This window comes from uncultured Ramlibacter sp. (assembly GCF_936925435.1).
GTDB lineage: Bacteria > Pseudomonadota > Gammaproteobacteria > Burkholderiales > Burkholderiaceae_C > Ramlibacter.
Genome location: NZ_CAKZHQ010000034.1, coordinates 1 through 48,507, shown reverse-complemented (window position 1 = coordinate 48,507; position 48,507 = coordinate 1). Strand labels below are relative to the sequence as shown.

The 48,507-nt window shown below is 67.1% G+C and carries 43 protein-coding genes, 2 tRNA genes and 2 pseudogenes; 33 read left to right on the top strand and 14 right to left on the bottom strand.

Features of this window, described 5'->3' with window-relative positions:
* Positions 1-1,092: pseudogene (locus tag Q0632_RS15160) on the bottom strand (transcription-repair coupling factor); the annotation flags it as partial.
* Positions 1,093-1,169: 77 nt separating this feature from the next.
* Between Q0632_RS15160 and ispD the strand changes: the two are divergent.
* Complete coding sequence (ispD, locus tag Q0632_RS15155; RefSeq protein ID WP_298931622.1) at positions 1,170-1,859, top strand: 2-C-methyl-D-erythritol 4-phosphate cytidylyltransferase; 690 nt, start codon at positions 1,170-1,172, stop codon at positions 1,857-1,859.
* Positions 1,856-2,350: a 2-C-methyl-D-erythritol 2,4-cyclodiphosphate synthase gene (gene ispF / locus Q0632_RS15150; protein WP_298931620.1), complete on the top strand. Its 495-nt coding sequence runs from the start codon at positions 1,856-1,858 to the stop codon at positions 2,348-2,350. The genes ispD and ispF overlap by 4 nt, the downstream gene beginning before the upstream one ends.
* Before the next feature lie 10 nt (positions 2,351-2,360).
* On the opposite strand, the gene Q0632_RS15145 is transcribed toward ispF, so the two are convergent.
* Both Q0632_RS15145 and ompR read right to left on the bottom strand, forming a co-directional pair.
* On the bottom strand, positions 2,361-3,749 hold the full coding sequence (locus tag Q0632_RS15145) for a sensor histidine kinase (protein WP_298931625.1): 1,389 nt from the start codon (positions 3,747-3,749) through the stop codon (positions 2,361-2,363).
* Positions 3,750-3,880: 131 nt separating this feature from the next.
* A complete protein-coding gene (gene ompR, locus Q0632_RS15140; protein WP_298931618.1) occupies positions 3,881-4,612 on the bottom strand; it encodes a two-component system response regulator OmpR in 732 nt (243 codons plus the stop codon).
* 187 nt (positions 4,613-4,799) lie between these two features.
* On the opposite strand from ompR, the gene Q0632_RS15135 reads away from it, so the two are divergent.
* The 3 genes from Q0632_RS15135 to Q0632_RS15125 are packed head-to-tail and all read left to right on the top strand — an operon-like array spanning position 4,800 to position 7,334.
* Positions 4,800-5,495 carry an SIMPL domain-containing protein gene (locus Q0632_RS15135; RefSeq protein ID WP_298931616.1) on the top strand — a complete coding sequence of 232 codons (696 nt, stop codon included), beginning with the start codon at positions 4,800-4,802 and terminating at the stop codon, positions 5,493-5,495.
* A 46-nt stretch (positions 5,496-5,541) separates the two neighbouring features.
* The gene (locus tag Q0632_RS15130; protein WP_298931614.1) at positions 5,542-6,522 is read left to right on the top strand and encodes a diacylglycerol kinase family protein; all 981 of its coding nucleotides are present in this window, start codon (positions 5,542-5,544) and stop codon (positions 6,520-6,522) included.
* Positions 6,519-7,334 carry a metallophosphoesterase gene (locus Q0632_RS15125; RefSeq protein WP_298931612.1) on the top strand — a complete coding sequence of 272 codons (816 nt, stop codon included), beginning with the start codon at positions 6,519-6,521 and terminating at the stop codon, positions 7,332-7,334. The genes Q0632_RS15130 and Q0632_RS15125 overlap by 4 nt, the downstream gene beginning before the upstream one ends.
* A 22-nt stretch (positions 7,335-7,356) precedes the next feature.
* Here Q0632_RS15125 and Q0632_RS15120 read toward each other — a convergent pair whose 3' ends face one another.
* A complete protein-coding gene (locus Q0632_RS15120) occupies positions 7,357-8,127 on the bottom strand; it encodes a 3-hydroxybutyrate dehydrogenase (protein WP_298931610.1) in 771 nt (256 codons plus the stop codon).
* Between the two features lie 75 nt (positions 8,128-8,202).
* On the opposite strand from Q0632_RS15120, the gene Q0632_RS15115 reads away from it, so the two are divergent.
* From Q0632_RS15115 to Q0632_RS15100, 4 genes are all read left to right on the top strand, one after another.
* Positions 8,203-9,138, top strand: coding sequence for an alpha/beta hydrolase (locus Q0632_RS15115; RefSeq protein WP_298931608.1), 936 nt, complete (start codon positions 8,203-8,205; stop codon positions 9,136-9,138).
* Positions 9,113-11,314 (top strand): bifunctional (p)ppGpp synthetase/guanosine-3',5'-bis(diphosphate) 3'-pyrophosphohydrolase, encoded by a 2,202-nt coding sequence (locus tag Q0632_RS15110; RefSeq protein ID WP_298931607.1) that lies wholly within the window; start codon positions 9,113-9,115, stop codon positions 11,312-11,314. Before Q0632_RS15115 ends, Q0632_RS15110 begins: the two co-directional genes overlap by 26 nt.
* 88 nt (positions 11,315-11,402) lie before the next feature.
* A tRNA-Val gene (locus Q0632_RS15105) sits at positions 11,403-11,477 on the top strand.
* An 86-nt stretch (positions 11,478-11,563) separates the two neighbouring features.
* On the top strand, positions 11,564-12,298 hold the full coding sequence (locus Q0632_RS15100) for a hypothetical protein (RefSeq protein ID WP_298931606.1): 735 nt from the start codon (positions 11,564-11,566) through the stop codon (positions 12,296-12,298).
* Here the strand turns inward: Q0632_RS15100 and Q0632_RS15095 are convergent.
* From Q0632_RS15095 to Q0632_RS15070, 6 genes are all read right to left on the bottom strand, one after another.
* Entirely contained in the window at positions 12,295-13,383 is a 1,089-nt protein-coding gene (locus Q0632_RS15095) for a BamA/TamA family outer membrane protein (RefSeq protein ID WP_298931604.1), read from the bottom strand. The genes Q0632_RS15100 and Q0632_RS15095 overlap by 4 nt on opposite strands.
* A gap of 56 nt (positions 13,384-13,439) precedes the next feature.
* Positions 13,440-15,695 carry a patatin-like phospholipase family protein gene (locus tag Q0632_RS15090; protein WP_298931602.1) on the bottom strand — a complete coding sequence of 752 codons (2,256 nt, stop codon included), beginning with the start codon at positions 15,693-15,695 and terminating at the stop codon, positions 13,440-13,442.
* A gap of 12 nt (positions 15,696-15,707) precedes the next feature.
* Positions 15,708-16,292, bottom strand: a complete 585-nt coding sequence (locus tag Q0632_RS15085; RefSeq protein ID WP_298931600.1) for a YSC84-related protein — start codon at positions 16,290-16,292, stop codon at positions 15,708-15,710.
* A gap of 121 nt (positions 16,293-16,413) precedes the next feature.
* Positions 16,414-17,037 (bottom strand): response regulator, encoded by a 624-nt coding sequence (locus Q0632_RS15080; protein ID WP_298931598.1) that lies wholly within the window; start codon positions 17,035-17,037, stop codon positions 16,414-16,416.
* The gene (locus Q0632_RS15075; RefSeq protein WP_298931596.1) at positions 17,034-18,062 is read right to left on the bottom strand and encodes an ATP-binding protein; all 1,029 of its coding nucleotides are present in this window, start codon (positions 18,060-18,062) and stop codon (positions 17,034-17,036) included. The genes Q0632_RS15080 and Q0632_RS15075 overlap by 4 nt, the downstream gene beginning before the upstream one ends.
* 123 nt (positions 18,063-18,185) lie before the next feature.
* Positions 18,186-20,261, bottom strand: coding sequence for an MASE1 domain-containing protein (locus tag Q0632_RS15070; protein WP_298931594.1), 2,076 nt, complete (start codon positions 20,259-20,261; stop codon positions 18,186-18,188).
* Positions 20,262-20,484: 223 nt separating this feature from the next.
* Here Q0632_RS15070 and Q0632_RS15065 point away from each other — a divergent pair, with 223 nt between their 5' ends.
* The 4 genes from Q0632_RS15065 (at position 20,485) to rimO (ending at position 23,701) form a co-directional block, all read left to right on the top strand.
* Positions 20,485-21,162, top strand: a complete 678-nt coding sequence (locus tag Q0632_RS15065) for a response regulator (RefSeq protein ID WP_298931592.1) — start codon at positions 20,485-20,487, stop codon at positions 21,160-21,162.
* A 94-nt stretch (positions 21,163-21,256) separates the two neighbouring features.
* Positions 21,257-21,646: a response regulator gene (locus tag Q0632_RS15060; RefSeq protein WP_298931590.1), complete on the top strand. Its 390-nt coding sequence runs from the start codon at positions 21,257-21,259 to the stop codon at positions 21,644-21,646.
* Between the two features lie 127 nt (positions 21,647-21,773).
* Positions 21,774-22,289, top strand: a complete 516-nt coding sequence (gene phaR, locus Q0632_RS15055) for a polyhydroxyalkanoate synthesis repressor PhaR (protein WP_298931588.1) — start codon at positions 21,774-21,776, stop codon at positions 22,287-22,289.
* Between the two features lie 29 nt (positions 22,290-22,318).
* The gene (gene rimO, locus Q0632_RS15050; protein ID WP_298931582.1) at positions 22,319-23,701 is read left to right on the top strand and encodes a 30S ribosomal protein S12 methylthiotransferase RimO; all 1,383 of its coding nucleotides are present in this window, start codon (positions 22,319-22,321) and stop codon (positions 23,699-23,701) included.
* A gap of 116 nt (positions 23,702-23,817) precedes the next feature.
* Here rimO and Q0632_RS15045 read toward each other — a convergent pair.
* Positions 23,818-23,902, bottom strand: a tRNA-Leu gene (locus tag Q0632_RS15045).
* A gap of 18 nt (positions 23,903-23,920) precedes the next feature.
* Between Q0632_RS15045 and rnr the strand changes: the two genes are divergently transcribed.
* Positions 23,921-26,185 (top strand): ribonuclease R, encoded by a 2,265-nt coding sequence (gene rnr / locus Q0632_RS15040; RefSeq protein WP_298931580.1) that lies wholly within the window; start codon positions 23,921-23,923, stop codon positions 26,183-26,185.
* A gap of 47 nt (positions 26,186-26,232) precedes the next feature.
* Positions 26,233-26,991: an SDR family oxidoreductase gene (locus Q0632_RS15035; protein WP_298931578.1), complete on the top strand. Its 759-nt coding sequence runs from the start codon at positions 26,233-26,235 to the stop codon at positions 26,989-26,991.
* 61 nt (positions 26,992-27,052) lie between these two features.
* Here Q0632_RS15035 and Q0632_RS15030 read toward each other — a convergent pair whose 3' ends face one another.
* From Q0632_RS15030 to Q0632_RS15020, 3 genes are read right to left on the bottom strand one after another with little or no spacing between them, the layout of a single operon-like run.
* Positions 27,053-28,483 carry an NAD(P)H-hydrate dehydratase gene (locus Q0632_RS15030; RefSeq protein WP_298931576.1) on the bottom strand — a complete coding sequence of 477 codons (1,431 nt, stop codon included), beginning with the start codon at positions 28,481-28,483 and terminating at the stop codon, positions 27,053-27,055.
* Positions 28,484-28,529: 46 nt separating this feature from the next.
* Positions 28,530-29,801: a D-amino acid dehydrogenase gene (locus tag Q0632_RS15025; RefSeq protein ID WP_298931574.1), complete on the bottom strand. Its 1,272-nt coding sequence runs from the start codon at positions 29,799-29,801 to the stop codon at positions 28,530-28,532.
* On the bottom strand, positions 29,798-31,126 hold the full coding sequence (locus tag Q0632_RS15020) for an amidase (protein WP_298931572.1): 1,329 nt from the start codon (positions 31,124-31,126) through the stop codon (positions 29,798-29,800). The genes Q0632_RS15025 and Q0632_RS15020 overlap by 4 nt, the downstream gene beginning before the upstream one ends.
* A 167-nt stretch (positions 31,127-31,293) precedes the next feature.
* Between Q0632_RS15020 and rpsB the strand changes: the two genes are divergently transcribed.
* The 18 genes and pseudogenes from rpsB to carB all read left to right on the top strand — a co-directional run.
* Entirely contained in the window at positions 31,294-32,046 is a 753-nt protein-coding gene (gene rpsB / locus Q0632_RS15015) for a 30S ribosomal protein S2 (protein ID WP_298931570.1), read from the top strand.
* 82 nt (positions 32,047-32,128) lie between these two features.
* Positions 32,129-33,052, top strand: coding sequence for a translation elongation factor Ts (tsf, locus tag Q0632_RS15010; protein WP_298931568.1), 924 nt, complete (start codon positions 32,129-32,131; stop codon positions 33,050-33,052).
* Positions 33,053-33,162: 110 nt separating this feature from the next.
* Positions 33,163-33,885 (top strand): UMP kinase, encoded by a 723-nt coding sequence (gene pyrH, locus Q0632_RS15005; protein WP_298931566.1) that lies wholly within the window; start codon positions 33,163-33,165, stop codon positions 33,883-33,885.
* Positions 33,886-33,902: 17 nt separating this feature from the next.
* A complete protein-coding gene (gene frr, locus Q0632_RS15000; protein ID WP_298931565.1) occupies positions 33,903-34,466 on the top strand; it encodes a ribosome recycling factor in 564 nt (187 codons plus the stop codon).
* A gap of 22 nt (positions 34,467-34,488) precedes the next feature.
* On the top strand, positions 34,489-35,208 hold the full coding sequence (uppS, locus tag Q0632_RS14995) for a polyprenyl diphosphate synthase (RefSeq protein WP_298931563.1): 720 nt from the start codon (positions 34,489-34,491) through the stop codon (positions 35,206-35,208).
* Between the two features lie 13 nt (positions 35,209-35,221).
* Positions 35,222-36,073, top strand: coding sequence for a phosphatidate cytidylyltransferase (locus Q0632_RS14990; RefSeq protein WP_298931561.1), 852 nt, complete (start codon positions 35,222-35,224; stop codon positions 36,071-36,073).
* A gap of 12 nt (positions 36,074-36,085) precedes the next feature.
* Positions 36,086-37,273, top strand: coding sequence for a 1-deoxy-D-xylulose-5-phosphate reductoisomerase (gene ispC / locus Q0632_RS14985; RefSeq protein WP_298931559.1), 1,188 nt, complete (start codon positions 36,086-36,088; stop codon positions 37,271-37,273).
* 12 nt (positions 37,274-37,285) lie between these two features.
* Entirely contained in the window at positions 37,286-38,659 is a 1,374-nt protein-coding gene (rseP, locus tag Q0632_RS14980) for an RIP metalloprotease RseP (RefSeq protein WP_298931557.1), read from the top strand.
* A 57-nt stretch (positions 38,660-38,716) separates the two neighbouring features.
* Positions 38,717-41,011, top strand: a complete 2,295-nt coding sequence (gene bamA, locus Q0632_RS14975; protein ID WP_298931554.1) for an outer membrane protein assembly factor BamA — start codon at positions 38,717-38,719, stop codon at positions 41,009-41,011.
* Complete coding sequence (locus Q0632_RS14970; RefSeq protein ID WP_298931552.1) at positions 41,011-41,520, top strand: OmpH family outer membrane protein; 510 nt, start codon at positions 41,011-41,013, stop codon at positions 41,518-41,520. The genes bamA and Q0632_RS14970 overlap by 1 nt, the downstream gene beginning before the upstream one ends.
* A gap of 21 nt (positions 41,521-41,541) precedes the next feature.
* A complete protein-coding gene (gene lpxD, locus Q0632_RS14965) occupies positions 41,542-42,516 on the top strand; it encodes a UDP-3-O-(3-hydroxymyristoyl)glucosamine N-acyltransferase (protein WP_298931550.1) in 975 nt (324 codons plus the stop codon).
* Positions 42,513-42,953 (top strand): 3-hydroxyacyl-ACP dehydratase FabZ, encoded by a 441-nt coding sequence (fabZ, locus tag Q0632_RS14960; RefSeq protein WP_298931548.1) that lies wholly within the window; start codon positions 42,513-42,515, stop codon positions 42,951-42,953. Before lpxD ends, fabZ begins: the two co-directional genes overlap by 4 nt.
* Before the next feature lie 19 nt (positions 42,954-42,972).
* Positions 42,973-43,761, top strand: coding sequence for an acyl-ACP--UDP-N-acetylglucosamine O-acyltransferase (gene lpxA / locus Q0632_RS14955; protein ID WP_298931623.1), 789 nt, complete (start codon positions 42,973-42,975; stop codon positions 43,759-43,761).
* Between the two features lie 2 nt (positions 43,762-43,763).
* Positions 43,764-44,906 carry a lipid-A-disaccharide synthase gene (gene lpxB / locus Q0632_RS14950; RefSeq protein WP_298931546.1) on the top strand — a complete coding sequence of 381 codons (1,143 nt, stop codon included), beginning with the start codon at positions 43,764-43,766 and terminating at the stop codon, positions 44,904-44,906.
* Positions 44,878-45,531: a ribonuclease HII gene (rnhB, locus tag Q0632_RS14945; RefSeq protein ID WP_298931544.1), complete on the top strand. Its 654-nt coding sequence runs from the start codon at positions 44,878-44,880 to the stop codon at positions 45,529-45,531. Before lpxB ends, rnhB begins: the two co-directional genes overlap by 29 nt.
* Positions 45,528-46,298 (top strand): RNA methyltransferase, encoded by a 771-nt coding sequence (locus Q0632_RS14940; protein WP_298931542.1) that lies wholly within the window; start codon positions 45,528-45,530, stop codon positions 46,296-46,298. The genes rnhB and Q0632_RS14940 overlap by 4 nt, the downstream gene beginning before the upstream one ends.
* A 155-nt stretch (positions 46,299-46,453) precedes the next feature.
* Complete coding sequence (carA, locus tag Q0632_RS14935) at positions 46,454-47,629, top strand: glutamine-hydrolyzing carbamoyl-phosphate synthase small subunit (RefSeq protein WP_298931540.1); 1,176 nt, start codon at positions 46,454-46,456, stop codon at positions 47,627-47,629.
* Positions 47,630-48,507: pseudogene (gene carB, locus Q0632_RS14930) on the top strand (carbamoyl phosphate synthase large subunit); the annotation flags it as partial. It lies immediately after the preceding gene.

The window sequence follows — 48,507 nt, the reverse complement described above, 5'->3', positions numbered from 1 at the left end:
CCGCGCCCCGGCCAGCCCCCCCCCCCGCTCGAAGGCGCTGCCCCCGGCCGTGTCGCGGCCCCCCGGCGACTCGCTGGGGCGCAGTGCCAACTGGGCGCGTTGGCTGGCCTGGGCGTAAAACTGCTCGGCGCTCAGGAACAGGGTGTCGGGTGCCAGCGCCGGGCGTTCGGGATCACCCTGGGCCAGGCGGAAACGGTCCTTGGTGTCTTGCCAAAACCGTTGGAATGCCGGTTCCAGATCACCATGCAGCACCACAGTGGCCGCGCTGCCCAGGTAGTCGAATACCGTGGCGGTCTGCTCGAAGAACAGTGGCAGGTAGTACTCGATGCCAGCGGTCGCCACGCCGTTGCCGATGTCCTTGTAAATGCGGCTTTTGGTCGGGTCTCCCTCCAGCAGCTCACGCCCGCGCTGGCGAAACAGCTTGCGTGCGCCATCGTCCATCGGGAATTCGCGCCCAGGCAGCAGCCGCACCTCCGGCACCGGGTACAGGCTGCGCTGGCTGTCGGGGTCGAAGGTGCGGATCGAATCGATCTCGTCGCCGAACAGGTCCACGCGGTAGGGCACCAGGCTGCCCATCGGGAACAGGTCAATCAGCCCGCCGCGCACGGCATATTCGCCGGGGCTGACGACCTGGCTGACGTGCTGGTAGCCGGCCAGCGTGAGCTGGCCCTTGAGCTGCGCCTCGTCCAGCCGCGCCTTCTGCTTGAAGTTGAACGTGGTGCCGGCCATGAACGACGGCGGGGCCAGCCGCACCAGCGCGGTGGTGGCCGGCATCAGCACCACGTCGACCTCCTTCTGCTGGATGCGCCAGAGCGTGGCCAGCCGCTCGGAGATCAGGTCCTGGTGCGGCGAGAAGGTGTCGTAGGGCAGGGTCTCCCAGTCCGGGAACAGGCAGCAGCGCAGCTCCGGCGCGAAGAAGGCCATCTCCTCGAGCAGGCGCTGGGCGTCGTTGGCGTCGCTGGTGACGATGGCCGTCAGCCGGCCCTGCGCCTTGTCGCGCTGGGCCAGGCGCGCCAGCAGCAGGGCGTCGGCCGAACCGGCGGGACGGGGCAGGGTGAAGCGCTTGCCGGCAGTGAGTTTGGGGAGGTCCATTAAAAAACCAAATACAAAACACCCCGCGCCGGGTGGCGAGGGGTGTGGTGACAGATTCTAGAATGGGACCACCGCCAATGAACGCAAGCCCGCCCCAATCCCGTTTTTTTGCCCTGATCCCCAGTGCCGGCCATGGCAGCCGCGCCGGCGGCGACGGCCCCAAGCAATACCGGGCGGTGGCCGGCAAGCCCATGGTCGAGCACACGCTGGCGGCCTTTGCCGGCGTGGCGCGGCTGGCCGCCACCCTGGTGGTGGTGGCGCCCGGCGACACCACCATGCCCCCTGGTGCTAGCTATTCGATAGCGGAATGCGGAGGATCGACGCGGGCTGCGACCGTTTTGAATGGTTTGCAGGCGCTGCGCGCCCAGGGCGCCGGCGAGGCCGACTGGGTGCTGGTCCACGACGCCGCCCGCTGCCTGATCACCGCTGCCCTGGTCGACAAGCTCATTGATGCCTGCGCCGGCGATGCGGTGGGCGGCCTGCTGGCCCATCCCCTGGCCGACACGCTCAAGATGGAGGAGGGCGGTCGCGTGACCGCCACCTTGCCGCGCGAGGCCAAATGGCTGGCGCAGACGCCGCAGATGTTCCGCCTGGGCCTGCTGGTGCAGGCGCTGCAAGCCGCCGGCGACCAGGTGACCGACGAGGCCGGGGCCGTCGAGGCCCTGGGCCACAAGCCCCTGCTGGTACCGGGCGGGGCGCAGAACTTCAAGGTGACGTACCCGGACGATTTCGCCCTGGCCGACGCCGTCCTCAGGAGCCGCCAATGACCACTGCCTTCCCATTTCGCATCGGCGAGGGCTGGGACGTCCATGCCCTGGTGCCGGGCCGCAAGCTCATTCTGGGCGGCGTCCACATCCCCTTCGACCGCGGCCTGCTGGGCCACTCGGATGCTGACGCACTGCTGCACGCCATCACCGATGCGCTGCTGGGCGCGGCCGGCCTGGGCGACATCGGCAGCCACTTCCCGGACACCGACGCGCGCTTTGCCGGCGCCGATTCCGCCCTCCTGCTGGCCGAGGCGGCTCGCGCCGTGCGGGCCCAGGGCTGGGAGATCGCCAATGTGGACAGCACGGTGGTGGCCCAGGCACCCAAGCTGGCGCCCCATATCGCCGCCATGCGCGAGCGCACGGCCCAGGCGCTGGGCGTGGCGCCCGATCAGGTCAATGTGAAGGCCAAGACGGCCGAGAAGCTGGGGCCGGTGGGCCAGGGCCAGAGCATCGAGGCGCGCGCCGTCGCCCTGCTGGTGCGCGCGGCCTGAGGCCGGCCGCTCAGTGGGCCGAGTTGAGGGCCTCGGCGCGCAGTTCCGCGGCGCTCTCGCCGGGCATCGTGGTCTTGGGCTTTTGCAGCTTGATGTGGGCTGCCAGCCCGCCCGAGGTGGTGTTGGCCAGGGCGAAGATGCCACCCATGCGCTGCACGGTCTTGTCGACGATGGCCAGGCCCAGGCCGGCACCGGTGGCGGCAGTGCGGGCGGCATCGCCGCGGAAGAAGGGCTTGATCAGGTTGGGCAGGGCCTCGGGTGAGACGCCCATGCCGTGGTCGCGCACCTTGAGCAGCACCCACTCGTTGCGCGACTTGGCGGCGATGTCGACCACCGCGATGCCGGTCTCCGGCGTCTTGCCGTAGCGCCTGGCGTTCTCGATCAGGTTGGACACCACCCGGGCCAGCTCGACCTCGTCGGCCAGCACGTAGAGGTTCTTGCCGATGTCCAGGTTGATGCGCATGTCGCCCCGGTCCTGCACGGCGTAGATGCAGGCCTCGATCACGTCGTTGAGCAGCACCGGCTTGAGCTCGGCGTGGTCGGGGCGGGCGTAGTCCAGGAACTTGTCGATGATGGCGTCGAGCTGGTCGATGTCGGCCGCCATGTGGTCGCGGGCGTCCTGGTCGGCCACGCTCATCTCGGTTTCGAGGCGAAGGCGTGCCAGCGGCGTGCGCAGGTCATGCGAGATGCCGGCGAGCATGACGGCGCGGTCCTGCTCGATCTTGGCCAGTTGCTGGGCCATGCGGTTGAAGCCGATGTTGACCTCGCGGATCTCGCTGGTCACGGCCTTCTCGTCGAGCCGACTGGCGTCGAAGTCGCCGTCGCGCACCCGGCTGGCGGCGAACGACAACTGCTTGAGCGGCCGGTTGATCAGGCGGGCGATCAGGGCCGCGCCGGTCAGCGACAGGGCGGCGGCGGTGACCAGCCAGATCAGCCAGGTCTTGCCGCCGACCTTGATGAAGCGGGCCCGGTCCAGCAGCAGCCAGTAGGAGTCGGCTTCGATCTTGAAGCCTATCCACAGGCCCTGCTCGCCGTTGACGCTGGCGGCCAACACCGTGCCGGAGCCGAGCCGGCTGACCAGCTCATCGACGATCTCATCGTCCAGTGCGCCGGGGGCAAAAGTGAGGAACTTGTCCTTGGGCTCGCGCGGCAGGATGCGCACGCCTTCCTGCTCGGCCAGGGTCTTGATCAGCGAGACCCGGGCGATGGCATCGGAATAGACCAGGGCGGCCCGGCTGAGATTGACCAGGGAGGCGATCTGCTGGGCCGTCTGCACCGCCCGCGGCTCGAACTCCAGGGCGCGGAAGGTCTGCAGCCAGGCGACGATGGAGCCGATCAGCAGCAGCGACAACAGGAAGAAGGTGCGCCAGAAGAGGGACAGGCCGACACGCGGCCGCATCTCCAGTGGCGCCGGCGCGGTCTCCAGCGGGGTCGGCCCGGTGACATCAATGCTGGCTGTCGTAACGCCTCGAATCACCTTGCCCCCTGCTCAAGCCTGCCGTTGATTTGTGTGCCGGTGTCCTGGAGGGATCAGCCCGCACCGTCCGGCACGAAGACGTAGCCCACGCCCCAGACGGTCTGAATATAGCGCGGTGCGGCGGCATCGAGCTCGACCAGTTTGCGCAGGCGCGAGACCTGCACGTCCAGGCTGCGGTCGAAGGGCTCGAACTCGCGGCCGCGGGCCAGCTGGGCCAGCTTCTCGCGCGACAGCGGCTGGCGCGGATGGCGCACCAGGGCCTTGAGCATGGCGAACTCGCCGGTCGTCAGGGGCAGCTCGTCGCCGTTCTTGCGCAGGGTGCGGGCGCCCAGGTCGAAGGCGAAGGGACCGAAGGTGACCACCTCGTTGTCGCTGGAGGGGGCGCCGGGCGCCTCCTGCAGAGGGCGGCGGCGCAGCACGGCGTGGACGCGGGCCAGCAGCTCGCGCGGATTGAAGGGTTTGCCCAGGTAGTCGTCGGCGCCGACTTCCAGCCCGACGATGCGGTCCACGTCCTCGCCCTTGGCGGTGAGCATGATGATGGGCGTGCGGTCGTTGGCGGCGCGCAGGCGCCGGCAGATCGACAGGCCGTCCTCGCCGGGCATCATCAGGTCGAGCACGATCAGGTCGGCGGTCTCGCGCAGCATCAGCCGGTTCAGGGCCTTGCCGTCTTCGGCCAGGATGACTTCAAAGCCTTCCTGGGTCAGGTAGCGGCGCAGCAGGTCGCGGATGCGGGCGTCATCGTCGACGACAAGAATCTTGTCTGTACGGGCAGCGGTTTGGGTCATGGTGCTCCAACAACGTATTTGTAACAGAGCCAATTCTGAAGGGCTTGATGCGACCCGTGCCGGATTTTACGTAACGCTTGACACAGTGTTACAAATCTTGCCGCAGGCGTCTGGTCTTCACACGCCGGATGTGCGCCAGAGTGCGGGACGCCCCGTTGTGGGTGGAGTCCATTGAACGAGAAACTTCATGAATGTTACGAAATTGATAGCAGCCTGCGTCCTTTTGACGGGGGCTGCGGCCGTATTTGCCCAGAACCCGCCGCCAAGCAACGTGCTGCAGCTGAGCGCCAGCGGCACGGTCGAAGTGCCGCAGGACCTGCTGCGCATGAGCCTGAGCACCACACGCGAAGGCCCTGATCCCACGGCCGTGCAGAGCCAGCTCAAGCTGGCCCTGGATGCGGCCCTGGCCGAGGCGCGCAAGGCCGCCCAGCCGGGCCAGATGGACATCCACACCGGCAACTTCAGCCTCTACCCGCGCTATGGCCGGGACGGCAAGATGAGCGGCTGGAACGGCACGGCCGAACTGGTGCTGGAGGGGCGCGACTTCGCCCGTATCACCCAGACCGCGGGCAAGATCCAGTCGCTGACCCTGGCCAATGTCAGCTTCGGCCTGAGCCGCGAGCAACGCGCCAAGGTCGAGGGCGATGCCCAGACCCAGGCGATCGAACGCTTCAAGGCCAAGGCCGGTGAACTGGCCAAGGGCTTCGGCTTCGCCGGCTACAGCCTGCGCGAGGTGGCGGTCAATGCGAATGACCAGGGTGTCCCGCGGCCGCGCATGATGGCCATGGAAGCCAAGGGCGCGCCCGCCGACATGGCCGTGCCCGTCGAAGCCGGCAAGAGCACGGTGGTGGTCACCGTCTCCGGTTCCGTACAGCTGCGCTAGACCCCGTCCCACACGCCGCCGGGGACGGCGCCCCTAAGCTGCGCTCATGTGGTCCGAGCTGCCCCCCCAGCGGTCCGACGGCCCGCCCGGGGCCTGCGCCGCCCCCCTGTTCATCCTGGTCAATCCCGGCTCGGGCGAGCACGACAGCGCCGACACGCGCGAACTGCTGGCGCGCATCTTCAATGCCGCTGGCCGCGCCCACAGCTTCGTACAGCTTGGCCACCGGCCGCTGCAAGCCGTGGCAGAACAGGCCGCAGCGCAGGCCGCGGCTGCCGGCGGTGTGCTGGTGGCCGTCGGCGGCGACGGCACCCTCAACACCGCCGCGGCGGCCGCGCTGGGCGCCGGTTGTCCGCTGGGCGTGTTGCCGCAGGGAACCTTCAACTATTTCGGCCGGGGCCATGGCATCCCGCTGGATCTGGAGGCGGCGGCTCTGGCCTTGCTGCACGGGCGGGTCGAGCCAGTGCAGGTCGGCGAGGTCAACGGCAAGCCCTTTCTGGTCAACGCCAGCCTCGGCCTGTACCCGCAGCTGCTGCAGGACCGCGAGGCCTTCAAGCAGCGTTTCGGCAGGCACCGCTGGGTGGCGGTGCTGTCGGGCCTGATGACCCTGTTCGAGTGGCGACGCCAGTTGGTGCTGGAGATCGAAGAGGGCGGCAAACGCAGGGTCATCGTCACGCCCACCCTGTTCGTGGGCAACAACAGGCTGCAGCTCGACCGTATCGGCATCGACGCTGAAGTGGCCGCCCAGGTCGGCGCCGGTTGCCTGGCGGCGGTGGTGGCGCGGCCCATAGGCAGCTGGGCGATGCTGGGCTTGCTGCTGCGCGGCGCCTTCGGCCGGTTGGGTGAGGCCGACCAGGTCCACAGCGTCGCCCTGCGCGCTCTGACCGTGCGCATGCCAGGACGCAAGCGTGCCAAGCTGGCAGCCGACGGTGAGGTGGGCGTGGCATTGATGCCGCTGCGTTTTGCGGTGTCGGCCACGCCGCTGTTGCTGCTGCTGCCACGCCCCGAGGACAGGGTGGCCGTGCAGTGAGCCTGCTGCTGCATCTGTCGGACACCCACTTTGGCACCGAGCAGGCGCCGGTGGTGGCGGCCCTGCAGGCGCTGGCGCGAGAACGCCGGCCGGACGTCCTGGTGTTCAGCGGCGACGTCACGCAGCGCGCTCGCGCCGACCAGTTCGCCGCAGCCGGGCGCTTTTGCGAATCGCTGGGCATTGCCCGCCGCCTGGTGCTGCCCGGCAACCACGACATTCCCGTGTTCAACCTGGCGGCCCGCCTTTGGCAGCCCTATGCGGGCTACCGCAAGGTCTTTGGGGCTTCGCTTGAGCCGGTGATCGACACCGCCGGCCTGCTGGTGATTGGCGTCAATACGACGCGGCCGGCGCGCCACAAGAACGGCGAGGTCTCGCTCCGGCAGGTCAGCCAGGTGGCGCACCGGTTGCAGGGGGCCCGGCCGGACCAGTTGCGCGTGGTGGTGACGCACCAGCCGGCCGCCGTGGCGCGCGTGCAGGACGAGCACGACCGCTTGCGTGGAGCCGAGGCGGCGTTACAGGCCTGGTCGCGCGCCGGCGCCGACCTGGTGCTGGGCGGCCACATCCACCTGCCTTATGTGCTGGATCTGCGGACCTTGCCCGCACCCGTGCCGCGTGCCATGTGGTGCGTGCAGGCCGGCACCGCCGTGTCGGCGCGGGTGCGCCATGGCTCGGCCAACTCGGTCAACCTGGTGCATTGGAGCGCCACACGGCCTGGCGAGCCGCGCAACTGCTGCATCGAGCGCTGCGACTACGACGCGGGGCGGGAAAGTTTCGCCACTGCCACGCGCCAGGTGCTGGAACTGGCGAGCTAAAGCCTGAGCGCCGCTGGGCTTTTTACTGGGCGACCCAGCCGCCGTCCATGTTCCAGGCCACGCCGCGCACGTTGTTGCCGGCCGGCGAGCACAGGAAGACGGCCAGAGCGCCCAGTTCTTCCGGGGTCGTGAACTGCAGCGAGGGCTCTTTCTCGGCCAGCAGTTCGCGCTTGGCCGTGTCCACGGGGATGCCCTCGCGGGCGGCGCGGTCGTCGATCTGCTTTTGCACCAGGGGCGTGAGCACCCAGCCCGGGCAGATGGCGTTGCAGGTCACGCCCGTGGTGGCCGTTTCCAGCGCCACCGACTTGGTGAAGCCGACGATGCCGTGCTTGGAGGCCACGTAGGCGCTCTTTTGCGCCGAGGCCACCAGGCCGTGGGTGGACGCGACGTTGAGGATGCGGCCCCAGCCCGCGGCCTTCATGCCGGGCAGCGCCAGCCGGGTGGTGTGGAAGGCGCTGGTCAGGTTGATGGCGATGATGGCGTCCCACTTCTCCGGCGGGAAATCTTCCACCGGCGCCACGTGCTGGATGCCGGCGTTATTGACAAGGATGTCGACCCGGCCGAACTCGCCGGTGGCGAACTGCAGCATGTCGGCGATCTGTTCGGGCTTGCCCATGTCGGCGCCGTGGTAGGCCACCTTCACGCCCAGCGCCTCGATCTGGGCCTTGGGGCCGTCGGCGTCGCCGAAGCCGTTGAGGATGATGTTGGCGCCCTGGCGCGCCAGGGCGATCGCGATGCCCAGACCGATGCCGCTGGTGGACCCCGTGACGAGGGCTGCTTTGCCTTTGAGCATGTGAGGAAACTCCGATGAATTAGGATGGGACCGAACGAGCCTGCAACCTGCGCAGTATCGGTTTTTTTCTTTTTCATGACCGAACCTACGCTGAACTACGTATCCTGCCCCGGCGCCTCGGGCGGTCACCGCATGGCGTACTGGCAGTGGGGTGCGGCCGACGCCCTCCAGACCATCGTCTGCGTCCATGGCCTGTCGCGCCAGGGGCGCGACTTCGACGTGCTGGCCCGGGCCCTGGTGGCGCGCTCGGCGCGGCCTTTGCGGGTGGTCTGTCCCGATGTCGTCGGCCGCGGCCGCAGCGACTGGCTGCCCGACCCGATGGGCTACCAGATTCCCGCCTATGTGAGTGACATGCTGGCCTTGCTGGCCCAGTTGGATGGCCAGGCGCCGCTGGCCACGCTGGACTGGGTGGGCACCAGCATGGGGGGCCTGATCGGCATGGCCGTGGCCGGCACGCCCGGTCTGCCGCTGCCAGTGCCCGTGCGCAGGTTGCTGCTCAATGACGTGGGGCCGGCCATCGGTTGGCAGGCGCTGCAGCGCATCGGCACTTATCTGGGGCAGACCGGCAGCTTCGACTCGGTGCAGCAGGCCGCCGATGCGATGTGGGCGATTTCCACCAGTTTCGGGCCACACACGCCCCAGCAGTGGCTGACCCTGTCGCAGGCCATGGTCAGGCCCTTGCCCGAGGGCGGCCTGACCCTGCACTACGACCCGGCCATCGCCGTGCCCTTCCGGACCTTGACCGAAGAGTCCGCCGTGCAGGGCAGCGCCGCGCTCTGGCAGCTGTACGAAGGCATCCGTGCGCAGGTGCTGCTCACGCGCGGCGCGCAGTCGGACCTGCTCTCGCACGAGACGGCGCAGGCCATGACGCAGCGCGGCCCGAAGGCCCGCCTCATTGAATTCGAAGGGGTGGGCCATGCGCCCACCTTCGTCCTGAACGACCAGGTGGAGGCCGCGGCCTCCTTCCTGCTGGAAGAAGAACACCATGAAGAGTCTCGCGGCAGACCATGATGGCGCCCAAGTCCCGGAGCTGATCGCCGCCGCGGAGCAGGACCTGCCGCAGCAGGCGAACGCACTGGCACGCGCCCGCGCTTTTGCCGAGCCCTTGATTGCCGGCGAGATCCTCAACACCGGCGAGAACTCGCTGGAGCACGCCGACGCGGTGGCCGCCATCCTCAAGTCCATGGGCGGCTCGCAGGCCATGCAGGCGGCCAGCTACCTGGTCTACGCCTGCGCCCACCTGAACAAGCCGCAGGAAGTCATTGCCAAGGCTTTCGGCGACAGCTACGCGGCGCTGGCCGTCGAGACCAACAAGCTGGTGCGCGTGCAGGCCCAGGCCCGTGGCGCGCTGGACGCGGACCGGCCGATGGACGACCCCAAGGCCCAGACCGAGAGTGTGCGCAAGATGCTGCTGGCGTTCTCGCGTGACCTGCGGGTGGTGATGCTGCGGCTGGCCTCGCGCCTGCAGACCCTGCGCTGGTACGCGGCCTGCAAACAGCCTGCGCCGCCGAGCATTGCGCGCGAATCGCTCCAGGTCTTCGCCCCGCTGGCCAACCGCCTGGGCATCTGGCAGCTCAAATGGGAGATGGAGGACCTGGCCTTCCGCTTCCTGGAGCCGCAGACCTACAAGGAGGTGGCGCGCCTGCTCGACGAGAAGCGCGCCGAACGCGAGGGCTACGTCGGGCGGATGCGCGCGCAACTGCAGGCGGAACTGCGCGCCCAGGGCGTCGATGCCGAGGTCCATGGCCGGCCCAAGCACATCTACAGCATCGTCAAGAAGATGCGCGGCAAGTCGCTGGACTTCGAGCAGGTGTTCGACGTGCGTGCGCTGCGGGTGATCGTCCCGGCGGTGCCGGACTGCTATGCCGCCCTGAGCTGGGTGCATGAGAAGTTCGAGGCCATAGGCGGCGAGTTCGACGACTACATCGCCCGACCCAAGGCCAACGGCTACCAGTCGCTGCACACCGTGGTGCGTGACGCGACCGGCCAGCCCATCGAGATCCAGATCCGCACCCAGGCCATGCATGACCACGCCGAGCATGGCGTGGCGGCGCACTGGGCCTACAAGGAGGCCGGCGCCAAGGGCTATGCCGGCGTGTCGGCCAGCGGCGAGTACGACGCCAAGATCGCCGTGCTGCGCCAGCTGCTGGCCTGGGAGCGCGATCTGGCCGGCGCCAGCGAAGGCCTGTTCGACGACCGCATCTACGTGCTGACGCCCGATGCCGCGATCGTCGAACTGCCCCAGGGCGCCACGCCGGTGGACTTCGCCTACAGCGTGCACACCAGCCTGGGCCACCGCTGCCGCGGCGCCAAGGTCGATGGCGCCATGGTGCCGCTGAACACGCAGCTGGCCAACGGCCAGACGGTGGAAGTCAGTGCCGTCAAGGAAGGCGGCCCCTCGCGCGATTGGCTCAATGCCGAGCTGGGCTTCCTGGCCAGCCACCGTGCCAAGGCCAAGGTGCGCGCCTGGTTCAACGAGCAGGTGCGGCACGAGACCGTCGCCCGTGGCCGCGAGGCGGTGGAAAAGCTGCTGCAGCGAGAAGGCAAGACGGCCATGAAGCTGGACGACCTGGCCGGCCAGCTGGGCTTCAAGTCGGCCGAAGACCTGTTCGCCGTGGTCGGCAAGGACGAGCTTTCCCTGCGCAGCATCGAGACCCTGCTGCGGCCGCAGGAGGTGCCGCTGCCGCAGGACGAGTTCCTGCTGCTGAAGAAGGCGCGCAACACCGAGAAGACGCCCCAGGGCGGCGTGCTGGTGGTGGGCGTCGATTCGCTGATGACGCAGCTGGCCAAGTGCTGCAAGCCGGCGCCGCCCGATGGCATCGCCGGCTTCGTCACCCGCGGCAAGGGCGTGAGCATCCACCGCAGCGACTGCAGCAACTTCCGCGAGCTGGCGGCGCGCAGCGGCGAGCGCGTGATCGATGTGGCCTGGGGCAAGCCCAAGAGCGAGGGCGCGGCGGTCTATCCGGTGGACGTGGCGGTGGAGGCGGCCGACCGGCAGGGCCTGCTGCGCGACATCTCGGAAGTCTTCGCCAAGGAGAAGATGAACGTGGTCGGCGTGCAGTCGCAGTCGGTCAAGGAAACGGCCTGGATGACGTTCACCGTCGAAATCAGCGACTCCGGCCGCCTGAACAAGGTGTTGGGCCAGGTGGCCGAAGTGCGGGGCGTGCGCTCCGCGCGCCGGCGCTGAAGCCGGGGGGGTTTTTTCACTGCTATAATTCGAGGCTGTGAAATTCGCAAGACAGCCGCAGACAGCGGAGGTTGACCGGATCAGATCAGGGCCGTTAGCTCAGTGGTAGAGCGCCTCTTTGACGTGGAGGATGTCGGAGATTCGATCTCTCCACGGCCCACCAGAACGACGAAACGCAACGAAGCCCGTTCCCGAGAGGGAGCGGGCTTTTTGCTTTTGGCGCCGCTCACAATCGCGCAGGGAGAGCCCATGAGCAAGAAAACTCCAGTTGACGAAGAGCTCGCTCGCCTGATGCAGGGCGGCACGGTCGACCAATTGCAGGCGCGCCTGGATGCGGGCCTCGACCCCAACACCCTCATCGACACGCACGCGCTTGGAGAGGTGACGCTGCTCACCGCAGCGGCCAAGGAAATGCGCCATTGCATGGTGCGCATCCTCCTGGCCAAGGGAGCCGACCCCAACGGCAAGCCCGGCCGCGTGGCTCCCTTGCACGTCGCGAAGTCTTGGGAGGATCTGTTGATGCTGCTCGATGCCAGGGCGAGTTTGAAGCTGAAGAATCAGCACGGCAAGATGGCCGAGCATCTGCACCCGGCTGCCTCCTACGAGGCCAAGATGTTGAAATTCGCCCGGCAGCGGCCCCTGGGCTTGCGGGCGATGCACGCCGACAAGGCCTTCATGCTGTTCACGCTTGCTCGCAGCGAGAGGGTGGTCAATCGCGATGGGCTGGCGGGCTTGCGCAGCGAAGTGCAAGGGCTGGACCCCGTTTGGGACAAGGCGCAAGCCCTGGCATGGCTGGACAAGCATTGGGCCCTGCTCGATCACGTGCAGCATCCAGAAAAGCAGGAGACGGACGGCAAGCATCTCTGGCACATCTGGACGCACCGGGAAGGGGACAGGCTGCTTGCCGCCGCTGCCTGCCTCGTCGTCACGACGGCGGAGAGTCCGAAGGACCTGCTCGCGGCGTTCCGCGCATCCAGCTCCTAGCGCCAGGCGTTGCCCACCTGGATGTAGAAGGCATGGTCCTGCGTGCTCTTGGCCACATCCAGGCCGACCCACAGGCCCAGCAGCCGCGCCAGCTGGTAGCGAAAGCCCACGCCGCGGCTGAAGGTTTCGGTGCCGTCACCGAAACCGCTCGATGAATTCCAGGCGCGACCACCGCCGGCGAAGCCCAGCACCGCCCAGCGCGGCGTGACGTTCCAGCGCAGTTCGGCTTCCAGCACGCCGGTGCGCGTGTCCTGCAGCCGCATGGCCGGGACGCCGCGCATGTCGACGGAGGGCAGCATGAAGAAGGGGGCTTTGCCGTTGGCCAGCCGCAGGTCGGCGCGGCCGCCGAGCACCAGGTCTTTCCTGAGCTGCCAGTAGCTGAAGACGTGGCTGCGGTAGGACTGAAAACGGGTGTCGCTGCCCCAGTCCGGATCATAGAAGGTCAGGTCGATCGCGCCTGTCCAGCCACGGTTGGGCGTGAAGATGTTGTCACGCGAGTCGTACTCGAGCGACAAGCCCAGGCCCGAGGCCTTGCTGGCGCGCTCCAGGCTGCCCAAGCGGCCCGTTCCTGCTTCGTTGTCGAAGCGGTTGTTCAGATCCAGGTAGTTCCAGCGGCCGATCAGCCAGGCGTCGCTTTCGCCCAGCCGCGCCATCGCATGCTGGGTGGAAGCCCAGCCGTCCAGGGTGTAGCCCACCGGCCCAAGCTTGCCGCCCTGGCCATAGAAGTCCAGGTTGACATTGGTGCGCACGACGCCACCGCGCCAACGGTAGTGGTCAGCGTCGAAGCTGACCATGCCGCCACCGGCGCCGCCCCAGGTCCCGTTCTCCGTGGCAAAGGCGGCACCGCCCAGGATGTCGGGCGGCGCCAGCCGGCCGCTGTCCTTGGCCTTCTGGGCCGCCTCACCCAGCGATTCGCGGAAGAACAGCATGCCCATGCCAGCGCCATAACCGACGGCCGGTTCGGTGATGACAATGGGCACGGGCAGGAAGCCCTTGCGCTTGAGGAGCCAGTCCGACAGGTCGAAGGCGCCGTCATGCGGGTCGGTGAAGCGCTCGCCCAGCAGGGACTGGGCCTGGACAGGCATTGCGGCCATCCAAAGAGCCAGGCAGGCGAGGGCCAGGGTGGTGGGAAGGCGCATGTTCAGGGTCGTCCCAGATAGAGGTAGAGGCTGTTGTAGCCGCGGTCGGCGCGGCCGTAGCCCAGGTACAGGGGACCGAGCGGCGTGTCCACGCCCAGCAGCAGTGCGGCCGAGCGCAGCGTGCCCTGTTCGTTGTTGGGGATCAGCGGCCGGCCGACCCGGCCCACCTCGAGCGAAACACCGCCATACACGCCGTCGAGGAAGCTGAAGCGCGCCAGCCGGTTGTAGTAAAAAATCCGCGCGAACTGCAGCTCTTCGCCCATCAGCGCGCCAGTGCGGTAGCCCGATTGCTGGAGCAGGCCGCCCCACTGGAAGTAAAACGGTGCCGGCAGGGTCGAAGAGCCGAACCGGCGGCCGGCCTTGGCGGCGAGATTGAAGGTGTGCTCACCGAACGACATGACGTAGTTGCCCGTGAAGTCGGCACGGCTGAAATCGGCATCACTGCCCAATGAGGCCCGGGCTGAGGTGGCGTTCAAGGACATGGCATAGCCCGAGCGCGGGAATGAGCCGCTGTCAAGCTGGTCGACGACGGAGCGCAGTGTGAAGCCGGCATAGTTGCTTCGGCTTTCAGTCTGCTCCAGGATGGGCGATCCGGTGTCCAGCGTCGTCTGCATTTCGGCCGCTGTGAGGCCGAGCCTGATCTGGCCGAATTTCTTGGACTGGAAACCCAGTTCGAGGCTTCCCCTGAGCGCGTGAATCTCGTACTGTGCAACCCGCTCGTTGGCCAGAAAGACATCCAGGGGACGCCGTTCGTACTCGATGCTCGGGGCGATGAAAAAGCTCTGGCTCGCTTCCAGCGGCTGGTAGAACTCGGTCGCCACCCGGTTGGTTCGCCCGAATTGCAGGTCGGTCCGCCATTCAGCGCCCAAGGAGTTCAGCCAGGTCTTTCGGAAGCTGCCCAGCACATTGAAAAAGGCGTCACCGTTGAAGTCGGATGACAGACCCAGCCCCGCGCGCAGGAAGTTGGGCCCCCAGGACTTTTCCACGGCATCGATTGCCAGGATGCGGCGGCCGGGCTCCTCCAGCAGGCGGTAGTTCACATGTTCGAAGTCACCGGTGCCGAACAGCCGGCGCATGTCCTTGTCCAGCGTTTCCTGTTCCAGTGGAACGCCTGGCTGGGTTTCCATGACAGAACGGGCGATGGCCGGGTTGACGCGCTGGAGGTTGTCGAAGCGGATTTCGTCCACCGCGACCTGCAGCGCGGGGCTGGCGCCGCTCTGGCGGCGAATATTCCAGCTGTCGTAGTCCGCCTGCGGCACCGAGAGTCTGGACAGCAGATCGGCCACGGCACGGACCGCCGAATAGCCCAGTGGAACGGTCTGCGGCATATGGTCGAAGTCAACCGCAGAATAGTCGCCAAGCTGGGGCAGGACCAGGATGTCCGAGGGCTTGAGGCCGGCCAGCGATGCCTGCACATTCTGATCGGTCAGGATGTTGACCATCTGGCCCGTCACGCCCAGGACAGATGTCAGCCCCGAGGCTTTGAGCAAAGGCGTGCCCAGATTGACGGCGATCACGATGTCGGCGCCCATGGCGCGTGCGACATCCACCGGCAGGTTGTTCGTGAGGCCGCCGTCGACCAGCAGGTGGCCATCGAGCGGCACGGGATCGATGGCGGCAGGAACAGACATGCTGGCCCGCATGGCGCTGGCCAGCTCGCCCTGGCGCAAGACCACCGGCTTGCCGGTGACCAGGTCGGTGGCGACGGCGCGAAACGGGATCGGCAGCTCGTCGAAGCGGCGAAAGCCATGCACCTTGCTCAGCCTGCGCAGCACGGTCTCGAGCTGGATGCCCGACACGACGCCCATGGGCAACAGAAACTGGCCGTCGCGCAGGCCGATTTCTGGCGCGGCCAGATTGGTCTGGTCGTCACGCTTGAGCCGGATGGCGCGTTCTTCGCGCGGCGGCTGGTCCTTGAACAGCAGGCGCGTGGACATGGTTGCGATGGTGGCCTCCATGTCTGCGATCGATGTCCCGGAGGCATAGCTTCCCCCGACAATGGATCCCATGCTGGTGCCCGCGATGCAGTCGATGGGGATGCGCATTTCCTCCAGAGCCTTGAGGACGCCGACATGGGCCGCGCCACGGGCCCCCCCGCCGGACAGGACCAGGCAGACCTGGGGGCGTTTGGCCGATGCGGCCAGCGCAGGCTGTGGCTGGTTGGCTTGCTGGGCTGCCAGAGCGCCGGGCCCGGCGAGCGCCAGCCACGCGATCACGCGAATGACGCAACGCCCGCTCAACTCAATCTCCCGTGGCATGTGGGCACGGCGCTACAGGGCCATGCGGCTGATCTTGGTTCCATCGAGGCTGAGTCCGGCCATGAGGCCGATGTTGCTGTGAATGAACACTATGATGCCCTGCTGCGCGAACTGTGTCGCTGTCCGCGCACCGGAACTCAGGTCGGCAACCACAACCGAGGCGTTCACTCCTGCGGTCCATCCGGCACTGCTTTCGAACTGTTCCAGCGCCTGCGGCGTCATGAAGAACAGATAGACCGCTTTCGATTGCGCGCCGGCGAGCAGGCCGACCGAAGCTTCGGCGACGCTGTAGTACGCGACCGAGGTGCCTGCCTTGCGCAGTGCGCCATGGCCATGAGAGCCGGCGACCACCAGGCCGGCCGAGACCACCGAAGGAAAGACCAGGATGCCGTGCGCCCGGTTGCTCAGGTCCCGAGCGCCATTTGCCTGGCTGTACAGGGCCGAGAGGGCGTGGTCGACAGCGGCGTCGATGGTCCGACGTCTGGCACCCGGTGTCGACTCGGTCTCCGGCGACGCGCACCCGGCCAGTGCCGCCGCGCACGCAGCCAGCAGCAAGTCCCTGCGGAGCAACCCCGGCGGCGTGGCATGCGTGCTCACTCGGTGGCCTTCTGGACATCGGATCTTTGGAGAGCGCGGGTCAACGCGGCGCAGCGACGACAAGGTATGCCACCGAACTCCCTTGCATCTGCGGCATGTACCAGGTGGTGCCGCACTGGGCTCATTCCGGCGGGCTGTCGCCGGAATGGGTCTCCAGCAAAAGTTTCAGGAGGTCGGGCAGCGTTCTGACGCCCAGTCTTTCCATGATGCGGCCACGGTCGGCCTTGACCGTCCTTTCGCTGATGCCCAGGTCGGCCGCGATCTTCTTGTGCAGCGTGCCTGCCGCAATTCCCTTGAGGACCTTGTGCTCCCGATCGCTCAGGGATTCAAGGCGTTTGCGGACGAATTGCGATCGCGCGCGGCTCTCGCGTTGCCGGGCGTCGCAAGCAACCGCATCCTCCACAGCAGCGAGCAGAACGCTGCGTTCGACCGGCTTGGTCAGGAAATCCCGCGCCCCAGCGTGCATTGCGCGGACGCTCGCGGCGATGTCCGTCGTTCCGGACATGAAGATGATGGGGCGCTGGTAGGCCGGGTGCCTGCGCAGTGCGGCTTGCAGGTCCAGGCCGCTGGCGCCCGGAAGATTCAGGTCCAGCAGCAGGCAGCCTGGCTCATCGCCCGCGGCCGGCAACAGGTAGTCTCCGGCTGCGGCATAGGTATGCACCTCGTAGCCGGCGGCCCCCAGCAGCCGGCCGATCGCCGTGCGCATGCCCTGGTCATCGTCGATGAGATGGACTGTGGCCATCATGCAGGCACTGCAAGGCGCGACCGGTCATTCGAACTGCGCCTGCTGATGGCGGCAGTCGGGGCGGGGCAGGCCTGCGGACGGCGCGGCAGCCGGACGGTGAAGACGGCTCCACCGCCCTTGCGTGGCGCCGCTCTGATGGTGCCTTCGTGCGCCTGGACGATGGTGCGGGCCACCGACAGCCCAAGGCCCATGCCGCCCTGCTTGGTGGTGAAGAAGGAATGGAAAAGTGCCTCGGCATCGCGCGAAGCGATGCCGTGGCCGCGATCGCTGACCTGCACTTCGACACAATCCTTGACGTCGCGGGTCGCGACATGCAGGCCCCGCTGGACGCGCGGCGTCTCCTGCATGGCATCCATGGCGTTGATCAGCAGGTTCAGCACAACCTGCTGCAATTGCACGGCATCGCCCGAAACCATCGATTTCATGGCCTCCGGCTGGAACACGATGTCCACCTGGCGGCGCATGGCCTCTGCCGAAATTGTCTTGATTGCCTTGTCCAGCGTGACATGCAGGTCCAGGTCCCGATGCTCGACCTCATGGCGCTCCAGCAAGCCGCGCAGCCGGCGGATCACCTCATAGGCGCGCAGGTCGTCAGCCCGGATGTCGGCGAGGATCTGGCGCAGGTCGTTCAGCTGCAGGCCCGGCCGGGCCAGCAGCATTTCTGCCGCCTCGGCGTTGGACAGGATGGCGCCCAGGGGTTGGCTGATTTCGTGCGCGATGGAGGCGCTGATCTCGCCGACGGAAGCCAGACGATTGAGATGGGCCAGTTCGACTTGTTGGGCCTGGAGGGCAGCACGGGCACTGCGCAGATGGAGTCGCTGGACAAGGATGTACGCGATGAGCCCGGCAAGTGCGGCAACAGCCACCACGGCCACGGCTGGTGCATCCAGTACGCCCGCCTCATGCGCAACTGCCGCAAAAACAGGGTCCGGGAGGGCCCACAACAGGTTCGCGCCGAACAGAAACCGCCATCCGCCGCCTCGTGAACCTTGGCGGTTGGTGGCAACGTGCAGCAGCGCGATCATGGGGACAGTATTGGTATTCCTCCTGGTCTCAGCCTATTGGACAAAGGTCCAATAGGCCTGTTCTGACGCGTTTCGGACGCGTTCCTCAACCCGGTCTGCCTGGGTGCAATGGTGCCGCAAGACTCACTGCCGGCCCAGCGAGGGAGCCGCCGGCAGCACCAGCCGCATGTTGGTCCCTCCGCCCTGGCGTTTCTCAGCCGCGAGAGTGCCACCATGGGCTCGCGCAATCTTGCGGCAGATCGCCAGGCCCAGCCCCAGCCCGTTCTCCTTGGTGGTGAAGAAGGGCTCAAAAATCTTCTCGAACTGGCCTGGGTGGACTCCCGATCCGGAATCACCAACGACCACCTGCACGCTTTCGCCCGGGCCATGGAGGGTGACCACGCTCAGCGTCCTGCGTGAGCGCTCCTGGCTTTGCATGGCTTCGAGCGCATTGGAGACCAGGTTCAGCACGAGTTGCTGCAGCTGGACGCGGTCTCCGTTGACAGGCGGGAGGTCCGGCGAGAAGCTGGGCGAGAGGTCCACGCTGCGCACGGCGAACTCGCCATGAACCAGAGTCAGAACATCCTTGACGATGTGGTTCAGGTCGATCTGCGCAAACTCCTCCTCGCCCTTTTTCATCAGCAGCCGCAGATGGTGGATCAGCAGGCCCGCGCGCTTGTCGGCTTCCGCGATTTCCCCGAGGATGGTCCGGATCTCGGTCATGTCCGGCGGGTCTCGGGCGAGAAAACGCAACGCGGCCTGGGCGTTGCTGAGAATGGCGGTCAGTGGCTGGTTGAGTTCGTGCGCCAGGGTGCTGGTGAAGTCCGTCAGGGAGGCGACACGCGTCAGGTGCATGAGTTGCTGGCTTTGCTCGCGCGCCTCCAGCTCCGCGCTGCGCTGATCGGTCACGTCTCTGGCGATGCTGACCAGGCAGGGCTGGCCCTGGATTTCCACCGCGGTGACGGAGACCAGGGCCTGGCGGGCGTTGTCTGACCGGTCCCAGAGCGTCACTTCGTGCGCATGGAGATCCGGTTTGCCACGCATCCGTGCAAGAAGTGTCGCGCGGCCGGCATCGTCCAGATGCCGTTCCAGAGGCGTGCTATGGGCGCAGGCGTTGCCGTCATGCGCGTGCCCCAGCAAGTCGAGCCAGCGTTCATTCGCTTCAAGAATGTGGCCGTCATCTTGTCGGCTGATCGCGATGGCATCGGGGCTGGAATGGAAGGCACTGGCGAAAAGTTCTTCGGAAGACCGCAGTTTCTGCTCGGCCCGCCTGCGTTCTTCGATCACGGCTGCCAGCAACAGGAGCGGTATCGCAATCGTGATCAGGAACAGCTGGATGGGCAAGGCCTGGTCGTGCGTTGCCGCTCCATGGAATGGGCCGCGCCCATGGGCGGCGCCCCAGATGACCAACAGTGCGACCAACGTGAACGCCGTGCTTGTCAATGCCGGACCGAACCGCAAGGCCGCCCAGACGAAAAACGGCATCGGCAGGTACAGCAGGCTGGGAGAGGTATCGCCGTTGCCGACATTGATGTCGAATGCGATCGTGCTGACGGCCAGAAGACCTGCCAGCAAGGTGATGGCTTCGAGCATGCGGGGGCGGCCGGACACGCGCAGTTGCAAAGGGTCGGCTGCGGCCCAAGTGATGGCCACGGGCACGAACGTCAACGTGGCCAGCATGTTGGCGAAGAAGCGGGCCTTCCACAGCGTCCAGTAGTCGGCAGTGCCCCAGCCGAGCAGCCGCACGAGGCCGGCGTCCAGAAACGAGGACAAGAACGGCGCCAGTGCGGCGGCCGCGCAAAAAGCGGCAACTGCGCGGACGGTGCTCAGGCCCGAGAGCTTGCCCGCGAATCTCTGGACGAGGGCGGCACCGATCAGGGCCTCTGCAACATTGCTGCAGAACCAACCCAGCACCATGGTCAACGGCACCGCACTTTGCAGTTCTGCCAGCAGATGGGCGGGAAAGGCGCCAAGAATGAGAATCCACCACCATTGCCTGGGCGCGAGCAAGAGCGCGGCGAGCAGCAGGGCGTTCGGGGGCCAGAGGACGGAAATGGGCAGGGGCGCGATGGTCAGCGCCATGCCGAACTTGGCTCCGGCGTAGTAAACCATCCCGACCGCGATTGCAGCGCGCAGCGCGCGCCAGTCGTATTGCCGTGTCTGCGTGGCGTCCGCAGTGGCCAGTGAAATTGGGCGTCGTCGCTGATTGATGTTCTGCATTGCGCCTCGCGTCGGGCACGCATTCACCCCGATGGAGGCATCCTACGGCTGATGTCTGCCATTTCAAACGTCCCGAAGAGCGTAAACGTTACTTGTATTTGCTTGTGTGTAACATATGAGACATAAGCCATCAATTTCGCAGCGTTGTCATTGACGCAGCAAGCGTGCTCCTTACACTGATTTCACAACCCAACTCCTGCCAGGGAGGCAGACCGTGGAAGCTATGAATGCTCTTGCATATGAGGCGCGCAAGCCCGAAGGCGCCGAGGCCGGCGGCATGCGCCCGGTGGTCTACGTGGTGGACGATGACGCCTTGGTGCGCACCGCCATGGCGCGTCTGCTGAGCACCGCAGACTACAGCGTCTGCCAGTTTGAGTCCGCTGAATCCTTTCTGCGGCAACACGACAACAAGGCGCATGGCTGCGTCATCCTGGACATCGCCATGCCCGGTCTGGACGGCCTGGCGCTGCAGGACGCACTTGCCGACGGCGGCAGCTGCATGCCGGTGATCTTTCTGACCGGACGCGCGGATGTGCCGATGTGCGCACGCGCCATGAAGTCGGGCGCCTTCGACTTCCTTACCAAGCCGGTCGATGAGACCGTTCTTTTTTCCGCAGTTGCCCGGGCTCTGGAGAGGGATGCGGCGCTCAGGACGGGCCGTGCCCAGCGCGAGGCCACTGAATTGCGGTTCTCGACCTTGACCCCGCGCGAGCGGGAGGTGCTGACCCACGTGATTGCCGGGCGGCTCAACAAGCAGATTGCCGCCGATCTGGGGACGGCAGAGAAGACGGTCAAGGTGCATCGCGCCCGCGGCATGGAAAAGATGCACGTGCGCTCTGTTGCGGAACTGGTGCGGATTGTCGAGAGAGCTCATCCACAGGGAAGCGGCACCAGCCTTTGACCGACGGGGGTGGGAAACGGGCAGACCCACAGCCCACGCGGCGTAGGACCATAGGCCCATTGGTGGGGGCGTTACTAAGCGTTAGCGTACCTACATGCCCACGGATGCGCCGCTCATTGCTGTCGTCGACGACGAGGAGTCTGTACGCCGGGCGCTGGGCCGGCTGATCTGCGCGGCGGGCTTCACCGCCGAAACGTTTTCATCGGGAATGGAATTCATGCGCTCGGTCCAGCAGCGTCGGCCGCATTGCGTCGTGCTGGATCTGCGCATGCCCCATATGAACGGGTTTGACGTGCAGGATGCCTTGAGCCGGGCCGGGGCGCAGCTGCCTGTCGTGATCGTGACGGGTGACGACTCGCCAGAGGCCAGGGCTCTCGCGTTCAGGCAGGGGGCGGCGGCGTATCTTCGCAAGCCGGTCGACGATGCGATGCTGGTCGATGCAATCCAGGCCGCAATTTACGCGGGCTCGCCGGCCCCCGGCTAGCGGCGGCGCCCGCCGCGGGGCAGGCCTTGCATTCAGGGTAAACCTTGGGTTTCTGCGGGGAACGCCTCCCTAGAATCTGCTGCAATGCAATAGCGCGGCCTTGGGGCCGGGCCTCAGGAGTTTCCCAGTGACCAGCAAGAAAGCCAGCGGCGGGGCCAAGCCGGCCCAGCGCATCATCAAAAAGTACCCGAACCGCCGGCTCTACGACACCGACACCTCCACCTACATCACCCTGGCGGACGTCAAGCAGCTGGTCATGGACAGCGAAGCTTTCTGCGTGCGCGATGCCAAGACCAACGAGGACCTGACGCGCAGCATCCTGCTGCAGATCATCCTGGAGGAAGAGGCTGGCGGTGCCCCGATGTTCAGCGAGGCCGCGCTGGCCAACCTGATCCGTTTCTACGGCCACGCCGCCCAGGGCTTCATGGGCAGCTACCTGGAAAAGAACGTCCAGGCCTTCACCGACATCCAGGCCAAGATGGCCGAGCAGTCCAAGACGGTCACGCCTGAGATGTGGGCCCAGTTCATGAACATGCAAAACCCGATGATGCAGGGCATGATGGGCAATTACGTCGAGCAGTCCAAGACCATGTTCGACAAGATGCAGGAGCAGATGCTCGGAGCATTTGGGGTGAAACGGTAACCCTGGCCCAGAACTGGGACAATTGGGGGATGAGTGAAGTCCTGTCCCCCGAAACCAAAATCCCGAAAGTCGGCTTTGTCAGCCTGGGCTGCCCCAAGGCGCTGACCGACTCCGAGCTGATCCTCACGCAACTGAGCGCCGAGGGCTACCAGACTTCCAAGACCTTCGAAGGTGCCGATCTCGTCATCGTCAACACCTGCGGCTTCATTGACGACGCCGTCAAGGAAAGTCTGGACACCATCGGTGAGGCCCTGGCGGAGAACGGCCGGGTCATCGTCACCGGTTGCCTGGGCGCCCGCTCGGGCGAGGGTGGCGAGAACCTGGTGCGGCAGATGCATCCCTCGGTGCTGGCCGTCACCGGCCCGCATGCGACGCAGGAGGTGATGGACGCGGTCCATGCCAACCTGCCCAAGCCGCACGACCCCTTCATTGACCTGGTCCCGGCCGCCGGCATCAAGCTGACGCCGCGCCACTATGCCTACCTGAAGATCAGCGAAGGCTGCAACCACCGCTGCACCTTCTGCATCATCCCCTCGATGCGCGGCGACCTGGTCTCGCGGCCCATCGGTGACGTGCTCAGGGAAGCCAAGGCGCTGTTCGAAGGCGGCGTGAAGGAACTGCTGGTGATCAGCCAGGATACGTCCGCCTACGGCGTGGACGTAAAGTACCGCACCGGCTTCTGGGACGGCAAGCCGGTCAAGACCCGCATGCTGGAACTGGTGCAGACCCTGGGCGAGATGGCCGAACCTTACGGCGCCTGGGTGCGGCTCCACTATGTCTATCCCTATCCCTCGGTCGACGAGGTCATCCCGCTGATGGCCACCGGCAAGGTCCTGCCTTACCTGGACGTGCCTTTCCAGCACAGCCATCCCGACGTGCTGCGCCGCATGAAGCGGCCGGCCAGCGGCGAGAAAAACCTCGAGCGCATCCTGCGCTGGCGCGAAGCCTGCCCCGAGATCGTCATTCGCAGCACCTTCATCGCCGGCTTTCCCGGCGAGACGGAGCAGGAGTTCGAACACCTGCTGGAGTTCCTGCGCGAAGCGCAGATCGACCGTGCCGGCTGCTTTGCCTACAGCCCGGTGGAGGGCGCGGTTGCCAACGACATCCCCGGCATGCTGCCGCAAGAAGTGCGCGAAGAGCGCCGTGCCCGCTTCATGGCGGTGGCCGAAGAAGTCTCCATTGCCAAGCTGCAAAAGCGCGTTGGCGCCACCATGCAGGTGCTGGTGGACTCGGCGCCGGCGCTGGGCCGCAAGGGCGGTGTGGGCCGCTCTTACGCGGATGCACCGGAGATCGACGGCACGGTGAAACTGCTGCCGCCGGAAAAGATCAGCAAACAGCTCAAGGTCGGCGAGTTCACCCGGGCGCGCATCGTCGGCACCGACGGCCACGACTTGGTCGGGGTGCCGGTCTGACCGGACCCATCACCTCTCTCGCACCAATGAAAAAGCCGCCTGCAAAGACGGCTTTCATCATTGAACCCACAAAGAACAAAGCCGGTCACCTCGTTAGAGATTACCGGCCTTATGATTGGTGCCCAGGAGAGGACTCGAACCTCCACGATGTTACTCGCTAGTACCTGAAACTAGTGCGTCTACCAATTCCGCCACCTGGGCATTTCAGGAAAGATAGGATTGTATATCAAAAATTTAGGACCCTCCGGCACTGCACTGCTCGATGAGATCGAAGGCGTGATTCAAGGCCACCGCGATGGCCACGGATACGTTTCGCGCGACGACGGCGAAGGCGATATTTACCTGCCACCCAACGAGATGCGCGCCGTGCTGCACAAGGACCGCGTGAAGGCGCGCATCGTGCGCCACGATCGCAAGGGCCGGCCCGAAGGCCGCGTCGTCGAGATCGTCGAGCGTCCCCCGCAACCCATCATTGGCCGCCTGCTGCACGAGAGCGGTGTCTGGCTTGTGGCGCCGGAAGACAAGCGCTACGGACAGGACATCTTGATCCCCAAGGGTGCGACCGCCCTGGCCAAGGCGGGCCAGGTGGTGGTGGTCGAACTGACCGAGCCGCCCAGCCTGTACGGCCAGCCCGTGGGACGCGTCAAGGAAGTGCTGGGTGAGATCGACGATCCCGGCATGGAGATCGAGATCGCGGTGCGCAAGTACGGCGTGCCCCACGAGTTCTCCGACGCCTGCATCGCGCTGGCGCGCACGCTGCCTGACAAGGTGCGGCCGCAGGACAAGAAGCACCGGGTCGACCTGACTGACGTGCCCCTGGTCACCATCGACGGCGAGGACGCGCGCGACTTCGACGACGCCGTCTACTGCGAGCCGGCCAAGGTTGGCCGCGGCAAGGGCTGGCGCCTGCTGGTGGCCATCGCCGACGTCAGCCACTACGTGGAAACGGGCAGCGCCATCGACGTCGACGCCTACGACCGCGCCACCAGCGTCTACTTCCCGCGCCGCGTCATCCCCATGCTGCCGGAGAAGCTGTCCAACGGCCTTTGCTCGCTCAATCCGGAGCAGGACCGCATGTGCATGGTCTGCGACATGCTGATCACCGCCACCGGCGAGATCCAGGCCTACCAGTTCTATCCGGCCGTGATGTGGAGCCATGCCCGCTTCACCTACAACGAGGTGGCGGCCATCCTGGCCAACACCCGCGGGCCCGAGGCCCAGCGCCGCAAGGACCGCGTCACCGACCTGGAAAACCTGCACGACGCCTACCGCGCGCTGCTCAAGGCGCGCAACACCCGCGGCGCGGTGGACTTCGAGACCACAGAGACGCAGATCGTCTGCGACGAGAACGGCCGCATCGAGAAGATCGTGCCGCGCACGCGCAACGACGCGCACAAGCTGATCGAGGAGGCCATGCTGGCGGCCAACGTCTGCAGCGCCGACTTCATCCAGGAGAGCAAGCACCCGGGCCTGTACCGCGTGCACGAAGGCCCGACGCCGGAGAAGAAGGACCTGCTGCGCAACTACCTCAAGGCCCTGGGCGTGGGTCTGTCCATCAGCGAAGAGCCACTGCCGATGGAGTTCCAGAAGATCGCTGCGGCCACGCGCGAGCGGCCCGACGCCCAGCAGATCCAGACCATGCTGCTGCGCTCGATGTCGCAGGCCATCTACACCCCGATCAACGCCGGCCACTTCGGCCTGGCTTACGACGCCTACACCCACTTCACCAGCCCGATCCGGCGCTACCCCGACCTGCTGGTCCACCGCGTGATCAAGTCTGTGCTGTCCAAGGAGCGCTACGTGCTGCCCACCTTGCCGACGCCGGGCGAGGCGCACGAAAAGCTGGCGCGCCGGCTGGCCGCGCGCGTCAAGCCGCCGACGCAGGGCCTCAAGAAGGCGGTGCAGCCGCCCAGCCGCGAGGTCCAGGCCTGGGAGGCGGCCGGCCTGCATTGCAGCGCCAACGAGCGGCGCGCCGACGAGGCCAGCCGCGACGTCGAGGCCTGGCTCAAGTGCAAGTACATGCGCGAGCACCTGGGCGAGGAGTACAGCGGCGTTGTCACCGCGGCGATGGGCTTCGGCATCTTCGTCACGCTCGACTCGATGTATGTCGAGGGCATGGTCCACATCACCGAACTGGGCGGCGAGTATTTCAAGTTCGACGAGGCCCGCCAGGAGCTGCGCGGCGAGCGCACCGGCATCCGCTATGCCATTGGCACACGGGTGCAGGTGCAGGTCAGCCGGGTCGACCTGGACGGCCGCAAGATCGACTTCCGCCTCGTGCGCGAGGGCGAGGAGCTGGTCACGCGCGCGCTCAAGGACAAGGGCGTGCCCGGCAGTCCGGGCGGCGTGCCGGCCAAGGCATCGACCAAGCGCGCTGCCCGCAAGGCTGTGCCACCGGTCGACCGGCCCGGCAAGGTGACGGCGCCCAAGGCCGTGGCGCGCAAGGCCACCACCAAGCCCAAGGGGCGCAAGAGCCGCCGCTAGACTCGGTTGGGATTGCGTTCAACGACAAAAATGAGGAAGACAGAGCAATGACATCGACAACATCGTCCGGCAAGGTCGCCATCGTCACCGGCGGCGGAACCGGCGTCGGCAAGGCCGCGGCACTGGCACTGCTGGGGGCCGGCTGGAACGTGGCCGTGGCCGGGCGCCGGCGGGAGCCGCTGGAGGAAGTGGCGGCCCAGGCCGGCGGGCGCGCCATCGCCGTGCCCACCGACGTGACCGACCCCTCCTCGGTGGAAGCGCTGTTCGCCGCCACGGTCGAGGCCTTCGGCCGCGTCGACCTGCTGTTCAATAACGCCGGTGGTGGCCTGGGCCAGACCCTGCTGGAAGACATCGCCATCGAGGACTGGAAGCGGGTGGTCGACACCAACCTCAACGGTATGTTCTACACGATCCAGCAGGCTTTCCGCGTGATGAAGGCGCAGAGCCCGCGCGGCGGCCGCATCATCAACAACGGCTCGATCTCGGCCCATGCGCCCCGGCCCAACTCCATCGCCTACACGGCGACCAAGCACGCGGTGAGCGGCCTGACCAAGACCGCTGCGCTGGACGGGCGCAAGTACGACATCGCTGTCGGCCAGATCGACATCGGCAATGCCATGACCGACCTTGCTGCCAAGATGGCCAAGGGTGTGCCGCAGGCCAATGGCGAGATCGCCATCGAGCCGCTGATGGACGCCAGCATCGTGGGGCAGTCGGTGCTCTACATGGCCAGCCTGCCGCTGGAAGCCAACGTGCTGTTCCACACCGTCATGGCCACCAAGATGCCCTTTGTCGGGCGTGGCTGATTGCTCCTGAATCCATAGCGCTCCGGGGCCATTTCCCGGGGGCTGTGGGCCGATTTTCCTCTTAAATCGAGGTGCGGGCCAAGGCCGAGGCTGTGAGGGGACTGGTGGCCGGCCAGCGGTCTGCCGCCAGGCCGTGCACGTAGGCAGCCGCAGCGGCCGCGTCGAAGGCGGGCGCCCCTGCGGCCAGCCGCGCCGCCACCATGCCGGCCAGCACGTCGCCGGTGCCAGCGCTGGCGAGTCGGGCGTTGCCGGTGGGATTGACCACCGGCGTGCTGCCAGGCGCAGCGATGACGGAACCAGACCCCTTGAGCAGCACGGTGCAGCCAAAGCGCTGTGCTAGCTCACCAGCTGCAGCAAGACGGTCGGCCTGCACCTGCGCCGTTGTGCTTGCGAGCAGCCGGGCGGCCTCCAGCGGATGCGGCGTCAGCACCGTCGGCCGGTTGTGCCGCCGTGAGCGCGCCTGGAGCAAGGTCTGCAGCTGGTTGTCGGCAGCCAGGGCATTGAGGGCGTCGGCGTCGAGCACCAGGCTCAGCGCGCCAGACAGGGCTTGCGGCAGCGCTGCCCGAATGGCATCGCCACCGCCGCAACCGCAAGCCAGGTGCAGCGAGGCCATGTCCAGCGAACGCCAGGGCCGCAGCATCAATTCGGGCTGGCCGGGGTCGTGCGTGGCGGCCGCATCGAGCAGGCCGACAAAGACCCGTCCGGCGCCGCTGTGCAGGGCGGCGCAGGCCGCCAGCAGGGCCGCGCCCACCATGCCGGGGGCGCCACCGATCACCGCCACGTCGCCGTAGCTGCCCTTGTGCGAAGCGTGGGCGCGGTGCCCGGGCGCGGGCGGGCCTTGCAGCCAGGCCACCGGCGCATCGGCGCAGGCCAGGCCCAGGTCGTCCAGCCAGACCTGGCCGCTTGCATCGCGGCCCTGCGCGGTGAACAGGCCCGGTTTGAGGGCCAGCAGGGCCAGGGTGTGGCTGGCCAGCACGCTGCTTCCGCCGCCGGTGTCGGCGCCCAGGCCGGAGGGCAGGTCGATCGACAGCACGGGGACGGTGCCGGCGTTCATCCTGGCGACCCAATCGGCCATCTTGCCGTCCGGTGCGCGGCTGGCGCCTATGCCCAGCAGGGCGTCGATGCACAGCGCGTAGGCCTCGGGGGGCTGGGCGGCGAATTCGACGCCGGCGTCGCGTGCATTGCGAAACGAGGCCAAGGCATCGGCAGGGGCGTGGTTTTCGTCGCCCAGCCAGGTGACGAGCGGCTGCTTGCCCCAGCGCTGCAGGTGCATGGCCGCCTCCAGGCCGTCGCCGCCGTTGTTGCCTGGGCCGCAGGCGATCCAGATCCTGCGTGCATGCGGCGCAATGGCCAGCGCCAGCCGCGCCGTTGCCAGGCCGGCGCGCTGCATCAGGGTGTGGGCCGGAAAGCGCGCTGCGGCGGCCTGTTCCAGGCGCCGCGTCGCGGTGACATCGAACAGCGGCCAGGAGCGCTCGGGGGTGACGGCTTGCATGGCGGCGATTGTGCCGCGCAGCACGCCGGCCGTGGGCCGTGGCGGCTCAGCGCAGCAGGCGTTCGACGCCCAGGCCTTCGATGTCCACTTCGGGCTGGCGGCCTGCCATCAGGTCGGCCACCGCGCGGGCGCTGCCGCAGGACAGGGCCCAGCCGCTGGAGCCGTGGCCCAGGTTGAGCCATACGCCGGGCACGCCGGTGGCGCCCAGCAGCGGCGGGCCGTCGGGCAACATGGGTCGCGCGCCTTTCCACTCCTGCACGCTGGCGCCGGTGTTGGAGATCTGGGCGGCGCCGGGGAACCAGTCGTGCAGCACCTTGTAGAGGGTCTGGATGGCGGCCGGCCTTCTGGCGGCGGGATCGCCGCCGATCTCGGCGCTGCCGGCCACCCGCACGCGGTTGCCCAGGCGTGTGATCGCCACCTTGTAGTGTTCGTCCATGAGCGCGCTGCGCGGCGCATTGAGCGGTTCGCGGATCGGCGCGCTGATCGAATAGCCGTGCACCGCAGCCAGCGGTACTTTCAGGCCCAGCGGCCGCAGCATGGCGGCGGAGTCGACACCGCCGCAAACCACGACGGCGTCGAAGTCGCGCCTTTGCGCGCCTTGGCCGTTCGTGCTGACGGCCAGGGCGGCCGGGCGGGCCGCATCCAGCGGTGCGACCGTGCTGTTGAACTCGAAGCGCACGCCCAAGCCCTGGGCCACCGACTTGAGCAGCAGCGCGAACTGCCGGCAGTTGCCCACCTCGTCCTCGGGCAGGTGGATGGCGCCCAGGAACTGCGTGTCGGCATTGATGGCCGGTTCGATGCCGCGCACTGCCTGCGCATCGATCTCCTTGAAATTGACGCCGGCGTCGCGCAGCACTTGCAGGCCGGGCTCGACCAGCTTGCGGTCCTTCTCCGAGCGCAGCAGCACCATGTAGCCGGGGCTGCGGTCGTAGTCCAGCCCGAGTTCATCGGTCAGCTGGTGCAGGCGCGCCCGGCTGTAGAACGCCAGGCGCTGCAGCCGGGCCCGGTTGGCCAGGTAGGTGTCGAGCTTGCAAGCGCGCCACCATTTCCAGATCCAGGCGATCTCCCGGGCCGACAGCGGCAGGGCCAGCTTGACCGGCGCGTGGCGGCTGAACAGAAGGCGTGCCACCTTGGCCGGCATGCCCGGCGCGGCCCAGGGCGTGACGTAGCCGGGTGCGACCACCCCGGCGTTGGCAAAACTGGTTTCCTCGGCGGCCGCGCCGCGGCGTTCGAACACCGTGACCTCATGGCCGTCAGCCGCGAGTTCGTAGGCTGTGGTGACGCCGATGATGCCGGCGCCTACAACGGCGATCCTCATGCCCTGCCTTCGTGCAGGGCGGCCTCGGCCTGCAGCGCGAGGTTCAGGATGGTGTCGTCGCGCAGCGCGCCGTGCCACAGCATCAGGCCGGCGGGCAGTTGTCCGGGCGCATGGCAGGGGATGGAGATGGCGCAGCCGTCCAGCATGTTGACCACGCTGGGGTTGCGCAGTAGCAGGGCGTTGACGCGGAAGAACTCCTCGTCGCGTTCCTTGCCGGGCGCCACCTGGGCGATCGTCGGGGCCACGATGGGCACGGTGGGTGAGAGCACGGCATCGAAGCCCTCCAGCGCCAGGCCGACGCGGACTATCCAGTCCTGGCGCGCGCGCACGAGTTGAAGGTACTCCCAGGCCTTCATGGCGGCGCCGCGCTCGATGCGGGTGCGCACCCGCGGGTCGTAGCGCTCGCCGCTGCGCCCCAGCAGCTCGCGGTGCCAGGCGTAGCTCTCGGCCGCCGAGAAGCCGCCCGTGGACTGGATGGCGCCCAGGTCACGGATCTCGCTCAAGGCGATCTCCTCGATGCGGGCGCCGGCATCGCGCAGGGCCTGCAGGCTGCGCTCGAAGGCCGCGGCCACCGTGGCGTCCAGGCCATCGAGCATGGTCGTGGTGGCCACCGCCAGGCGGTAGCCGGACAGGGGCCTGTCGTTGACTGCCACGCTGCGCGCGGCCAGGATCTCATGGGCCAGGATGGCGTCGCGCACCGAGCGGGTCATGGCGCAGACCGTGTCCAGCGTGGTTGACAGGGGCAGGGCGCCTTCGGTGGGCGTCAGCCGCGCCGTGTTCTTGAAGCCGACGATGCCGCACAGGGCGGCCGGAATGCGGATCGAGCCGCCGGTGTCCGAGCCCAGGCCGATGAAGGCCGCGCCGGTAGCCACCGAGACGGCGGCACCGCTGGAGGAGCCCCCGGGAATGCGGGCCACGGTGCTGTCCGCAGGGTTGGCCGGGGTGCCGTGGTGCGGATTGACGCCGACGCCGGAGAAGGCGAACTCGCTCATGTTGGTGCGGCCCACCAGCGCCGCACCGGCGGCCCGCAACCGGGCCACGGCCGCACTGTCCTGGGCCGCCGCCGGGGCATCCGCCAGGGCGACCGAGCCGGCCGCCGTGGGCTGGCCGTCAATGTCGAACAGGTCCTTGACCGAGACCGGCAGGCCGGCCAGCGGCCGTCCGGCGTTGGCGGGGGCGGCCGCTGCCGCGCGTGCGGCTTGCCCCATGGTGTGGACAAAGGCGTGGGCGCAGGCCGGCGAGGCGGCCATGGCCAGCGCCTGCTCGGTATGTTCCAGGGCGCTGCCGCGGCCGGCGCCCCGCGTGGCGATGAGGTCAGGGGACATGGGGGAGGGGCCTGCTATAATCTTTGGGTTTTGCTGGACGGCGGACGCATGGTGCGTCAGGCGTTGTCAGCGAAGCAAAATCGCGAATCCATCCCAACAAGGTGTCGCGTGCCCTTCGGGTACTGCGATTTCGGGCTGGATTTTAGACCCAACCTTAGGAAAATATCATGTCCGTCTCCATGCGTGAAATGCTGGAAGCTGGTGTCCATTTCGGCCACCAGACCCGCTTCTGGAACCCCAAGATGGCCCCGTTCATCTTCGGCCACCGCAACAAGATCCACATCATCAACCTGGAAAAGTCGCTTCCGATGTTCCAGGAAGCCACCAAGTTCGTGAAGCAGCTGGCTGCCAACCGCGGCACCATCCTGATGGTCGGCACCAAGCGCCAGGCCCGCGAGACCGTGGCGATGGAAGCCAAGCGCGCCGGCGTGCCCTTCGTCGACCAGCGCTGGCTGGGCGGCATGCTGACCAACTTCAAGACCGTCAAGACCTCGATCAAGCGCCTGAAGGACATGAAGGCCCAGCAAGAAGGCGGCCTGGAGTCCATGAGCAAGAAAGAACAGCTGATGTTCGCCCGCGAGATGGAAAAGCTCGAGAAGGACATCGGCGGCATCCAGGACATGGCCACGCTGCCCGACGCGATCTTCGTGATCGATGTGGGCTTCCACAAGATCGCCATCCTCGAAGCCAAGAAGCTGGGCATCCCGCTGGTCGCCGTGGTGGACTCCAACCACTCGCCCGAAGGCATCGACTACGTGATCCCCGGCAATGACGACTCGTCCAAGGCCGTCACGCTGTACGCCCGCGGCATCGCCGACGCCATCATCGAAGGCCGCGCCAGCTCCGGCAACGAGGTGGTCAAGGCCAAGCCCGAGGGCAGCGACGAATTCGTGGAAGTGCAAGAGGGCGCCGCCGCCTGATCCGCTCCGCAAGCCGAAAAAAGGGGCTTGTCGGCCCCTTTTTTACAACTGAACCGCATTGAACGAACTGAAGGAATACGAAATGGCTGCAATCACCGCAAGCATGGTCGCCGAGCTGCGCGCCAAGACCGACGCACCCATGATGGAATGCAAGAAGGCCCTGACCGAGGCCGACGGCAACCTGGAAAAGGCCGAAGAGCTGCTGCGCGTCAAGCTGGGCAACAAGGCCGGCAAGGCCGCCTCGCGCATCACCGCCGAGGGTGTCGTCACCTCCTTCATCGACGGCTCCATCGGCGCGCTGCTGGAAACCAACTGCGAAACCGACTTCGTCACCAAGAACGACAGCTTCCTGGCCCTGGCCAGCAAGGCTGCCGAGCTGATCGCCCGCAACAACCCGGCCGACGTCGCTGCCCTGGGCGCGCTGCCCCTGAGCCAGGACGGCTTCGGCCCCACCCTGGAAGACGTGCGCAAGGGCCTGATCGGCAAGATCGGCGAGAACATGAGCTTCCGCCGCTTCAAGCGCTTTGAAGGCGGCGCCAAGCTGGCCGCTTACCTGCACGGCACGCGCATCGGCGTGGTCGTCGAGTTCGACGGTGACGAAGCCGCAGCCAAGGACGTGGCCATGCACGTGGCCGCCATGAAGCCGGTTGCCCTGACCAGCGCCGACGTGCCCGCCGACCTGATCGAGAAGGAACGCGCGGTTGCCGTGGGCAAGGCCGAGGAAGACCGCAAGGTGGCCGAAGCCGCCGGCAAGCCGGCCCAGTCGGCCGAGATCCTGGCCAAGCGCATCGAGGGCGGCGTGCAGAAGTTCCTCAAGGAAGTCTCGCTGTTCAACCAGCCCTTCGTGAAGAACGACAAGCAGACCGTCGAGCAGATGCTCAAGGCCGCCAACACCAACGTGAAGGGCTTTACCCTGTACGTGGTCGGCGAAGGCATCGAGAAGAAGGTCGACGACTTCGCGGCCGAGGTGGCCGCCCAGATCGCAGCCGCCAAGGGCGGCGCCTGACCGCCCCGGGCCCCAGTCCCGTTGGCAAGGGGCGGCCCGGAGCCGCCCCGCGCCCCACCGCGAAGCAGCACGCCGGTAAACTCACCCCAAATCCACGCAAGGAGCCTTTCATGTCCGACGCCCAGCCAGCCCACAAGCGCATCTTGTTGAAGCTGTCCGGTGAGGCCCTGATGGGTGACGATGCGTTCGGCATCAACCGCGCCACCATCGTTCGCATGGTGCAAGAGGTTGCCGAAGTGGTGCACATGGGCGTGCAGGTGGCCGTCGTCATCGGTGGCGGCAACATCTTCCGCGGTGTGGCCGGCGGCTCGGTCGGCATGGACCGCGCCACCGCCGACTACATGGGCATGCTGGCCACGGTGATGAATGCGCTGGCCCTGGCCGACGCCATGGACAAGCAGGGGCTGATCGCCCGCGTGATGTCGGCCATCGCGATCGAGCAGGTGGTCGAGCCCTACGTGCGGCCCAAGGCCCTGCAGTATCTGGAAGAGGGCAAGGTGGTGATCTTCGCCGCCGGTACCGGCAATCCCTTCTTCACCACCGATACGGCCGCCGCGCTGCGCGGCGCGGAAGTGGGCGCTGAGCTGGTGCTCAAGGCAACCAAGGTCGACGGCGTTTATTCGGCCGACCCCAAGCTCGACCCGACCGCCACCCGTTACACGAAAATCACTTTCGACGAGGCCATGGCGCAGAATCTGGGCATCATGGACGCCACGGCGTTCGCGTTGTGCCGCGACCAGAAGCTGCCGGTCAAGGTCTTCTCCATCTTCAAGCACGGGGCGCTCAAGCGCGTGGTGATGGGGGAGGACGAAGGCACTCTCGTCTACGCCTGAGCTGAGGAGAAAAAAACATGAGCACGATCGCCGAAATCAAGACGACCATGGAAGGCAAGATGGACCAGTCCATCGCTGCCTTCAAGAACAACCTGACCAAGATCCGCACCGGCCGCGCCAACCCGGCCCTGCTCGACACGGTGCAGGTCGACTACTACGGCACGATGACGCCGCTGAGCCAGGTGGCCAACGTGGCCCTGATCGACGCGCGCACGATCAGCGTCCAGCCCTGGGAAAAGGGCATGGGTGCCAAGATCGAGAAGGCCATCCGCGAGAGCGACCTGGGCCTGAACCCGGCCTCCATGGGCGACCTGATCCGCGTGCCCATGCCGGCGATGAGCGAAGAGCGCCGCAAGGAGATGACCAAGCTGGTGCGCAACGAGGGCGAGAGCGCCAAGATCGCGGTGCGCAACCTGCGCCGCGATGCCAACGACGCCGTCAAGAAGGTGGTCAAGGACAAGCTGGCTTCGGAAGACGACCAGAAGCGTTCCGAGGCCGAGATCCAGAAGCTGACCGACCGGCACATCGCCAGCATCGACAGCCTGGTGGCCGGCAAGGAACAGGAAATCATGGCCGTGTGATGGACGGCCTATGACGAGCGGCATGCCAGTGATTCCCCACCACGTCGCCATCGTCATGGACGGCAACGGCCGCTGGGCGACCAAGCGCTTCCTGCCGCGGGTGGCCGGCCACAAGAAGGGCGTCGATGCCCTGCGTGCCTGCGTGCGCCATTGCGGCGAGCGGGGCGTCAAGGTCCTGACCGTGTTCGCTTTCTCCTCGGAGAACTGGAACCGCCCGGCCGAGGAGGTCTCGGGCCTGATGGAACTGCTGGCGCTGGCGCTGGCACGCGAGGTGCCGGCGCTGCACGGAGAAGGCGTGCGCATCCAGTTCGTCGGCAACCGCTCGGCGCTGGCGCCCAAGGTGCGCGCCGGGCTGGCGCAGGCCGAAGCGGCCACTGCCGCCAACGTCCGCCTGCAATTGAACATCTGCTTCAACTACGGCGGCCGCTGGGACATCGCCCAGGCAGCGGCCCAGCTGGCGGCCAGCGGCACGCCCATCACCGAGCAAAGTCTGCACGGCGCTATGGCGATGGCCCATGTGCCGGACCCCGACCTGGTGATCCGCACTGGCGGCGAGCAGCGCATCAGCAATTTCCTGCTCTGGCAGGTCGCCTATTCCGAGCTGTACTTCAGCGACAAGCTGTGGCCGGATTTCGACGCGGCGGCGCTGGACGCGGCGATCGCCGACTATGCCAGCCGCGAGCGGCGCTTCGGCAAAGTCTCTGGCCAGGTGGCCCCGTCCCCTGCCAAAAAGGTGGCCTGAAGGCCGCCAACCCATGCTCAAACAGCGCATCCTCACGGCCGTCGTCCTGCTGGCCATCCTGCTGCCCGCGCTGTTCTGGCCGTCGCCGGTGCCCTTCACTGCGGCGGCGCTGGTGCTCATCGCCGCCGGCGCATGGGAGTGGGGTCGACTCAATGGCTACGGCAACAAGGGCGCGCTCTTCATCGCTTTCGACTGCCTGGCGCTGTGCGCCGTCTCCTGGCGGCTGGGCCTGCTGGAGCGGCCCATGCCGCTTTGGTGGGCGGCGGCCGGCGCCGCCTGGGTGCTGGCCGGCGCCTGGCTGCTGCGCGGTGGCGTGGCCGGCTGGCCGCGCGTACCCAGGGCAGTGCGCGTCGTCGCTGGCGTGCTGGCGCTGTGGACAGCCTGGCTGGCCGTCTCGCAGGCCCGCGCCATCGGCATCAACTTCCTGCTGTCGGTGCTGGTGCTGGTCTGGGTGGCCGATGTGTTCGCCTATTTCGCCGGCCGCGCCTTCGGCCTGAAGTTCACCAGCGGCAAGCTGGCCCCGGCCATCAGTCCTGGCAAGAGCTGGGAAGGCGTGTGGGGCGGCATGGCCGGCGTGCTGGTGCTCGCCCTGTGCTGGGCCGCGGCCGACAGGCATTTCGGCGCGGCCGTGCCCAGCCTGTACAGCCGGCTGGCCGAGCGCGGCTGGTGGCTGCTGGTCATCGCCGTGCTGTTCCTGTCGGCCATGAGCGTGGTGGGCGACCTGGTCGAGTCGCTGATCAAGCGCAGCGCTGGCGCCAAGGATTCGAGCAATTTGCTGCCGGGCCACGGCGGCGTGCTCGACCGGGTCGATGCCCTGCTACCGACCCTGCCGCTGGCCATGATGCTGGCCTCCCTGCATTTCTGACACTCTCTCCGGATGAAGCAACGCATAACGGTTCTGGGCTCCACCGGCTCGGTCGGCTCCAACACGCTGGACGTGATTGCCCGGCATCCCGACCGCTTCGAGGTGTTCGCGCTCAGCGCCAACACCCAGGTTGACCTGATGCTGCAGCAGTGCGCGCAGTTCCGGCCGCAGTTTGCCGTCATGGCACAGCCGCAAGCGGCTCGCCTCCTGGCCCAAAAAATCGAAGCGAACGGGCTGGAAGTCAGGGTCTTGTCCGGGCCCGATGCGATTGAAAAGATAGCGTCAGACGCCCCGGTGGACACCGTGATGGCGGCCATCGTGGGCGCCGCAGGCCTGGCCGCGTGCATGGCGGCGGCGCGTGCCGGCAAGCGCCTGCTGCTGGCCAACAAGGAGGCGCTGGTGGTCGGTGGCGAGCTGTTCATGCAGGCCGTGCGCGAGGGCTGCGCGACCCTGCTGCCGATTGACAGCGAGCACTCGGCGATCTTCCAGTCGCTGCCCGAAGATCCGGCCTGTTGGGACGAGCGGGTCGACAAGATCATCTTGACCGCGTCCGGCGGGCCGTTTCGCACCCGCGAGCCGGCCACGCTGCGCAACGTGACGCCCGAGCAGGCCTGCGCCCATCCCAACTGGGTGATGGGCCGCAAGATCTCGGTGGATTCGGCCACCATGATGAACAAGGCGCTGGAAGTGATCGAGGCGCGCTACCTGTTCGGCCTGCAGCCCGAACGGCTGGAGGTGGTGATCCACCCGCAAAGCGTGATCCATTCGATGGTGCAATACCGCGACAGCTCGGTGGTGGCCCAGCTGGGCACGCCCGACATGCGGGTACCCATCGCCTACGGACTGGCCTGGCCGCAGCGGGTGGCCTCGGGCGCCCAGCCACTGGACTTCTCCACCCTCGCCGACATGAGCTTCGAGTCGCTGGACAGCCGCGGCCACCGCGAGCGCTTTCCCGGCCTGCAACTGGCCTGGGACAGCCTGCGCGGGGCGCCGGGCACCACCGCAGTGCTCAATGCCGCCAATGAGGTGGCGGTCGAGGCCTTCCTGGCGCGGCGCATCCGCTTCGACCAGATCCATGGCGTGAACCTTGCAACTCTGGCCGCCGTCGCGCCTTCCAAACCGCATTCTCTGGACGATTTGCTGGCTCTGGACGCGCAATCGCGCGCGGCCGCCCTGCAAGCCGTCGCCAGGCTGGACTGAGCAAAGGACCACATGCTGACCGTCGCCGCCTTCATCGTTGCCCTGGGCCTGCTGATCGCGGTCCACGAGTACGGCCACTACCGCGTGGCTGTGGCTTGCGGCGTCAAGGTGCTGCGCTTTTCGGTGGGTTTCGGCAAGACCCTGTACCGCTGGCAACCCAGGCGCCAGCGTCCCGGCCAGGCCACCGAGTTCGTGATCGGCGCCTTCCCGCTGGGCGGCTACGTCAAGATGCTCGATGAGCGCGAGGCGCCGGTGGCGCCCGAGGAACGCCACCTGGCCTTCAACAACCAGCCTCTGAAGGCGCGGGCGGCCATCGTGGCGGCCGGCCCGGCCGCCAACCTGGTGCTGGCGGTGCTGTTGTACGCCGTCGTCAACTGGGTCGGTGTGCAGGAGCCGCAGGCGGTGCTGGCCAGCCCGGTGGCCGGCTCGGTGGCGCAGCAGGCCGGCCTGGCCGGCGGCGAGCGGGTCGAGCAGGCGGCTTTCGACGGTGAGCCCCTGCAGGCCGTGCATTCCTTTGAGGACCTGCGCTGGCTGCTCACCCGCGGTGCGCTCGATGGCCGTGATGTGCGCCTCGGCCTGGCGGCGACGCCGCAGGCGGGCGCGCGTGAACTGCTGCTGCCTCTGGCCAGCATCGATGCGCGGGAGGCCGACGCGCAGTTGCTGCGCAAGGTCGGCATCCTGGGGCCCTGGACCCAGCCCCTGATCGGCGAGGTGGTGGTCGGCGGCGCGGCCGACCGTGCCGGCCTGCGCCAGGGTGACCTGGTGCAGGCCCTGGGCGGCACGCCGGTGGTCGACGGCCAGCGCCTGCGCGAGCTGATCCGTGCCCAGGTGCGCGCCGGCAAGCCGCTGGCCGCTCCCTGGAGCGTGCAGCGCGATGGCAGGGTGCTGGAGATCGTAGTCACGCCCGACGCCGTCAAGGACGGCGCCGCCACCGTCGGGCGCATCGGCGCTTACGTGGGCGCGCCGCCGGCCTTCACCGAGGTGCGCCACGGTCCGCTGGACGGCCTGTGGAACGGCGCCGTGCGGACCTGGGAGGTGTCGGTGCTGACGCTGCGCATGATGGGCCGCATGGTCATCGGCGAGGCCTCGCTCAAGAACCTCAGCGGGCCGCTGACCATTGCTGACTACGCCGGCAAGTCCGCCAGCCTGGGCCTGACGCAGTACCTGGTGTTCCTGGCCCTGATCAGCGTCAGCCTCGGGGTGCTCAACCTGCTGCCTCTGCCCGTCCTGGATGGGGGGCACCTGATGTATTATCTTTGGGAGGCTGTCACGGGCAAGAGCGTCTCGGACGCCTGGATGGAACGGCTGCAGCGGGGTGGCGTGGCGGTGTTGCTTGTCATGATGTCCATCGCGCTGTTCAACGACGTGACCCGTCTCTTTGGTTAACCTATTTCGGCTGCTGTTGCGGCGGTCCCGCGGGACCGTCCGGGCCGGCCTTGATTCATGAAAAAACAATTCAAGCGCTTGCGCGCGCGTACCGTGCCTTTCGTGATCGCGCTGGCCTTTGCCGCCAACGCCTGGGCAGTGGACCCGTTCACGGTGCGCGACATCCGCGTCGAAGGCCTGCAGCGGGTTGAACCGGGAACCATCTTCGCCTCGCTGCCGTTCCGTGTGGGCGACCAGTACAGCGACGACAAGGGCTCGGCCGCGATCCGCGCCCTGTTCGGACTGGGACTGTTCAAGGACGTGCGCCTGGAAGTGGCCGGCGACGTGCTGGTGGTCATCGTGGAAGAGCGCCCGACGGTGGCCGAGGTGGATTTCAGCGGCGCCAAGGAATTCGACAAGGACACCTTGAAGAAGGCCTTGCGCGACATCGGCCTGACCGAAGGCCGCCCCTATGACCAAGCCCTTGCCGACCGCGCCGAGCAGGAGCTCAAGCGCCAGTACATCAACCGCAGCCTCTATGGCGCCGAGGTGGTGACCACCGTCACGCCGATCGAGCGCAACCGGGTCAACCTCACCTTCACCGTGAGCGAAGGCGAGCCGGCCCGCATCAAGGACATCCACATCGTCGGCAACAAGGCGTTCAGCGAATCCACCCTCAAGGGGGAGTTCGACCTGAGCACCGGCGGCTTCCTGACCTGGTACACCAAGTCCGACCGATACGCCCGCGCCAAGCTCAACGCCGACCTGGAAGTGCTGCGTTCCTACTACCTGCAGCGTGGCTACCTGGAGTTCCGCATCGATTCGACCCAGGTCGCGATCTCGCCGAACAAGCAGGACATCTCCATCACCATCAACGTCACCGAGGGTGAGCGTTACGTCGTCTCCGGCATCAAGCTCGAGGGCAACTACCTCAATCACGACGACGAGTTCAAGTCGCTGATCCAGATCAAGGTCGGCGAGGCCTACAACGCCGACCAGGTGGCCCAGACCACCAAGGCCTTCACCGACTTCTTCGGCAACTTCGGCTACGCCTTTGCCCAGGTCGAGGCCAAGCCGGAGATCGACCGCATCAACAACCGCGTGGCCTTCGTCATCGTCTCGGACCCCTCGCGCCGCGCTTATGTGCGCCGCATCGGCGTGTCGGGCAACAACCGCACCCGCGACGAGGTGGTGCGCCGCGAGTTCCGCCAGTTCGAGGCCAGCTGGTACGACGGCGACCGCATCAAGCTGTCGCGCGACCGGCTGGACCGCCTGGGTTACTTTCGCGACGTCAACATCGAGACCAGCGATGTGCCCGGCGCGCCCGACCAGATCGACCTGAACGTCAACGTCACCGAAAAGCCCACCGGCAGCCTGCAGCTGTCGGCTGGCTTCTCCAGCGCCGACAAGCTCGGCCTGGGCTTCGCGCTCAAGCAGGAAAACGCCTTCGGCTCGGGCAACTACCTGGGTGTGGAGCTCAACACCAGCAAGTACAACAAGACGCTGGCCTTCAACACCGTCAATCCGTACTTCACGACCGACGGCATCTCGCGCACCATCGACGTGTACCACCGCTCGTCCAAGCCCTATGAAGACCAGGGCGGCAACTACGAACTGGTGACTTCCGGCGCGGGCCTGCGCTTTGGTGTGCCCTTCAGCGAGCTCGACACGGTGTTCTTCGGCGGCAGCCTGGAGCGCATCGAGATCAAGGCCGGCACCAATATCCCGGCGGCCTACCTGGATTACGCCGAAAGGTTCGGCTACACCAGCAACTCGCTGCCGCTGACAGTCGGCTGGTCGCGCGATGACCGCGACAGCGCCATCGCCCCGACTTCGGGCCGCTTCCAGCGCGCGGCCAGCGAGCTGGGCGTGGCCGGCGACGCGCGCTACATCCGTGCCAATTACCACTACCAGCAGTATGTGCCGCTGAGCAAGCAGTACACCATGGCGTTCAACACCGAATTCGGCTGGGGCAAGGGCCTGTCGGATCGGCCTTTCCCGGTGTTCAAGAACTTCTATTCGGGCGGCCTGGGCTCGGTGCGCGGCTTCGACCAGGGCACCCTGGGCCCGCGCGACGTGACCGGCTCGTCCATCGGCGGTCCCAAAAAGATCACCCTCAACGCCGAGCTGATCGCGCCGTTCCCCGGTGCCGGCAACGACCGGACGCTGCGGATGTTCGCCTTCACCGACGTGGGCAACGTCTACGGCGAGACCGAGAAGCTCGATTTCGGTACGCTGCGTGCCTCTGCCGGCATCGGCCTGTCCTGGATCTCCCCGATGGGCCCGCTGCGCCTGGCCTACGCCCACCCCGTACGCAGTTTTGCTGGCGATAGAATCCAGAAATTGCAATTCCAGATCGGAACGTCTTTCTAATGAAGCATCTGTCCCGTCCATGGTGGGTGGTCCTGCTGGGTTTGCTGGCGCTGTCGGCGCCCGTGCTGGCCCAGGAATTCAGGGTCGGCTTCGTCAACACCGACCGGATCTTCCGCGAGGCCAACACGGCCAAGGCCGCGCAGGTCAAGCTTGAGCAGGAGTTCTCGCGCCGCGAGAAGGAGCTCGCCGATCTGGGGGCCTCCATCAAGAGCTCGTCCGAGAAGTTCGAGCGCGAAGCGCCGACCCTGGCCGAAAGCCAGCGTGTCCAGCGCCAGAAGCAGCTGGTTGACCAGGACCGCGAGTTCCAGCGCAAGCGCCGCGAGTTCCAGGAAGACCTCACTTCCCGCAAGAACGAAGAGCTGCAGCAGGTGCTCGAGCGCGCCAACCGCGTGGTCAAGCAGGTTGCCGAGGCCGAGAAATACGATGTGGTGCTGCAGGAAGCGGTCTACATCAACCCCAAGCACGACATCACCGACAAGGTGATCAAGGCGCTGAACGCGGTCAAGTAAGTCGCCTCCAGGCTGGCACGTGTGGCACTTGCGCTTTCCTCCATCGTCCAGGCTCTGGGCGGCGAGCTGCACGGCGACGCCGGACTGCTGATTGTTGGCCTGGCCCCGCTGGAGAGCGCCGGCCCCGCCCAGCTGAGTTTTCTCAGCAACCCCAAGTACCAGTCGCAGTTGGCAGCCTCACAGGCCGGCTGCGTCGTCGTCGCCGCGTCCATGCGTGCGCCGGCCGTGGCGCGCGGCGCCTGCATCGTCACCGACGACCCCTATCTTTACTTTGCCCGCCTGACCCAGTTGTGGAAGGCCCAGCTTGGCGCCGCCAAGGGTCCGGCCGTCCATCCCAGCGCGGTCATCGACCCCGATGCCGTCATTGACCCGACGGCCCGCATCGGCGCCCTGTGCGTGGTCGAGCGCGGTGCGCGCATCGGCGCCGGCACGGTGCTCAAGGCGCGGGTGACGGTGGGCGAGAACTGCGTCATCGGCGCGCGCTGCATCCTGCACCCCGGCGTGGTCATCGGTGCCGACGGCTTCGGCTTCGCACCCAACCAGGGCGCCTGGGAAAAGATCGAGCAGCTCGGTGCCGTGGTCATCGGCGACGACGTGGAGATCGGCGCCAACACCTGCATCGACCGTGGCGCCCTTGCCGACACGGTGATTGGTGACGGCGTCAAGCTCGACAACCTGATCCAGATCGGCCACAACGTGCGTATCGGCAAGCACACGGCCATGGCCGGCTGCTCGGCGGTGGCCGGCAGCACCACCATCGGCGCGCACTGCACCGTGGGCGGCCAGGCCGGCATCGTCGGCCATCTGAACATCGCCGACCACGTCCACATCTCGGCCGCGTCCCTGGTGACGCGGTCCTTGAGCAAGCCCGGCCACTACACCGGCGTCTTTCCCATCGACGACAATGCGAGCTGGGAAAAGAACGCAGCCACCTTGAAGCAGCTGCACAGCCTGCGTGAGCGCATCAAGGTACTTGAAAAGAACAAACCGACATGATGGACATCCACGAAATCCTCAAGCTGCTGCCGCACCGCTATCCCTTTCTGATGGTGGACCGGGTGCTCGCCTACGAGAAGGGCAAGAGCATCCGCGCCCTCAAGAACGTGACCATCAACGAACCCTTCTTCACCGGCCACTTCCCGCACCGGCCGGTGATGCCGGGCGTGCTGATGCTCGAGGCCATGGCCCAGGCCGCGGCCCTGCTGTCCTTCGCCACCCAGGGCGTGACGCCGGACGACAAGACCGTGTATTACTTTGCCGGCATCGATGGCGCCCGCTTCAAGCGGCCGGTCGAGCCGGGCGACCAACTCGTGATGGACGTGGAGTTGGTGCGCCACAAGGCCGGCATCTACAAGTTCAAGGGCATCACGCGGGTGGGCGATGAGGTGGCCTGCGAGGCCGAACTCATGTGCACCATGCGCACCGTGGCCTGATTTTTTGCGCGAGGCCCGCGTGTCCAATATCCATCCCACGGCCATCGTCGATCCGGCCGCACAGCTGGACAGCAGCGTCCGGGTCGGCCCCTACACGCTGATCGGCCCCCACGTGAAGATCGCCGCCGGCACCACGGTGGCCGGCCATGTGGTGATCGAGGGCCACACCACCATCGGCCGCGACAACCGCATCTTCCAGTTCGGCTCCATCGGCGCGGCCAACCAGGACAAGAAGTACGCCGGCGAGCCCTGCGAGCTGGTGATCGGCGAGCGCAACACCATCCGCGAGTTCGTCACCCTGCACATCGGCACGGTGCAGGACAAGGCCGTGACCCGCATCGGCGACGACAACTGGATCATGGCCTACACCCACATCGCGCACGACTGCGTGGTGGGCAACCACACCACGCTGGCCAACAACGCCACGCTGGCCGGCCATGTGGAACTGGGTGACTGGGTGACGGTGGGCGGCCTGACCGGCATCCACCAGTTCGTCAAGGTCGGCGCCCATGCCATGCTGGGTTTTGCCAGCGCCGTCACCCAGGACGTGCCTCCCTTCATGCTGGTCGATGGCAATCCGCTGGCGGTGCGCGGCTTCAATGCAATCGGCCTGCGCCGGCGCGACTTCAACGCAGCGCGCATCGCCGCCGTCAAGCAGATGCACAAGCTGCTGTACCGCGAAGGCCGTACCCTGGACGAAGCCCGCCAGGCCATCGCCGCGCTGGCCGAACAGACGCCCGAGGCCGCGCAGGACGTGGCTCTCATGAGTGGCTTCCTGGCTGCGGCGACGCGCGGCATCGCCCGCTAGCCATGCAGCAGCCCCCGCGTTTCGCCATGGTCGCGGGCGAGGCGTCCGGCGACTTGCTGGCCGGCCTGGTGCTCGATGGCATGCGCGCGCGCTGGCCGGCCCTGTCGGCGCAGGGCATTGGTGGGCCGCAGATGGCGGCGCGCGGCTTTCAGGCCTGGTGGCCGTCCGACAAGCTGGCCGTCAGCGGCTACGTCGAGGTGCTGCGCCACTACCGCGAGTTGGTGGGCATCCGCAAGCAGTTGAAGGAGCGGCTGCTCAAGGACAGGCCCAACGTCTTCATCGGCGTCGATGCACCCGACTTCAACCTGGGCCTGGAGCAGGGCCTGAAAGAGCAGGGCGTGCCCACCGTGCACTTCATCTGCCCCTCGATCTGGGCCTGGCGTCCGGAGCGCGTGGAGACCATCCGCCGTAGCGCCGACCATGTGCTGTGCATCTTTCCCTTCGAGCCCGAACTGCTGGCGCGCAACGGCATCGCCGCCACCTATGTCGGCCATCCGCTGGCTGGCGTGATCCCTTTGGTGCCGGACAAGGCGGCGGCGCGCCGCGCTCTGGGGCTGCAGGAGGGCGAGCAGGTCATCGCCATCCTGCCGGGCAGCCGCAGGTCCGAGGTCAAGAACCTGGCCGAGACCTTCTTTCTGGCCGCAGCCCTGGTGCAACGGGCGCATCCCGCTATCAAGTTAATAGCGCCCGCGGTGCCTGGCCTGGCGTCGGCCATCGAGGAGGCGGCCCGCGCGGCCGGCCTGGAGCGCGGCCTGCAGGTGCTGCAAGGCCAGTCGCACCTGGCCCTGACGGCCTGCGACCTGGTGCTGGTGGCCAGCGGCACGGCCACGCTGGAGGCGGCCCTGTTCAAGCGGCCCATGGTGATCGCCTACAAGGTCAACTGGCTGACCTACCGCATCATGTGGCCCAAGCGGCTGCAGCCCTGGGTCGGCCTGCCCAATGTGCTGTGCCGCGACTTTGTCGTGCCCGAACTGCTACAGCACGATGCCACGCCGGAGAAACTCGCGGCGGCCCTCTTGGAATGGCTGGAAGCTCCTGCGAGAATCGCTGCCATCCAGGCGAGATTCACTGCGCTGCACCACGAGCTGCGGCGCGACACCAAAGCCCTGGCCACTGATGCCATCGAAAAAGTTATTGCACGCTGAGCAGGTCCATCTGGCCTGGGACCCCATTGGCCTGATGGCCGGTGTCGACGAGGCCGGCCGCGGCCCTCTGGCCGGTCCGGTGGTGGCCGCTGCCGTCATCCTGGACGACAGCAAGCGCATCCGCGGCCTGGCTGACTCCAAGGCGCTGACGGCGCTGCAGCGCGAGCGCCTCTACGACCAGATCCGCGAAAAAGCCCTGTGCTGCTCGGTGGCGCAGGCTTCGGTCGAGGAGATCGACCAGCTCAACATCCTGCAGGCCACCATGCTGGCCATGAAGCGTGCCGTCGAAGGCCTGCGCCTCAAACCCATGAAGGTGCTGGTGGACGGCAACCGCCTGCCCACCATTGACGTGCTGGCCGAAGCGGTGGTCGGCGGCGACGCCAAGGTCAAGGCGATCTCGGCCGCCTCCATCTTGGCCAAGGTGCACCGCGACCGGCTTTGCGCCACTTTGCACGAAGAGTTTCCCCAGTACGGCTTCCTGGCCCACAAGGGCTATGGCACGCCCGAGCACCTGGAGGCGCTGCGCCTGCACGGCGCCTGCCGGCACCACCGCCGCTATTTCAGCCCTGTGGCTGCCACCTTCGGCACGCCGGACGGCGGCACCATCGTGCTGGCGGCCTCATGACCAGCAGCAGCCACAGCCTGGTCAGTTCACGCGACAACGCCCTGCTCAAGGACCTGCGCCGGCTGGCGCAGGACAGCACGGCCTACCGCAAGCAGGGCCAGGTCTGGCTGGAAGGCGACCACCTGTGCCGCGCCGCCCTGGAGCGCGGCGTGGCGCCGGCCCTGGCCGTGTTTTCGGAGTCATTCTGGGCGCAAGCCCCCGCGCAATGGATCCGGGCCGCTCCTAAAACAGTAGCAATCGTGGATCCGCTGTTCGCCTCCATCAGCGGCCTGGAGTCGCCGGCGCGCATGGGTTTCGTGGTCCCGCTGCCGGCCAACCCGGCGCTGGCGCCGGGGCAGGCTGCCGTCATCCTGGACCGGGTGCAAGACGCCGGCAATGTCGGCTCCATCCTGCGCAGCGCCGCCGCCTTTGGCTTTCGCCAGGTGCTGGCACTGTCCGGCACGGCCGCCCTGTGGAGTCCCAAGGTGCTGCGCGCCGGCATGGGCGCCCATTTCGGGCTGCGCCTGGTCGAAGGCCTGGCGGCCGCCGACCTGGACGCCCTGGGCCTGCCGCTGCTGGCCACCAGCTCCCACCAGGGTGACTTCCTGCACCAGGCGCAGCTGCCCTGGCCTTGCGCCTGGATGCTGGGTCATGAAGGGCAGGGCGTCTCGGCCGAACTGGAAAGCCGGGCCACCGCGCGCATCCGCATCGCCCAGCCGGGCGGCGAGGAGTCGCTCAATGTGGCCGCCGCCGCCGCCATCTGCCTGCACGCCAGCGCCGGCCGCTGAGCCAAACAGCCCTGCGTTGGCAGGCTATAATCAACGGCTTTCCCGCAAACCCCGTACGCCTAGCGCATCCCAAGCCACTCCCTGAACAGAACAAGCATCAAAGGCACCGCTTTTGACTGCGTTTGGGCGTACCCGTACCCATCACGGAGAACCCAGTGCTTTTGTCTCTACAGGGAACCGCCCCTCCCGCCATCCTGGCGCTCGCAGACGGCACGGTCTTTCTTGGCAACTCGATCGGAGCCACCGGCTCCACCACCGGCGAAGTCGTGTTCAACACGGCCATCACCGGTTACCAGGAAATCCTCACCGACCCCAGCTATGCCCGGCAGATCGTCACGCTGACGTATCCGCACATCGGCAATTACGGCGTCAATGAGGAGGACATCGAGGCCAGCAAGGTCCACGCCGCCGGCCTCATCATCCGCGACCTGCCCCTGGTCGCCTCCAACTTCCGCTCGCACCTGACGCTGCAGCAGTACCTGCTGCGCGAAAACACGGTGGCCATCGCCAACATCGACACGCGCAAGCTCACCCGCATCTTGCGCAGCAAGGGCGCGCAAAACGGCTGCATCCTGGGCCTGGCCGCGGGCCAGGAAGTGACGCAGGCCTTGGTGGACCAGGCCGTCGCCGCGGCACGCGGCACAGCGCCCATGGCCGGCCTGGACCTGGCCAAGGAAGTCACGGTGGGCAAGCCCTACGACTGGACCCAGACCGAATGGGAACTGGGCGAGGGCTATGGCGACCTGGCCGAAGCCCGCTACCACGTCGTGGCTTTCGACTACGGCGTCAAGAAGAACATCCTGCGCATGCTGGCCGAACGCGGCTGCAAGGTCACCGTGGTGCCGGCCAAGACGCCGGCCGCCGAAGTGAAAAAGCTCAACCCCGATGGCGTCTTCCTGTCCAACGGCCCGGGCGACCCCGAGCCCTGCGACTACGCCATCGCCGCCACCCGCGAACTGATCGAGGACGGCTACCCCACCTTCGGCATCTGCCTGGGCCACCAGATCATGGCCCTGGCCTCGGGCGCCAAGACCTTCAAGATGAAGTTCGGCCACCACGGCGCCAACCACCCGGTCAAGGACCTGGACAGCGGCCGCGTCTCCATCACCAGCCAGAACCACGGCTTCGCGGTGGACGAGAAGACCTTGCCGGCCAACCTGCGCGCCACCCACGTCAGCCTGTTCGACGGCACGCTGCAGGGCCTGGCCCGCACCGACAAGCCGGCGTTTTGCTTCCAGGGCCACCCGGAAGCCTCGCCCGGCCCGCACGACATCGGCTACCTGTTCGACCGGTTCACCGGTTTGATGGACCAGGCCCAGGAGAAGAAGTAAATGCCCAAGCGCACAGACATCAAGAGCATCCTCATCATCGGCGCTGGCCCGATCATCATCGGCCAGGCCTGCGAGTTCGACTACTCCGGCGTGCAGGCCTGCAAGGCCCTGCGCGAGGAGGGCTACAAGGTCATCCTGATCAACAGCAACCCCGCCACGATCATGACCGACCCGGCCACGGCCGACGTCACCTACATCGAGCCCATCACCTGGCAGACGGTCGAGAAGATCATCGCCAAGGAAAAGCCCGACGCCATCCTGCCCACCATGGGCGGCCAGACCGCGCTCAATTGCGCGCTGGACCTGTGGCGCAACGGCGTGCTGCACAAGTACAAGGGCGCCGCCACCAACAAGGCCATCGAGCTGATCGGTGCCGAGCCGGAAGCCATCGACAAGGCCGAGGACCGCCTGAAGTTCAAGGACGCGATGACGCGCATCGGCCTGGGCTCGGCGCGCTCGGGCATCGCCCACACCATGGACGAAGCCTGGGCCGTGCAAAAGACCTTGGGCTTTCCCACCGTCATCCGCCCCAGCTTCACCCTGGGCGGCACCGGCGGCGGCATCGCCTACAACCCGGAAGAGTTCGAGACCATCTGCAAGCGCGGCCTGGAAGCTTCGCCGACCAACGAGCTGCTGATCGAGGAATCGCTGCTGGGCTGGAAAGAGTACGAGATGGAGGTCGTGCGCGACAAGGCCGACAACTGCATCATCGTCTGCTCGATCGAGAACCTGGACCCGATGGGCGTGCACACCGGCGACTCCATCACGGTGGCGCCGGCGCAGACGCTGACCGACAAGGAGTACCAGATCATGCGCAACGCCTCGATCGCGGTGCTGCGCGAGATCGGCGTCGACACGGGCGGCTCCAACGTGCAGTT

What these genes read in the sequence shown, in the direction of transcription:
- ispD (WP_298931622.1), top strand. Translation starts at nt 1,170, where the DNA reads ATGAACGCAAGCCCGCCCCAATCCCGTTTTTTTGCCCTGATCCCCAGT.
- ispF (WP_298931620.1), top strand. Translation starts at nt 1,856, where the DNA reads ATGACCACTGCCTTCCCATTTCGCATCGGCGAGGGCTGGGACGTCCAT.
- Q0632_RS15145 (WP_298931625.1), bottom strand. Translation starts at nt 3,749, where the DNA reads ATGCGGCCGCGTGTCGGCCTGTCCCTCTTCTGGCGCACCTTCTTCCTG.
- ompR (WP_298931618.1), bottom strand. Translation starts at nt 4,612, where the DNA reads ATGACCCAAACCGCTGCCCGTACAGACAAGATTCTTGTCGTCGACGAT.
- Q0632_RS15135 (WP_298931616.1), top strand. Translation starts at nt 4,800, where the DNA reads ATGAATGTTACGAAATTGATAGCAGCCTGCGTCCTTTTGACGGGGGCT.
- Q0632_RS15130 (WP_298931614.1), top strand. Translation starts at nt 5,542, where the DNA reads ATGTGGTCCGAGCTGCCCCCCCAGCGGTCCGACGGCCCGCCCGGGGCC.
- Q0632_RS15120 (WP_298931610.1), bottom strand. Translation starts at nt 8,127, where the DNA reads ATGCTCAAAGGCAAAGCAGCCCTCGTCACGGGGTCCACCAGCGGCATC.
- Q0632_RS15115 (WP_298931608.1), top strand. Translation starts at nt 8,203, where the DNA reads ATGACCGAACCTACGCTGAACTACGTATCCTGCCCCGGCGCCTCGGGC.
- Q0632_RS15110 (WP_298931607.1), top strand. Translation starts at nt 9,113, where the DNA reads ATGAAGAGTCTCGCGGCAGACCATGATGGCGCCCAAGTCCCGGAGCTG.
- Q0632_RS15100 (WP_298931606.1), top strand. Translation starts at nt 11,564, where the DNA reads ATGAGCAAGAAAACTCCAGTTGACGAAGAGCTCGCTCGCCTGATGCAG.
- Q0632_RS15095 (WP_298931604.1), bottom strand. Translation starts at nt 13,383, where the DNA reads ATGCCTGTCCAGGCCCAGTCCCTGCTGGGCGAGCGCTTCACCGACCCG.
- Q0632_RS15090 (WP_298931602.1), bottom strand. Translation starts at nt 15,695, where the DNA reads ATGCCACGGGAGATTGAGTTGAGCGGGCGTTGCGTCATTCGCGTGATC.
- Q0632_RS15080 (WP_298931598.1), bottom strand. Translation starts at nt 17,037, where the DNA reads ATGATGGCCACAGTCCATCTCATCGACGATGACCAGGGCATGCGCACG.
- Q0632_RS15075 (WP_298931596.1), bottom strand. Translation starts at nt 18,062, where the DNA reads ATGATCGCGCTGCTGCACGTTGCCACCAACCGCCAAGGTTCACGAGGC.
- Q0632_RS15070 (WP_298931594.1), bottom strand. Translation starts at nt 20,261, where the DNA reads ATGCAGAACATCAATCAGCGACGACGCCCAATTTCACTGGCCACTGCG.
- Q0632_RS15065 (WP_298931592.1), top strand. Translation starts at nt 20,485, where the DNA reads ATGAATGCTCTTGCATATGAGGCGCGCAAGCCCGAAGGCGCCGAGGCC.
- Q0632_RS15060 (WP_298931590.1), top strand. Translation starts at nt 21,257, where the DNA reads ATGCCCACGGATGCGCCGCTCATTGCTGTCGTCGACGACGAGGAGTCT.
- rimO (WP_298931582.1), top strand. Translation starts at nt 22,319, where the DNA reads ATGAGTGAAGTCCTGTCCCCCGAAACCAAAATCCCGAAAGTCGGCTTT.
- Q0632_RS15035 (WP_298931578.1), top strand. Translation starts at nt 26,233, where the DNA reads ATGACATCGACAACATCGTCCGGCAAGGTCGCCATCGTCACCGGCGGC.
- Q0632_RS15030 (WP_298931576.1), bottom strand. Translation starts at nt 28,483, where the DNA reads ATGCAAGCCGTCACCCCCGAGCGCTCCTGGCCGCTGTTCGATGTCACC.
- Q0632_RS15025 (WP_298931574.1), bottom strand. Translation starts at nt 29,801, where the DNA reads ATGAGGATCGCCGTTGTAGGCGCCGGCATCATCGGCGTCACCACAGCC.
- Q0632_RS15020 (WP_298931572.1), bottom strand. Translation starts at nt 31,126, where the DNA reads ATGTCCCCTGACCTCATCGCCACGCGGGGCGCCGGCCGCGGCAGCGCC.
- rpsB (WP_298931570.1), top strand. Translation starts at nt 31,294, where the DNA reads ATGTCCGTCTCCATGCGTGAAATGCTGGAAGCTGGTGTCCATTTCGGC.
- tsf (WP_298931568.1), top strand. Translation starts at nt 32,129, where the DNA reads ATGGCTGCAATCACCGCAAGCATGGTCGCCGAGCTGCGCGCCAAGACC.
- pyrH (WP_298931566.1), top strand. Translation starts at nt 33,163, where the DNA reads ATGTCCGACGCCCAGCCAGCCCACAAGCGCATCTTGTTGAAGCTGTCC.
- frr (WP_298931565.1), top strand. Translation starts at nt 33,903, where the DNA reads ATGAGCACGATCGCCGAAATCAAGACGACCATGGAAGGCAAGATGGAC.
- uppS (WP_298931563.1), top strand. Translation starts at nt 34,489, where the DNA reads ATGCCAGTGATTCCCCACCACGTCGCCATCGTCATGGACGGCAACGGC.
- Q0632_RS14990 (WP_298931561.1), top strand. Translation starts at nt 35,222, where the DNA reads ATGCTCAAACAGCGCATCCTCACGGCCGTCGTCCTGCTGGCCATCCTG.
- ispC (WP_298931559.1), top strand. Translation starts at nt 36,086, where the DNA reads ATGAAGCAACGCATAACGGTTCTGGGCTCCACCGGCTCGGTCGGCTCC.
- rseP (WP_298931557.1), top strand. Translation starts at nt 37,286, where the DNA reads ATGCTGACCGTCGCCGCCTTCATCGTTGCCCTGGGCCTGCTGATCGCG.
- bamA (WP_298931554.1), top strand. Translation starts at nt 38,717, where the DNA reads ATGAAAAAACAATTCAAGCGCTTGCGCGCGCGTACCGTGCCTTTCGTG.
- Q0632_RS14970 (WP_298931552.1), top strand. Translation starts at nt 41,011, where the DNA reads ATGAAGCATCTGTCCCGTCCATGGTGGGTGGTCCTGCTGGGTTTGCTG.
- fabZ (WP_298931548.1), top strand. Translation starts at nt 42,513, where the DNA reads ATGATGGACATCCACGAAATCCTCAAGCTGCTGCCGCACCGCTATCCC.
- lpxB (WP_298931546.1), top strand. Translation starts at nt 43,764, where the DNA reads ATGCAGCAGCCCCCGCGTTTCGCCATGGTCGCGGGCGAGGCGTCCGGC.
- rnhB (WP_298931544.1), top strand. Translation starts at nt 44,878, where the DNA reads ATGCCATCGAAAAAGTTATTGCACGCTGAGCAGGTCCATCTGGCCTGG.
- Q0632_RS14940 (WP_298931542.1), top strand. Translation starts at nt 45,528, where the DNA reads ATGACCAGCAGCAGCCACAGCCTGGTCAGTTCACGCGACAACGCCCTG.